This is a genomic window from Clostridium hydrogeniformans DSM 21757 (assembly GCF_000686705.1).
Taxonomy (GTDB): Bacteria; Bacillota; Clostridia; order Clostridiales; family Clostridiaceae; genus Clostridium_Z; species Clostridium_Z hydrogeniformans.
The window spans coordinates 1-45,941 of record NZ_JMLJ01000021.1; the positions used below are offsets into that span (position 1 = coordinate 1).

At 28.9% G+C, this 45,941-nt stretch carries 37 protein-coding genes, 2 tRNA genes and 2 rRNA genes; 13 read left to right on the forward strand and 28 right to left on the reverse strand.

Annotated features, from left to right (window positions below):
• The 7 genes from rfbA to BR69_RS0112315 all read right to left on the reverse strand — a co-directional run.
• On the reverse strand, positions 1 to 662 hold a 662-nt coding region (gene rfbA, locus BR69_RS0112285; protein WP_027633457.1), incomplete at its 3' end, for a glucose-1-phosphate thymidylyltransferase RfbA.
• A gap of 98 nt (positions 663 to 760) precedes the next feature.
• Positions 761 to 1,612, reverse strand: a complete 852-nt coding sequence (locus BR69_RS0112290) for a glycosyltransferase family 2 protein (protein WP_027633458.1) — start codon at positions 1,610 to 1,612, stop codon at positions 761 to 763.
• A 40-nt stretch (positions 1,613 to 1,652) separates the two neighbouring features.
• Positions 1,653 to 2,537: a glycosyltransferase family 2 protein gene (locus tag BR69_RS0112295; protein ID WP_027633459.1), complete on the reverse strand. Its 885-nt coding sequence runs from the start codon at positions 2,535 to 2,537 to the stop codon at positions 1,653 to 1,655.
• 26 nt (positions 2,538 to 2,563) lie between these two features.
• The gene (locus BR69_RS0112300; protein ID WP_027633460.1) at positions 2,564 to 3,214 is read right to left on the reverse strand and encodes a sugar transferase; all 651 of its coding nucleotides are present in this window, start codon (positions 3,212 to 3,214) and stop codon (positions 2,564 to 2,566) included.
• Between the two features lie 1,312 nt (positions 3,215 to 4,526).
• The gene (locus BR69_RS0112305; protein ID WP_027633461.1) at positions 4,527 to 4,859 is read right to left on the reverse strand and encodes an EamA family transporter; all 333 of its coding nucleotides are present in this window, start codon (positions 4,857 to 4,859) and stop codon (positions 4,527 to 4,529) included.
• Positions 4,850 to 5,206 (reverse strand): EamA family transporter, encoded by a 357-nt coding sequence (locus BR69_RS0112310; protein WP_027633462.1) that lies wholly within the window; start codon positions 5,204 to 5,206, stop codon positions 4,850 to 4,852. The genes BR69_RS0112305 and BR69_RS0112310 overlap by 10 nt, the downstream gene beginning before the upstream one ends.
• 2 nt (positions 5,207 to 5,208) lie before the next feature.
• On the reverse strand, positions 5,209 to 5,853 hold the full coding sequence (locus BR69_RS0112315; RefSeq protein ID WP_027633463.1) for an HAD-IB family hydrolase: 645 nt from the start codon (positions 5,851 to 5,853) through the stop codon (positions 5,209 to 5,211).
• Between the two features lie 470 nt (positions 5,854 to 6,323).
• Here BR69_RS0112315 and BR69_RS0112320 point away from each other — a divergent pair, with 470 nt between their 5' ends.
• Positions 6,324 to 7,373, forward strand: coding sequence for an LCP family protein (locus BR69_RS0112320; RefSeq protein ID WP_242840695.1), 1,050 nt, complete (start codon positions 6,324 to 6,326; stop codon positions 7,371 to 7,373).
• Between the two features lie 230 nt (positions 7,374 to 7,603).
• On the opposite strand, the gene BR69_RS0112325 is transcribed toward BR69_RS0112320, so the two are convergent.
• The 3 genes from BR69_RS0112325 to BR69_RS0112335 form a co-directional block, all read right to left on the reverse strand.
• Complete coding sequence (locus BR69_RS0112325; protein WP_051623605.1) at positions 7,604 to 8,410, reverse strand: YihY/virulence factor BrkB family protein; 807 nt, start codon at positions 8,408 to 8,410, stop codon at positions 7,604 to 7,606.
• A gap of 56 nt (positions 8,411 to 8,466) precedes the next feature.
• Entirely contained in the window at positions 8,467 to 9,042 is a 576-nt protein-coding gene (locus tag BR69_RS0112330) for a sigma-70 family RNA polymerase sigma factor (protein WP_027633466.1), read from the reverse strand.
• 294 nt (positions 9,043 to 9,336) lie between these two features.
• On the reverse strand, positions 9,337 to 9,762 hold the full coding sequence (locus BR69_RS0112335) for a hypothetical protein (RefSeq protein WP_027633467.1): 426 nt from the start codon (positions 9,760 to 9,762) through the stop codon (positions 9,337 to 9,339).
• 432 nt (positions 9,763 to 10,194) lie between these two features.
• On the opposite strand from BR69_RS0112335, the gene BR69_RS0112345 reads away from it, so the two are divergent.
• Positions 10,195 to 11,439: a methyl-accepting chemotaxis protein gene (locus BR69_RS0112345; RefSeq protein ID WP_027633468.1), complete on the forward strand. Its 1,245-nt coding sequence runs from the start codon at positions 10,195 to 10,197 to the stop codon at positions 11,437 to 11,439.
• A gap of 137 nt (positions 11,440 to 11,576) precedes the next feature.
• Here BR69_RS0112345 and BR69_RS20515 read toward each other — a convergent pair whose 3' ends face one another.
• A complete protein-coding gene (locus BR69_RS20515) occupies positions 11,577 to 14,177 on the reverse strand; it encodes a sensor domain-containing protein (protein ID WP_051623606.1) in 2,601 nt (866 codons plus the stop codon).
• An 88-nt stretch (positions 14,178 to 14,265) separates the two neighbouring features.
• Here BR69_RS20515 and BR69_RS0112355 point away from each other — a divergent pair, with 88 nt between their 5' ends.
• Positions 14,266 to 15,108, forward strand: a complete 843-nt coding sequence (locus tag BR69_RS0112355; protein WP_027633469.1) for an aldose 1-epimerase family protein — start codon at positions 14,266 to 14,268, stop codon at positions 15,106 to 15,108.
• A gap of 454 nt (positions 15,109 to 15,562) precedes the next feature.
• Here the strand turns inward: BR69_RS0112355 and mgtE are convergent, their stop codons facing one another.
• The 3 genes from mgtE to BR69_RS0112375 form a co-directional block, all read right to left on the reverse strand.
• Positions 15,563 to 16,909: a magnesium transporter gene (gene mgtE, locus BR69_RS0112360; protein ID WP_034849863.1), complete on the reverse strand. Its 1,347-nt coding sequence runs from the start codon at positions 16,907 to 16,909 to the stop codon at positions 15,563 to 15,565.
• Positions 16,910 to 17,795: 886 nt separating this feature from the next.
• On the reverse strand, positions 17,796 to 17,939 hold the full coding sequence (locus BR69_RS21560) for a YvrJ family protein (protein ID WP_084315459.1): 144 nt from the start codon (positions 17,937 to 17,939) through the stop codon (positions 17,796 to 17,798).
• A gap of 134 nt (positions 17,940 to 18,073) precedes the next feature.
• A complete protein-coding gene (locus BR69_RS0112375) occupies positions 18,074 to 18,679 on the reverse strand; it encodes a DUF1836 domain-containing protein (protein WP_027633471.1) in 606 nt (201 codons plus the stop codon).
• Positions 18,680 to 19,512: 833 nt separating this feature from the next.
• On the opposite strand from BR69_RS0112375, the gene BR69_RS0112380 reads away from it, so the two are divergent.
• Positions 19,513 to 19,758, forward strand: coding sequence for an AbrB/MazE/SpoVT family DNA-binding domain-containing protein (locus BR69_RS0112380; protein ID WP_027633472.1), 246 nt, complete (start codon positions 19,513 to 19,515; stop codon positions 19,756 to 19,758).
• A gap of 232 nt (positions 19,759 to 19,990) precedes the next feature.
• On the opposite strand, the gene rsmI is transcribed toward BR69_RS0112380, so the two are convergent.
• The 3 genes from rsmI to BR69_RS22310 form a co-directional block, all read right to left on the reverse strand.
• Positions 19,991 to 20,833, reverse strand: a complete 843-nt coding sequence (rsmI, locus tag BR69_RS0112385; protein WP_027633473.1) for a 16S rRNA (cytidine(1402)-2'-O)-methyltransferase — start codon at positions 20,831 to 20,833, stop codon at positions 19,991 to 19,993.
• 18 nt (positions 20,834 to 20,851) lie between these two features.
• Positions 20,852 to 21,592 carry a tRNA1(Val) (adenine(37)-N6)-methyltransferase gene (locus BR69_RS0112390; RefSeq protein ID WP_027633474.1) on the reverse strand — a complete coding sequence of 247 codons (741 nt, stop codon included), beginning with the start codon at positions 21,590 to 21,592 and terminating at the stop codon, positions 20,852 to 20,854.
• Between the two features lie 358 nt (positions 21,593 to 21,950).
• Positions 21,951 to 23,210, reverse strand: a complete 1,260-nt coding sequence (locus BR69_RS22310; protein ID WP_027633475.1) for a C40 family peptidase — start codon at positions 23,208 to 23,210, stop codon at positions 21,951 to 21,953.
• Between the two features lie 425 nt (positions 23,211 to 23,635).
• Here BR69_RS22310 and BR69_RS0112400 point away from each other — a divergent pair, with 425 nt between their 5' ends.
• On the forward strand, positions 23,636 to 25,342 hold the full coding sequence (locus BR69_RS0112400) for a methyl-accepting chemotaxis protein (RefSeq protein ID WP_027633476.1): 1,707 nt from the start codon (positions 23,636 to 23,638) through the stop codon (positions 25,340 to 25,342).
• Between the two features lie 451 nt (positions 25,343 to 25,793).
• On the opposite strand, the gene BR69_RS0112405 is transcribed toward BR69_RS0112400, so the two are convergent.
• Positions 25,794 to 26,072 carry a hypothetical protein gene (locus BR69_RS0112405; RefSeq protein WP_027633477.1) on the reverse strand — a complete coding sequence of 93 codons (279 nt, stop codon included), beginning with the start codon at positions 26,070 to 26,072 and terminating at the stop codon, positions 25,794 to 25,796.
• Positions 26,073 to 26,335: 263 nt separating this feature from the next.
• Here BR69_RS0112405 and BR69_RS0112410 point away from each other — a divergent pair.
• From BR69_RS0112410 to BR69_RS0112435, 4 genes are all read left to right on the forward strand, one after another.
• Positions 26,336 to 26,411, forward strand: a tRNA-Pro gene (locus tag BR69_RS0112410).
• A gap of 1,195 nt (positions 26,412 to 27,606) precedes the next feature.
• Positions 27,607 to 28,938: a [Fe-Fe] hydrogenase large subunit C-terminal domain-containing protein gene (locus BR69_RS0112425; RefSeq protein ID WP_027633478.1), complete on the forward strand. Its 1,332-nt coding sequence runs from the start codon at positions 27,607 to 27,609 to the stop codon at positions 28,936 to 28,938.
• A 377-nt stretch (positions 28,939 to 29,315) separates the two neighbouring features.
• A complete protein-coding gene (locus tag BR69_RS0112430) occupies positions 29,316 to 29,819 on the forward strand; it encodes a phosphatase PAP2 family protein (RefSeq protein ID WP_034849866.1) in 504 nt (167 codons plus the stop codon).
• Between the two features lie 358 nt (positions 29,820 to 30,177).
• Positions 30,178 to 30,831: an HAD family hydrolase gene (locus BR69_RS0112435; protein ID WP_027633480.1), complete on the forward strand. Its 654-nt coding sequence runs from the start codon at positions 30,178 to 30,180 to the stop codon at positions 30,829 to 30,831.
• 211 nt (positions 30,832 to 31,042) lie between these two features.
• Here the strand turns inward: BR69_RS0112435 and BR69_RS0112440 are convergent, their stop codons facing one another.
• Together BR69_RS0112440 and BR69_RS0112445 are read right to left on the reverse strand one after the other, a co-directional pair.
• Positions 31,043 to 32,302 carry an O-antigen ligase family protein gene (locus tag BR69_RS0112440; RefSeq protein WP_027633481.1) on the reverse strand — a complete coding sequence of 420 codons (1,260 nt, stop codon included), beginning with the start codon at positions 32,300 to 32,302 and terminating at the stop codon, positions 31,043 to 31,045.
• Complete coding sequence (locus BR69_RS0112445; protein ID WP_051623607.1) at positions 32,299 to 33,126, reverse strand: LicD family protein; 828 nt, start codon at positions 33,124 to 33,126, stop codon at positions 32,299 to 32,301. The genes BR69_RS0112440 and BR69_RS0112445 overlap by 4 nt, the downstream gene beginning before the upstream one ends.
• A 375-nt stretch (positions 33,127 to 33,501) precedes the next feature.
• Between BR69_RS0112445 and BR69_RS0112450 the strand changes: the two genes are divergently transcribed.
• Positions 33,502 to 34,467, forward strand: a complete 966-nt coding sequence (locus BR69_RS0112450; RefSeq protein WP_027633483.1) for an aromatic acid exporter family protein — start codon at positions 33,502 to 33,504, stop codon at positions 34,465 to 34,467.
• A 232-nt stretch (positions 34,468 to 34,699) separates the two neighbouring features.
• Here BR69_RS0112450 and BR69_RS0112455 read toward each other — a convergent pair whose 3' ends face one another.
• On the reverse strand, positions 34,700 to 35,446 hold the full coding sequence (locus BR69_RS0112455; RefSeq protein WP_027633484.1) for a peptidylprolyl isomerase: 747 nt from the start codon (positions 35,444 to 35,446) through the stop codon (positions 34,700 to 34,702).
• A gap of 383 nt (positions 35,447 to 35,829) precedes the next feature.
• Here BR69_RS0112455 and BR69_RS20520 point away from each other — a divergent pair, with 383 nt between their 5' ends.
• Entirely contained in the window at positions 35,830 to 36,276 is a 447-nt protein-coding gene (locus BR69_RS20520; protein ID WP_084315461.1) for a peroxiredoxin, read from the forward strand.
• A gap of 296 nt (positions 36,277 to 36,572) precedes the next feature.
• On the opposite strand, the gene BR69_RS0112470 is transcribed toward BR69_RS20520, so the two are convergent.
• Together BR69_RS0112470 and BR69_RS0112475 are read right to left on the reverse strand one after the other, a co-directional pair.
• On the reverse strand, positions 36,573 to 37,871 hold the full coding sequence (locus BR69_RS0112470; protein ID WP_027633485.1) for a metallopeptidase TldD-related protein: 1,299 nt from the start codon (positions 37,869 to 37,871) through the stop codon (positions 36,573 to 36,575).
• A complete protein-coding gene (locus BR69_RS0112475) occupies positions 37,871 to 39,289 on the reverse strand; it encodes a TldD/PmbA family protein (protein WP_027633486.1) in 1,419 nt (472 codons plus the stop codon). Before BR69_RS0112475 ends, BR69_RS0112470 begins: the two co-directional genes overlap by 1 nt.
• Before the next feature lie 389 nt (positions 39,290 to 39,678).
• On the opposite strand from BR69_RS0112475, the gene BR69_RS0112480 reads away from it, so the two are divergent.
• Entirely contained in the window at positions 39,679 to 41,130 is a 1,452-nt protein-coding gene (locus BR69_RS0112480; RefSeq protein WP_027633487.1) for a cation:proton antiporter, read from the forward strand.
• Positions 41,131 to 41,331: 201 nt separating this feature from the next.
• Here the strand turns inward: BR69_RS0112480 and BR69_RS20525 are convergent, their stop codons facing one another.
• Positions 41,332 to 42,627: a metallopeptidase TldD-related protein gene (locus BR69_RS20525; RefSeq protein WP_051623608.1), complete on the reverse strand. Its 1,296-nt coding sequence runs from the start codon at positions 42,625 to 42,627 to the stop codon at positions 41,332 to 41,334.
• A 1-nt stretch (position 42,628) separates the two neighbouring features.
• Positions 42,629 to 44,008 carry a TldD/PmbA family protein gene (locus BR69_RS0112490; RefSeq protein WP_027633488.1) on the reverse strand — a complete coding sequence of 460 codons (1,380 nt, stop codon included), beginning with the start codon at positions 44,006 to 44,008 and terminating at the stop codon, positions 42,629 to 42,631.
• Between the two features lie 543 nt (positions 44,009 to 44,551).
• Between BR69_RS0112490 and BR69_RS0112495 the strand changes: the two genes are divergently transcribed.
• Positions 44,552 to 45,148 (forward strand): GNAT family N-acetyltransferase, encoded by a 597-nt coding sequence (locus BR69_RS0112495; protein ID WP_027633489.1) that lies wholly within the window; start codon positions 44,552 to 44,554, stop codon positions 45,146 to 45,148.
• A 153-nt stretch (positions 45,149 to 45,301) separates the two neighbouring features.
• Here BR69_RS0112495 and BR69_RS0112500 read toward each other — a convergent pair.
• The 3 genes from BR69_RS0112500 to BR69_RS0112510 form a co-directional block, all read right to left on the reverse strand.
• Positions 45,302 to 45,377 (reverse strand) — tRNA-Phe (locus BR69_RS0112500).
• Between the two features lie 6 nt (positions 45,378 to 45,383).
• A 5S ribosomal RNA gene (gene rrf, locus BR69_RS0112505) occupies positions 45,384 to 45,501 on the reverse strand.
• 148 nt (positions 45,502 to 45,649) lie between these two features.
• Positions 45,650 to 45,941: ribosomal RNA gene (locus BR69_RS0112510) — 23S ribosomal RNA — on the reverse strand; the annotation flags it as partial.

Sequence of the window (45,941 nt, forward strand, 5' to 3'; positions counted from 1 at the left end):
AACCAAGCCATACCTCGTCCAAATAATTCCACCTTAAGACTTCCACGTCTTAAATACTCATTATTCACAGAAGTTATTTCAAGTTCTCCTCTAGCTGATGGCTTTACATTCTTAGATATTTCTACCACATTATTATCATAGAAATAAAGTCCTGGTACTGCATAGTTTGACTTAGGCTCTTCTGGTTTTTCCTCTATGGAAACCACATTAAAACTTTCATCAAATTCTACCACTCCAAAGGACTTTGGATTACTTACATGATATCCAAATATTGTGGATTCTTTTCTGTTTACTGCTCTTTCAAGTCTTTCTGTAAATCCATAACCATAGAATATATTATCTCCAAGAACTAAAGCCACTCTATCATTTCCTATGAATTCTTCTCCTATTATAAATGCTTCTGCAAGGCCCTTTGGTTCCTCTTGAACTGCATAGGAAATACTAAGTCCAAGCTCACTACCATCTCCTAAAAGTTCCTTAAAACATGGTAAATCTCTTGGTGTTGATATTAAAAGTATTTCCTTTATTCCTGCTAGCATTAATACTGATAAAGGATAATAAATCATTGGCTTATCATATATAGGTAATATTTGTTTTGATACTGACTTTGTTATTGGGTAAAGTCTTGTGCCTGATCCCCCTGCAAGTATAATTCCCTTCACAATAAATCCCTCCTAAAGTACTTTCATAACTCTCCAAATCTTTTGAAGTAAAAATTCTCTATAATAAACTTAAGCTTTAATAGTCACTTTCAAAATTTCTAAACTGGCTTATATTTTACAAAGCCCTTGACCCTAGATACAAAAGCATTATAACCCTTTTTTATTCTTTCCTTATCCAAGGTTATAATCCCTATAAGTGTATTTACACAATGATACCCTTGAGCCTTTATAAGTAATATTAATTTATGTACATCAAATCCACTTCTACAAAACGCTCCAAAACCTAATCCATAACTATATACCTTTTCTTCACTCATATTATGACTTGAAGAATAGTGTGGATGATATAACCTAAGTTCTGGATTATAAACTATAGGTGCTCCTTCTTTAAGAAGTCTATATATCATATCCGCATCCTCACAAGCACCAAAATAATTTCCAGTACCTAAGTTTTCATTAAAGACTAATTCTTTTGGATTCTTTTTTATAAACATAGTTATAGAAGAACACTTTGTATAGAAGTTGTTCTTATTTATATTAATAGTCTCCTTAGGCCATTTTCTTAAAGAGTCTGACCCATCTCTTTCTACTATTCTCCCCATAATGACTTTTGAATCTTTATTACATGTGAAAAAGTCATTAACCACTGATAATGTATCTTCTAAATACTCACAATCATCATCTGGAAAAGCAACTATGTCTCCGCTGCAACGCTTAAGTCCTAGATTTCTATTTTGGGATAATCCCTTAATACTAGACTTTATATGAAGTACATTTAAATCCTGAAACTCATTTATTATCTTAGATAAATCTAGCTTATCATTTTGATCTACAACTATAACCTCTATTTTATCTAAAGGGTATTTTATATTCTTTATACTATTTAAAAAACCTTTAACTTCTTCATAACGATTAAGAGTTGCTATTACTAGACTGAATTTATGTTCCATGAGTTTTTCTCCTAACATATCTAAATTCTATGTATATTTACTAAAACACCTTTTTTTCTTTTCTTAAGGCATTTATAACAAGAGAGAGTCCCCATTTAGCATATATGCCTAAATAGGTAAGTCCGTTAACTATAAAGTTATATTTATCTTTATAATGTTTGTCATAGAATATTATCATGGATTTATGGAATTCACCTATCATTCTAGTACTCTGCTTTTTACTACTTTCTCCCTTGTAGTGTGTTATTGAAACCTTTGGATAATAATAGTTTATCCATCCGCCTTCCTTTACTCTATAGCACCAATCTATATCTTCGCCATACATAAAGAAGGTATCATCTAAAAGTCCTATCTTCTGTATAGTTTCTTGTCTAAGCATCATAAATGCTCCTACTAGACAATCTATTTCACTTTCTTCATCCTCATCTATATAGGTTGCATTATAGCCTCCAAAAGTCTTAGAATTTTTAAATAACTTATCAAGCTTTAAAAAATAGCATAAGGAGTTCCATGGGGATGGAAATCCTCTCTTACAAGCTTTATCTAATTTCCCACTGGCTAAAACCACCTTACAACCAAGGCAGCCCACATTTTTATTCTCATCTAAGAAGGCTACACATTTCTCTAAGCTTCCTTTGTGTACCACTGTATCTGGGTTTAGTATTAAAACATATTTACTATAGTCTAAACTTTTTTCTATAGCTAAGTTATTTCCTTGAGAAAACCCTCCATTTATTGGATTTCTCACAAGGTTAACCTGTGGAAATTCCTTCTCTACCATTTCTGGACTTCCATCCTTAGACTGATTATCTACAACCCATACTTCATAGTCTATATTTTCTGTTGTTTCATATATAGAGTTTAAACAACTCCTAAGTAAATCAACAGTATTATAGCTTACTATTACAATGGATAAATCTTTCATAATACTTCTTCCTTCCTAAAAAAAGCTTATACAGCACCTTTTCCCTTTAAAACTGATAATACGGTTTGGAATATTATCTTAATATCAAACCCAAAACTTCTATTATCTATATAATCCATATCCATTTGTACTCTTTCCTCATAGGTAGTATCACTTCTACCATTTGCTTGCCAGTTACCTGTAAGACCAGGTTTAACCTTTAATAATTTTCCTATATATTCACCATACTTTTCTACTTCTTTCTCTACTATTGGTCTTGGACCAACTACACTCATATCACCTTTAATAATATTTACTAGCTGAGGAAGCTCATCTAAGCTTGACTTTCTTAAAAAGTCTCCAATCTTTGTTATTCTTGGATCATCATCCAGTTTAAAATTTATCTCAAATTCACGTTTTTGTTCTGGGGTAAACTTTTCAAAAAGCTCTGCCGAATTTTCATACATGGTTCTAAACTTATAAACTTTTATAAGCTCGCCATTAAATCCTAGTCTTTTATGTCCAAAAAACACAGGACCTTTAGAATCTAGTTTTACAATTATAGCTAGTATTATAAATAAAGGCGAAAATATAATAAGTGCTAAAGTGGCAGATATTATATCAAACAATCTTTTAACTAAATCATATACTGGCTTTTGCTCAACTGTACTATCTATGTTTATCTCTTTCAACTGCATAATACTCCTCCATAATAAACCTTTATTAACTATGCATATTCACCAATCTATTATACATAATAAACCTTAAAAAATCTATATACACTAAAAATCTTAATATTTAGTCATATATATTTTAATATATTACCTTAGTACTACCATTATAATGGGTTAATCCTATGAAATAATTACATTATTATTAAATTTAAAAAATAAAATATGAATATTTAGCTTTTAAAATTTATAATTCTTTTCATTTCAACATCATTTAATATAATTTTTCCTTATACTGGTTGTACCAATTCTAAACTACAGTATTAAAATATAAAGTGAAAGTTAAACCTAAGAAAGTATTACTCTAAATCTTATTTATATACACATCAGTGCTAAGCCTTTAATATACTTAAAAATATATACTTCAAATTTATTGTCTTTAGCATATATAAATAATTTTTTTAAAATATTCATATATTGTTTATAGCATTAAATCCTTCAACTTAATAAATGATATATTATATTCACCTATTATACTTTATTTTCATGAAAGTTTTATCCATTATCTTTCACATATAATATAAAAATCTATTACAGTTTACTATTACTTTTTCTTCTTGTAAACTTATTCTTATTATTAACAATAATTCATTCCTGTATTCTTCTATAAAATAATAATGTAAATTTAAACTTAATTTTCTCTAGTATAATATTTAAACTTTCTAGGATTCTTAATTATTATCTTTAACTTTTAAATGAAAAAAGCCTTCCACCCTAAAACTTTTATAACATATAATTATATACCTCAATAGTTCCTAATTTATATGTAGTTCACTCCTAGTTTCCTTAGATAAAATTATAAAGGACTCTCCAATTCTATATCCAACCTTAAATCAGATATTAAAATGGCAAAGTCCCATATTAACTATACCTTATTAATCACATATAATTGCTACTCTTAAATTCTAAACTACGAAATTTCTACTATAAGACATAGTAATCTTAAATCTATAAATTAGGTAGCATACTCTAACTAAGGATAGTTAATCTTATCTTCTATGGATAGAAACTTTCAAGTTAACTACAAAGTTATAAATAGCTCTACATAAAAAGAAAATAACTGAAAATAATATTAGGAAAAAAACTATAAATATAAGTTTAGCTTCATTATTATCTATATATTTTTTAACTTTAGTTTCATATCTATTTCCTTTCTATGTCCTATAGTTTTTTTGGTTTTAAGTTTAATTGATACCGACCTCTAATATACTAGTACTCATATATTCAAATAATCATGTTTATCCAACCAATACTTTCTTTCCCCTTATATTTACCTATACTATATTCCTATAATAATAGTACCTATAAATATAAGTCCTATGCCTATTATCTTATTCTTATTTACTTTCTCCTTTAAAAATACCTTGGCTATTATAAGAGTCCAAACATAAGTTAATGAGTTCAATGGTAGAACCAATGTGTAAGGTAGATATTTTAATATGTAAATATTCACCCCTGCTCCTAATATATAAAATAATCCTCCAATATAAATAAACTTATTAAAAAATAAAGATTTTAAATCCACTATCTTCTCTGAAGAAAGCTTTAAAAAGTATCCTCCGAAAGCACCAAACAGCGTCATTATTACTAAATATAAGGGTATCATTGACATTTTCTCTTCTCCCCTCTTCCTATAAAAACAACTCCTAGAATGATTAACCCAATTCCTATAAGTTTTTTAATATCTATAACCTCTCCTAAAAATACATATCCATTAACTAGAGCAAATATATAGGATGTACACATAACAGGATAAAGTACAGATAGTTCTCCAAACTTTAGGGATAATATCATAACCATTGCCCCTAATCCATATAATAGAAACCCTAGTATAATATATAAAATTTCTCCTGTTCTATTAAATTCTTTCCAAAATAGTTGTCCAAAGGCTGTAAATAGTGAAGATACTATCATTAATCCTATTCCTACATAAATAGAACCCCTCTTATTCTTTTCCATAGCTACCTCCAATTTAAAAACATATATTCTAAAAACTTGTCCCTTGATCTCTTGTTGAAATTAATAAATGCCTTATTTTTAACTAAATTCATCATAGGAATGTCTGCTAAGGAATCTGAATAAGCAAAACTATTTTCATAATCTATGGTAATTTTATTCTCTTCTAAAAACTTATTTATTCTTCTAACCTTTTCTTCCCCTTTGCAGTTTTCTCCCACTATTTCATTTATATAATTATCCTTAGTCTCCTCTAATATAGTACCTATAACAAAGTCTACTTCTTCTATAGTATTAAAATATTTTATATAACATTCAGGAGATGCAGATACTAATACTACCTTATATCCCTTAGACTTCTTTTCTCTTACCTCCTTTAATCCATCCTTGTACATTCTTTTTAAGAGAACATTTTCATAAAAATCCTTCAAATCTTTTTTATTTAAATAATTAAGGGTAAAAAACATAGTTTCTTTTGCTTCTTTTAATGATATTAATTTTAACCTATACAAAATCACATCTTTAAAAACCCTTGGCAACTTTAATAAGGCTAAAGGATGTTTTCTAACAGTATACTTAATCAAAAGTATCATGGAATCCCCATTAATTATTGTTTTATCTATATCAAAAAAAGCCAATCTCTCTTCCACTCCAACGCCTCCCTAAATAAATTTTATATATTCAATATTATCATGGTGCATCCCCCCCACATAACCATGTTGATAATTAATCTTTTATCAGTAAGTACTGTTTCTGTAGGACTCCCTCCTTGGTTCTTCAAGTCTACTAAATATTCTATATATTAAATCTTATTCTTATGAACAAAGAAGATATAAAGTGAATAAAACACACTATGTTAGATATTTGACCTATGTATTCCACTGAATGTTCTATACCTTTAGCTGAAACTCCTTTATTCTATAAATAATATTTATTTTAGTCAATCTATTCGCAGTATCAAGAAAATTTTCCATATTATTATATAATAATACATAGTTTCCTATATTATAGTATAATTTAACTATTCATGTTAAATTAATTGTAGTATTATATTTATTATGGGTTTAATTTTAAAATTTGGTTATGTTTGTTATACAGTTGAAAGGAGGATATATAATTTATGGGAAGTAGAATGGATATAAATCATTACAACGGTACTAAAAAAAAGAAAAAGAAAAAGAAGAAGAAAAATCCCTACCTTAGGATATTTCTTTTAATTGTTCTATTATTGTGTCTTATAGGTATAGGATATGGTGGGTATTACTTATTTTTACTTAACAAAGTAAAAACTGAAAAAATAGATAGAAATAATGTAGGTATTGATAGTTCCCTAGAAGAAAGGCTTAAAAAGGACGGAAAAGATCATATTATAAACATATCCTTACTAGGAATAGATGAGCCTGAAGGTGATGAGCCTACTCGTTCTGATGCCACTATGGTACTTACTATAGATAGAGATAGAAATAAGATAAAAATCATATCTCTTATGAGAGATTCTTATGTAAATATAGATGGGCATGGTAAGGATAAGCTTAATCATGCTCATGCCTTTGGTGGTCCAGAGCTTACAATGAAAACCATAAATAAAAATTTTAATCTAAATGTAAAGGATTTTGCCTCTGTAAACTTTGCTGATATGCAAAAAATTATAGATACTTTAGGGGGAATAGAGCTCACCATAAGAAAGGATGAAATAGAACATGCTAATCGGTACATAAATGAACTGGCAAAGCTAGGTAAAAAGAAGGCAACTCCTTTAACTAAAACTGGTACTCAAAAGGTTAATGGTATGCAAGCCCTTGCTTATACTAGAATAAGGTACACCAGTGGGGGAGATTTTGAAAGAACTGAAAGGCAGAGAATTGTTCTTTCTAAACTATTTGATAGGATAAAGGAAGCTGGAATCTCTAAATATCCAGATCTTGTAGCTGAGCTTCTTCCAATGATTAAAACCTCCATGACTCCAACAGATATTGTTCTTTTAGGTAAGGATATAATATTTAGTGGAACAACAAACTTAGAACAAGAGCGTTTCCCTGTGGATGGAGATTTCCCTGACTCTGGAAAAATGATTAAGGGAGTTTGGTATCTACCTTTTGATGAAAAAGCAACTCAAAAGAAGCTTCATGACTATATATTTGATGATATAAAGCCTACTAAGACTAAATAAAAATTCTGCATATTACACTAAGTTAAACTAATATAGAATTATTAGCCTTATAAATCTTTAGCTTATTATTAAGAAAGGATATGACCTAATACATAATTATGTACTAAGTCATATCCTTTTTTATTTTATATTTTCTATTTATGTTTTATTATATTACTCCATAATATAATAAGGTTTATGTTCTCTAGTTACCCTGTTCTTAAATTTGTACTTCTTTTAAAATTTATCTATTATTCCTCTAAAAATGCATTTACTTCTCCTCCAAGGAGTATTATAAGAGAACTTAAGTATAGCCATGTCATAAGAATAACCACTGCTCCTATACTCCCATATATCCTAGAATAATTAGCAAAGTTATTAACATAGTAAGAAAACCCTAAGGAGGTTATAATCCATCCTACTGTTGTAAATACAGCTCCTGGCAGCACATTTATCCACTTTTGGCGTTTACAAGGAGTAAAAACATACATAAGGATAAATACAAATATCATTATAAAAACTATTACCCCATACCTTAAAAACTGCCATATCTGAAGAAACAGTAAGTCATATCCTGTAATCCTAAATAAATATTTCTCTAACACCTTCCCAAATACTAGTAAAACAAGGGCTGCTATTATTATTAAACTTATGGCCAAGGTGAATATTATAGATAGTATAAATGTACTGATGATTCCTCTAGATTCCTCTGTGTCATAAGCTTTGTTAAGCCCTACAATTATTGCCCTAAATCCTGATGCTGCCGTCCATATAGTTATGATTAAACTTATGGATAATATGTTCCCATTCTGGTTCATAAGTATACCTCTTACAGTTTCCTCTATAAGATCATAAGCCATGGTTGGTAGTAAGGCTTCTAAGGTAGTTAAAACTGCCTTAGGACTAAGATTTAGATATCCAATTAAGGTCATTAGAAATATTAAAAAAGGGAAAAAAGCCACTATTAAGCTATATGCAAGCTGTGATGCTAGGGCAAATATATCATCCTTAAATAGCTTATCCCAAAATCTCCTTATCTCCTTAAATCCTATATTCATTAATTCACGTCCTTCTAATAATTTAAGCTATAAGGATATTATACTTACTTATTATATTATTTTCTATAATCCTTAAGATATTCTCTAAGTTCTCCTATTAATTTGTTTTTTCTTCTTATACAACTAAAATATTCTTTATTGCATTTTATGGAGTATTCCTTTATGTTTCCTTTAGTTCCTCTAAAATAGTATATTAATAATTCCCTATCTTGAAAACCTAAATTATTTAAAAAATCACTTACTATTTTAAGTATGTCCTTTTTATCCATATACTCTTCTAAGGTATAATTATCTTCTATTATATCTATGGCCTCATGGTCATCTTCATCTATTGTGGCATTAAGACTTATAACATGATTATATCTTGCAATCCTTCTTATTTCATTATAGTAATTGTTTCTAATTACCTTATAAGCATATCCCTCAAACCTAGTATTACTATTTAAATCATAAGTTTTTACTGCTATTATAAGGGATTGAGTACCTATACTTATAAGATCATCCTCATCAAATCCCCTTATATATATTGTTCTAGCCACCTTTTTTATAAGCCCTTGGAACCTCTTAACTATCTCATATAGTGCATCCTGCTCCCCATGTTTTGCATTTATAACAAGATTTATCAATTCCATTCCCTCTCCCCCTTAATAGTGTTATACAAATTTTAACAGAACATATGTTCTATTTCAATAGTTATTTCTATTCTCAATAGTTAGTTATGCAGAAAGGGATTATATTTACTATATTCTTATAAAAATATTAATTTTTTAAGTCTTATTCCCCACTAAAACATCCACGCCTAAATAAAAACTCTTTATAACTACAGTCATATTACCTATATTTAAAATACAAAAGCAGCCTTCTAGTAGATAAATCTCCATTAGAAAGCTGCTCTCTAAAATAAATATTTTATTATTTTATCCTAGTTAAGATTGTTTTTTCTCCTTAACTATTTTGTAGTTCTTAATTACCTTGTTTCCAAAACTATCTTCTGCTACCACCTCTAAAGCTGTTTCTTCTTTATCTAACTTAGTATTATGAGTAAAGTCTCTCTTTTCAAAAGCCTTATCTTCCATACTCATTATTATTCCCATCCTTGATATGGTGCTTACTACTTCATTACCATTTATACTTAGCTTATATCCAAAGGTATTGTCTACTACGGTTCCCTTTATGGTAAATTCATCTCCAGTAACCCTTATTATATTATCCTTATCTGTCAGCTTTTCTAAGTTACTAGTTACCACTGGAGCTTTTTCATCATTAACTAGAATTCCATATATTTCTTCTTCCTTATTATCCTCCATTACCATAGCAGCTCTAAACTTATTTGATCCATCCTTTAGCTTCATAGTATTATTGAAAGTCTTATCTTCCTTTATTGTTACCTTTTCTCCATTTATTCTTAATTCCTTAACCTTATTTTCTATTTTATATGCAGCTTTCTTATCTAAATCCTTGAAGTTTTCTATGTTTTTTTCTTTACCTCTTCCTTAGTTTTTGGAGCATTATCTACATGTGCAACCATTCCTGTGGCTGAACCCGTTTAATAGCTAATTCAATAGCTATGCTTACTAACTTTCGTAGCTTCTTACCCATTTAATCATCCCTTCCTTTCACCATATATACATTCCCAATTAGACCATACTTATCCTTTATGTATCTATTATGTATAATTATTAAGTAAAAGTTAAGATGATTTAAAAATTATATTTTTTCTAGATATAGGATATTTTGTGGTATAATTATATATTATTACATACAGCATTAAGGGGGTTCTTAAATTGAAAAAGCTGTCTAACAAATTATTAGGATTTATGGTTATTATGTCCTTAACCATATCTGTGGTATCTATTGTACTATTAAAATTTAATATTAACTTCTTACTAGTTATAGGAATAAACTTAGCTTTATCCTTCGTCCTCGGATTTGTATTTATGAATAAGCTTGCCTCTTATCTTCTAAAAACAAAAGAATTGTTAGATAAAACAGGTAATTTAGATTTAATCAATGATAATAGGCTAGAATTCCTAACAAAATTACCTACAGAACTTGGAGACATAGCAAGGTCCATTTATTCTCTTAGGGATAACTTTAAATCTATGGTAGAGGAATTTAAACATATATCAGGAGAAACCTTAGGTGCTTCTACAGAACTTTCTGTGTCTTCTGAAGAAATGGTTATTGCCATGGAGTCCGTATCAAGAACCTTAGATGAACTTGCAAGTGGGGCTCAGTCTCAAGCTCACCATTCTTTAGAAATTTCAGAGGAGCTTAATTCCCTTGGAGAACAGATAGATTCAATTGTTGTTTTATCTACTGAATTAAAAAATCACTCTAGTAAGGTTATAACTGATAATAAGGTAGGAATTTCTGCATTAAATGAGCTTTCTAATAAAATGAAAGCAAATCTTAGTGCCACAGCTAAGACCCATGACACTGTAGAAGATTTATCTTTAAAGTCTAACTCCATAGGTAATATTTTAGTTACCATAAAAACCATAGCAGAGCAGACAAATCTTTTAGCACTTAATGCTGCCATAGAAGCTGCAAGAGCTGGAGAGCAAGGACGTGGATTTGCTGTAGTTGCAGATGAAATAAGAAAACTTTCAGAAGAAACTACTCGTTCAACCACTGATATAGAAACCTTAATAAAGGATATTCAGAATTCTATATCAACTACTAAAAAGGATATGGATAATGCTAAAGCATCCAATTCAGATGCTAATAATGCCTTAAATAATGCTAAGGAAGCATTTATATCCATAGACTCAAATATTATTTCTTCTAACACAAAAATATCTACCTTAGAGGAGCAGGTTAACATATTAAATTCTTCTAAAGATTCAATAATAGATGGTGTTCAAAACATATCTTCTATATCTGAAGAATTTGCAGCAGGTACTGAGGAAGTTTCAGCTTCCACCAGTTCACACCTTCAGTCCATTGAAAAAATATCTAACATATCAGATAATCTAACTAGCCTAGTAAATAGGATAAATGGTATGATTAATCAATTTAAAATATAGTTTCTTTAGATCACTAGAACTCCCATGGCTTTTACCATAATAAAAAGCTATGGGAGTTCTTTACATTAATTAGATGTTTCCCATAGCTTTTTCTTCGATACCATATTTAATTTTAATTTCTACATTAACTATAATTACTATTTTTCAGTAATAAATATTTCTTTTTGTATTTTTAATTCCTCTTTATATTCCTTATAAAACTTCTCAACTTCCCTTGGAGGCATAGGTTTACTAAAATAATATCCCTGTATTACATCACAGTTTAATTCTTTTAATAGTTTAACCTCTTTATAATTTTCTACCCCCTCTGCCACCACTGTAAGTCCAATGCTATGAGAAAGGGTTGTTACTGCCTCTACTATGTCTTTCTTTAATTCATTCTTTGTTATGTCATCTATAAAAGACTTATCAATTTTAAGGGTATCTATAGGTATATTTATAAGATAACTTAAGGATGAATATCCTGTTCCAAAATCATCAAGAGCTACCCTAAAACCTAGCTCTCTTAATTCCTGAAGAAGTATCTTATTTTTATTAATATCCTTCATATAAGTAGTTTCTGTTATCTCCAGCTCTATATCTTTTGGACTTACATCATAACTTTCTAATATTTCTAAAGTCTTATCCATAAAACTCTTGTTAATAAGCTGAATAGGGGATATATTAATGGCTATTCTATTACATTCCATGTCCCTGCTTTTCCAAATTTTAATTTGCCTAGCTACCTCTTCTATTATCCAATATCCAATATGATCTATAAGTCCAAACTCTTCTGCAATAGGTATAAACTCCATAGGAGATATAAAAGCTTCCTTTTCCTTTGAATACCATCTTATTAAGGCCTCGTACCCATCTATCTTTCCATTTTTTACATCTATCTTAGGTTGATAGTATATCTGAAACTCCTCTTCCTTAAGAGCCCTCGCTATACCCATTTCCATGTTATGTTTCTTGTGGGTTAATTCTAAGAACTTAGGTTCAAAGATACGGTACCTATTTTTCCCCTCAGATTTTGCCCTATACATTGCAATATCTGAATTACTTAAAAGCTGATCACTTTCTGTGCTGTGACAAGGATAAATAGATACTCCCATACTTACGGTTACACTAACCTTTCTCTCATCCACTAAAAAGTCCTCTTTAAATAAGTCTATTATTTTATCACAGATTTCATGAAGTTCCTTAAAAGTTTTAAACTTGTCTAAAACTATAACAAACTCATCTCCAGCTATCCGGCTTACACTTCCATGATTTTTAACCACATAGTATATAGCATTGGCTACCTTCTTTAGAACCTTATCTCCAAAATCATGACCTAGGGTATCATTAAACCCCTTAAAGTTATCTAAGTCTAAAAATAAAACTGCTGCCTTGCTATTCTCTTCCTTACATTTTTCTAATGTGTCCTCAATATATTCAACAAAGCCTTTAACATTTTTAAGCCCTGTTAAATGGTCATGATAAGCTAAATATTCTATATGCTTCTCTTTTATTTTATTATCTGTTATATCTGTTATAGATCCTGCTACTTTTATAAGATTATGATTTTCATCATATTTACATTTTCCTCTTACATACATCCAAAGGGTTATTCCATCTTTTCCACTTACCCTAAAGTCATATTTAAACTCATCTAAAGATCTATTAGCGCATTTATCCATTAAAGCTAAGATTCCTCTAATATCCTGCTTATATGCCACCTTGTATAATTCTTCCCTTATTTCATCCTTGTTATATTCTATCTTATTAGCCCTAGTTATTGCTGTCCATTTTTCAGATAAGGTTAAAACCTGCTTTACCTCATCATATTCCCATATAATATCGTTGGCTCCATCTATGGCCAACCTATATCTATCCTCTGCTTCTTTTCTAGCATTAACCTCTTCTTCTAATTTCTTTTTAAGCTTTCTAAGTTCTAATATATTTTTATTTTTCTTTAAAACCACAAATAAAGTGGAATTAAATAATATAAAAAATACCCCTATTATAACTAAAACCAATGCCCTAGATATTTTTATCTTATTATAAATATTATCCTTAACCTTTATATCTATGTTTATATTTTTATGATTTATATTTATGGTTTGAGAAAAGGATTTTTTACTAAAATTATTATCTCCCCAAACTAATTCATTATCATCCCATAAAATTCTAAAATCATATTTATTATATACATCCTTATCTGTTACCTTTCTAAATATGGTTTCAAAATTTATATTTATAACTATAAACTTTAGTTTTTCATTGACTTTATGGGATAAATAAAGGTTTAATGTAGTATCATTTTCTCCCTTTAATATATTTAGATTTCCTCCAGAAGATCTTCCCTCTTGTTTTTTAACCGACTCATTGTAGCTTTTTTCTAAATATCCATAATCCACAAAGGTTTTAAATTCCTCACTTCTAGTTACAAGCTCTGGTTCCATACCCTTACTTATAATGTATACCTTATTAACCTCTGGGTGCTCCCTACTCATCCAAGAATTAAGTATATCCTTTTCTGGATATCCTACAAGACTTTCCCCATTTCCTTCATTAATTAAATCTTGTATATCAAAAATTAAGTCCTGTAGTTCCCCTTCTATAGCCCTTCCTACTGAAGTTGCTAAGTCCCTATAATCTACCTGTCTATAAGATATATAAAATCTCAAGATTATTGCTGTTAATATAACTTGAGTTATTATTAAAGTAATTATTATATATTTTTTATTTTTAGACCCTACATAGTTTTCCTCCATTTAAATTACTCCTAATATTAATAATTTTCATTTTTAAAGGTAATTATATGATATTATATTTTTAGTAAGAGTGCAAAGGAGTGTTAATATGTTTTTTAATATTTATAATAATGTACTAAATGTAGAAGTTAAATCCTATGGTGCAGAGCTTTCAAAGATTCTAAAAGATAATACTGAATATCTTTGGCAAGGAGATGAAAACTACTGGACTGGTCAATCACCTATACTTTTTCCTATAGTTGGAAAGTTAAAAAGTGGTGTTATGCCTCAACATGGATTTGGAAGAAGAAATGAATTTTCACTAGTTGAGAAAAAAAATGATTTTCTATCCTTTAAACTTGACTATAATGAGGATACCCTTAAGGTTTATCCTTATAAATTTTCTCTTTTAATAAGCTATGAGCTTATAGAAAACTCCATAAAGGTTACATATAATGTAGAGAATTTAGATGATAAAACTATATATTTCTCCATAGGAGCTCATCCTGCCTTTAATGTGCCTTTACTTTCTGGTGAGAAAATGGAGGATTACTATCTTAAGTTTGAAAAAAAAGAAACTGCTCCTATATATCCAATAACTAAGGATGGATTTATATCTAAAGATACTAAGGAATTTTTAAAGGATTCTGATAGAATACCTTTAAGTTCTGAATTATTTATAAATGATGCCTTAGTTTTTAACAACCTAGATTCTAAAACCTTAGCAATACTTAATAATAAAAACTCTAAAAAGGTTACTATGGACTTTCAAGGTTTCCCTTGGTTTGGCATATGGTCTAAGAGTAATAATGCACCTTTTATTTGCCTTGAGCCTTGGTTTGGTCATGCTGATTTTAATGATTTTAATGGAGAGTTTAAGAATAAGGATGGGGTTATTACTTTAGAAGAAAATAAATCCTTCACTGCTTCTTATACAATAACAATAGATTAGGCATAAATATGTGAGATTTATTCTTATATGATTTGTTCTTAATAATCTTTATACATGAAATAAGGACTATATTCTTATCCCTACTATAAAGTATTTTCTCCTTTCTTCTTAGAAAAGGGTTATTACTACCATAGTAGGCATATAAAATATAGTCCTTAACTTATATACATTTAAACCTAATTTATATATGTTTCTCACTCTAGAATATCTAATCTTATAATAACACCCTTTTTATATGTATGTAAAAATTTCAGTGCCAATATTATAAAGTTATATGTAAGTTGTGATATTAAAGCTACATTAGATTCAATTAAAACTTATTTAGTCCTCAAAGAATGGAATGTAAATTAATTAATACAACATATATGTTTAAAATATAAATTTATATGATTACTGTATAACTTTATATTTCTATTTTAATATCCCAATATTCCTCTAAACATTATAAGTTTATTTATACTAGGAATCTTATAAACACTGTGGCAAGACCTAGGAAAAAGAAGAATCCACATATATCTGTTACAGTGGTTACAAATACTGCTGATGCTAAAGCTGGGTCTACCTTTAATTTCTTTAATGTTACTGGTACTAAAAAACCTGCTACAGTGGCTGCTGTCATATTTAATATCATGGCAAGACCAATTACAAGTCCAAATACAGGATTCTTTGCCCAAAGACTGGCAAGTAAAGCTACAGATATTCCTATGGAACATCCATTAATAATTCCAACAGATACTTCTTTTATTAATACCTTTTTATAATTCTCATAACTAAGTTCTCCAAGGGCTATACCCCTAACCACTAAAGTCAAAGTTTGAGTCCCAGCATTTCCTCCCATCCCTGCCACTATAGGCATAAATGTGGCTAGAATAACAACTTGACTTATTGTGCTTTCAAAAAGACTTACAGTAGTAGAAGCTAAAAGTGCTGTAAATAAATTTACAAATAGCCATGGAAGTCTACTCTTAATAGAATCTATGGTTCCTCCATCAACATTTTCCTCTTCATCTATCCCTGCTAGACGGTGTATATCCTCTGTATCCTCATCTCTTAATACATCTATAATATCATCTACAGTAATAACCCCAAGGATAACTCCATTATCATCTACCACAGGCATATTTAAAAAACCATATTTTTCAAACTTATTAGCTACTTCTTCTTGATCCATCTCTACTGGTAGACTTATTACATTTTCATTCATTATTTCTTTTATTTTAGTATTAAAGGTAGAAGTAACTAATTCTCTAAGGGATACCACTCCTTTTAATACCTCTTTTTTATCTAACACATACAAATAATAGGCACTTTCTGCATTAGGTGCCTCCTTTTGAAGAAGGGTAAAGGTCTCCTCCACTGTCATATTCTCCATTATACTAAGGAATTCTGTTGCCATAAGTCCCCCAGCAGTTTCTGGGTGATAGGTTAAAAGTTCCTTAACATCTTCCCTATCCTCTTTAGAAGATAGCTTTTCAATAAGCTTATTAGCCTCACTTGGATTTATCATACCTAAAAGGTCTGCTAAGTCATCTGAGCTCATTTCATTTAATATTTTACCTTGGTTAAGTTCAGAGAAAAGATATAAAAGCTTCATCTGCTCTTCTTCATCTGCCTCTCCTATAACCTCCGCTACCATCCAATGGGGTAGTTTTGATAAAAGGGTAAAAACTTGATCTTCCTCCAGCTTTCTTATGGAATCTAAAATATCAGCTGGATGTATATCATCTATATTTTCTTTTATTTCATCTAATGAACTATTCATTAAAAACTTGAGAAGTTGGTAGTCTGACATTGCTTGCATTGATACCTCTCCTTTCTAGATTTCTTCTGTAGTTTAAAATAACTCTATTTCTAAATTAAATAAGAGTTTTTTATAAATACTCTTCCACTATTCATCCTAGAAGAATTTATTCTCTAACCTATTACCATTAATATTAAAAAGCCCTTAATATTAATGGTAATAGGTAGAATAAATTCGGTATCCCCTTTAAAAATATAATATATATTTTATTCCATCTATATATTTTATCAATGGAACTGTGAAATTACCATCTTTTTTTATGGTGTTTTCTTGTTAGCTCTAAATATTAGTACAATCTAATCCTTAGTAAATCCAAGCTTCCTTAACTTTTCTAAACTTAATGGTAAAAGTTTCAACTTATAAATATGGTATAAATTCAACTAAAATAAATATATACTACTATTAGTTAAAACTATAATTGACAAATTTGTTATAGAGGAATATAATAATATTATGACATACCCCTAAGGGGTAATAGGAGGAATGTAACTATGATGAATATTTCTATAAACGAAGCAACCATAGATGCATTAAGAAAATCTATGGACGATAAAAAGAAAGATGCAGCCAGAATAGTTATAAAAGGCTTTGGATGAGGCGGTCCAACCCTTGGACTTGTTCTGGATGAACAAAAAGAAAATGATGATGCAATTGAGTCAAATGGAATAAAATTTGTAGCAGATAAGGAATTTTCCTTTATGCTAACTGATATTAAAGTAAACTTTAAAAAAGGATTATTCGGAAGCAGCTTCTCTGTATCTACAGGAAGCGGAAGTGGATGCTAATATATAACCAATATATTAACCTAAAATTTAAAAATTAATTTTAAAAATGTAACCTATTTTCTCAAATAAAAAGATGCCTCCACTATGGAGACATCTTTTTATTACTTATATTTACCTATGGTATTTGTTAAAGCATTAATACTTTCAGTAAGGCTCTCAAGCTTCCCTTCTATTCTTATAAGTAAATAGATAGATACAGCTATAGGAAACCCCACATTAGCTATTAAGTTAATAAATCCATCCATACATCTCCCCCCTTATAGAGAAGATATACAATCCGGGGATGAATTTACTATTTTAACTCCTTAAATTAAATATAAAAAAATATTTATACAAATCACATCTTTTCATATTTAATTTATTTACCCTCTAAATATTTTTACTCTTCAAATTCCTCATGATGTTCATTTACTATTTTTTGAACAAGCTTTTTGATTACACTAGCTTGTGCTATTAAGGACATAACTATTATAAAAGTTTTTATTCTAACCATATCCTTATCTTCTAATTCTAAGTTTTCTATCATCTTATTTAACTTACTATCATCAAATAAAGGGGTACTTAAGAAAGAATTAAGGCTTTCCTTTTGAGTACCTGAGAATATTCTATAAGCTTCCTCCCATGATAATATATCATCTTCTCTATCATTTATATCATTAAATGCTAATCTAAATACTTTTTTTATCTCTTCTGCTGTAAGTAGAGGTCTCATATAGCTTAATAGCACTAGCTGTACTAAGTGAATCTTTGTATATCCTCTTTTTTTTCCATCCTCTGGCTTAGATATTACATCACTTTTAATATAATTTTGTACTATATTATTAGTATACTTTTCCTCTGTGAATTTATCATTAAGATAGTCTATAACCTGAGATAAAAATAAATCATACTTAGGTAACTCTTGATAATCCACCATATTATTTTTAGACATTTCTTCTGCTAGCTTCATTACATAATCCATATTAAAATCTATTTTGCTATCCATATTTTCACCTCCCTAGATTTATAAAACCCTTATATTCTTATTATAAGGTAATTCAAAACCTATTACAAGTTATTTTTACTTATATTATACTTCTTTTATCTTGCTCTTATTTATGAATTTTATAATCCTACCCTTCCCCTGTGTTAATCCATCCTATATTTTCTTTAACATAGGATTTTGTCTATTAACTTAATTTTTACACAAGTTAATTATTTTATACCCTATACTTCTTTTATTTGAAATCTTATCCACAGCTTAGCCTTATTTTCTCCCTTGATTCATAATCTCTTACCCCTTTTTCAGAAAATTATCAACATTATTCACAATGCATATGTGGATAAGCTGTGTGACTTTTGTGAATTATTAATCTTCACCATTTTAAATTTATCATCATATTATAGCATTGAATAGAATATTTCTTTACCTTAATATGTATATTTTAAGAAAATTTGAACAAAATATATAATGAACAATTTGATAAAAAACTTAATTTTTTATCAAGAGTTTTCGACATTAGTTAATTTATGTGCCATAAAATTACTATTTTATTTTCAAATTTAAACTATAATTTTTAGGTATATATTGCCATTATTCTACCAACCCCTTATATATCAAGGGTTTAGTAGAAGGTTTGTCATATTTTTCAAGTAAAATTTATTTTTATTAATGTATTGACATTTCAATAATATGGTAGTATATTATCTATTAGATGGAATTTAGTAAGAATTTTGTAATTTGAACTATATTTTTTCTATTTAAATTTTGACGTATTGTTACATTAAAATTGTATTTTATAATTTCATGTCGAATGATGTATAAGGAGGAACAAATTTATGAAATCAACAGGTGTAGTTAGAAGAGTGGATGAATTAGGAAGAATAGTTATTCCTATAGAGTTAAGAAGAACTTTAGATATCGCTGAGAAGGATGCTCTAGAAATATATGTAGATGGTGAGCAAATCATATTAAAGAAATATGAGCCAGCTTGCATATTCTGTGGAGATGCTAGAGACGTTATAAACTATAAAGGTAAGAATATCTGTAAGAACTGTTTAAATGATATAAAAGTCGATAGATAATATTATAAATTTAAAAATGCTATAGATTCGTCTATAGCATTTTCTTTTTTCCATTAAATTATAAGCATTTTGATTTTATGCAGTTTAAATTACTTTAACTTCCAAATTTATTATGTATTCTTAAATATATATTTTACACTTTATGGATTGTATTCATTTTTTATGTATTTACATAATACTTGTGGTAAAATTTGTACTGAATATATTTTACATTAACAAACCATAACTTCCTCTAAATACCTATTGAATATTTATATACTTCAGATTTTGACATTTCTCTTTCCTTTGCTACTAACTTTATAGCATCTTTTTTGTTCATTCCTTCATTTACATATTTTATTATATGTTCTTCTATGGATAAATCAGCCCACGCTTTCTCAGCCTCTTCTTTTATCTGTTCTAAAGTCTTTCCTTCTACTATAAGAACATATTCCCCTCTTGGTCTAATCTCTTTATAATGATCTATTATATGAGTTATGTTTCCCCTTAATATTTCCTCATGAAGCTTTGTAAGTTCTCTACATATAGCCATATTCCTATCTCCAAGTTCTTCTCTTAAAAAACTTAAAGTATCTAAAAGTCTATGAGGTGCCTCATAGAATATAAGGGTTTCCCTATGATTTATTATTTCCTCAATTAAAATCTTTCTCTCTTTAGTTTCCCTTGGTATAAATCCTCTAAATAAAAATTTACTAGTATCAAGTCCTGAATAAACTAAGGCTGTAATAGTCGCCGTAGCTCCTGGTAGGACTTCAAAAGGAGTATTTGCCTCTATACATCTTTGTACTACTATGCTTCCTGGATCTGAAATCCCTGGGGTTCCTGCATCTGTTATTAATGCGATTTTTTGTCCTTCCCGTGCCCTATCTATAAGATTTTCTGACTTTCCTTGTTCATTATGCATATGATAACTTATTAAAGGCTTTTTTATATTAAAATGATTTAAAAGTTTTAAGCTTTGTCTTGTGTCCTCTGCTGCCACAACATCACAATTTTCAAGAACTTCTAAAGCTCTTAAAGTAATATCCTTAAGATTCCCTATGGGAGTTGGGACTAAATATATTTTTCCGCTCATAAAATCTACTCCTTAACTTTATTTATCTCTTCCATAAATCCTATTTATTTCTTCTGAAAACTCCCCTTCATTGTTATATACATAAAGTGGTGCTTCCCATTTTAAAAAGCTTCCTCCATCCCTTTGTCCTTCTACAAGAACTATATTAGGTGGCTTTTTACTATTAGGATGAACCATCCTTATTACCTTAGGCTCTATTTTATGCTTTCTCATAAGACAGAGAATGTCTGCTAGCCTTTCTGGCCTATGTACCATATATAGCCTTCCATTATCCCTTAGAATGGCTCTAGAGGCTAAAATAACATCTTCTAAGCTGCAACACACCTCATGCCTTGCTATGGCTGTTTTGTCCTTAGGATTTAATATCCCTGCTCCTCCTAGCTTATAAGGAGGGTTAACAGTTACAACATGAGCCTTTTCTAAGGTTTTCATTAGTTTTATATCCTTTAAATCCCCATGAAGAAAGTCTATTCTATCCTCCATAGAGTTTATAGTAACACTTCTTTTCGCCATCTCTACAAACTCTTCTTGTATTTCAATTCCTGTAATATTAGAAGCCTGAGTCTTTCCACTTATTACAAAGGGTATAATTCCTGTTCCTGTACAAAGATCTATAACCCTCATACCCTTCTTTACCTTAGCAAAATTCGCAAGAAGTACTGCATCTATTCCAAATCTAAAGGCATCCTTCTTTTGTATTAATTTTAATCCCTTTAATTGTAAATCATCTATGGTTTCATCTTCCATTAAATACTCCATATTTTACTCCCCTCCTCATGTGTTCTATAAATTTATAATATTAACTATTATATCATAACTTCTTAATATCTCTCCTAGTACTAGGAAAGTCATATATACATTAATCAATTTATAAGGCTTTTTACATAAACACTTAACTTATTCCTTAAAAATGTCCTTGATTTATCTTTCTTTGAATAGATGTATAAATTAATTTTAAATCCCTATATTGTTTTAAGCTTTAAGATTAATTTATACCATATACTTATTTATTGTATATGGTATAAAAAATAACAGTTAATAGCCCCATATAGATTACTATGGAACTATTAACTGTCTTATATAATTAATTACTATTTTATTTCTTATTTTAAGATAACTAAATTATTCTTCTTGCAACTGAGAAGTCACTTCTTCCTGAAAGAGAGCTTATCTTAACTACATCACCTGTTCTTGGGGCATGTATGTAACTTCCTCCACCTACATATATTCCAACATGGTGTGGAGAACTAGCACTACCAAAGAACACTAAGTCTCCTGGTTGAAGGTTTGACTTAGATACAGAAACTCCTTCATTTACTTGAGTAAATGTGGTTCTACTTAAACCTACACCAGCTTTACCAAAAACATATTGAGTAAATCCAGAACAGTCAAAGGAGTTTGGACCACTCGCTCCATATACATATGGCTTTCCTTGAAGGCTATATGCAAAGGATAGTATTGATGATGTATTCTTACCTACAGAAGTATTTCCTGATGAAGAACCTCCTGATTGGTTTCCTCCTCTATCAAAGGTAACTTTCTTTGGTTGCTCTTGTTTTTGCTTTATTAATGAATTAGCCTTTTCTATTGTGTCAACTATTTCTTTATCAATAACCTTTATTTGAGATCTTATTCCTCTTAAAGAGTCTCTAGCAGCGGTTATATCATTAAGTGAACTACTTGGATTATTTATAACATCTGCTGGATATTTAATCATCTGTCTTTCCTTAGAAGCAAGGTCAACTTTAATATTCTTTTGAACTTCATTAGCTTCGTTAACTAATACTTTTTGCTTAGCTTCTTGATCTCTTAACTCTTTAAGCTTAGCTTCGTTCTCAGTTTTTAATTCTTTTATTTTATTTATATCTTTCTTTAAAGCTTCTTTTTTATCATCAATCTCTTTTTTCTTAGTTGTGATTTCATTCATCATTTGCTTGTCTAAATTCATCAACTTTCCAACAGCTTGTACATTCGTAACTAAGTCTGAGAAATTTCTTGAACTTAGTACTACTTCTACATAACCTGGATTTCCACTTTTATATATAGCTCTAATTCTCTTTCCATACATTTCTTCCTTCTGGTCTAAATCCTTTTGAAGTTCTTCCATGTCTTTCTCGAAAGATTTTATGCTATTTTCTTTATTTCCAATTTCGCTATTATTCTTATCTACTAAAGTTTGGATTTCTTGTGCTTGTCCTTGTAACTTTTGTAGTTCTTGCTCTAATGCGTTTAATTTTTCCTCTGCACTTTTATATTCTGATTGCTTTTGCTCTATTTCTTGCTTTTGAGCATCACTTAATGGAGTAGCCATTGCTACTAATCCCGTGTTTAAAGCCATAGCGGCTGCTAAAATAGCCGATATAATCTTTTTATTCATAATCCCACCTCAACATATAAAAATTTATATACTAAATATTTGAATTTTTTCTATCTTAAATCTGTCTTAAATATTATAACATTACCTTCCTTGTGAAAACAATGTAAATATGCACCAAAATCAAAGGATTTAGAAACTTTTTTGTAAACATTTAATCTTTTTTTAACTTTTGCGGCATATACTATAGGTATTTAATGTATTTTAATGAATAATTTAATTTATCTGAAAAATAATATATTATATGTATTTTAATATAAATCCCTATGTATTATAATGAACTATATAAGAATTTTCTATATTTTTTGCCTATTACTTAACTTAGGTCTTTAATTGCTCTTTTCCGTAAAAAAACACTATAAAAACCTTAATTAAACCTAGTACTATTTACTAGGATATATTTATATTTAAATAGGGGGAATATATTTATGCTGAATAACTTTTCTGTAAAAAGTAAATTAGTAATTTCTTTTATACTTACATCCTGTTTAACTCTAACCATTGGAATAATATCTATTAATAATCTTTCTATGGTAAATGAAAACTTAAAGGTTACTTATAATGAAAGTCTAACCACCCTACTAAATTTAAATGAAATTAAACAAACACTAACCAATAATAGAGCTTATTTCTCAGAGTTAGTGTTCTCTAAAGACAAATCTAATATAGTTACTATCCTAACCTACATAGAGGCTGAAACAAATTCTTTAAACAAATCTATAGAAACCTTTGATAACTCACCTATAAGCACTAAAGAAAAAGATATTTGGGATTCATTAAAAACTACCTATAAGAAATATGAAGAAAATAATCTTTCTATAATAGAAGCAATGAAAAACCTTGACTTCGATAAGGCTACCTTCTTATTTAAAGATTTCTCAACTCAACAAACTGCTATGTTTTCTTCCCTTGAAGGACTAACCTCCTTAAGAAAAATTACTACTAAAAACTTATATGATAACAGTCAAAATATCTATGCTGATACAAGATTATATATGATAATTTTAGTTCCATCTTGTATACTTATCTCCCTAATTATAAGCGCCTTAAATTTACGCACTATATCAAAAGGACTAAGAAAGACCTTATCCTTTGCAGAAGCCTTAGCTAAGGGTGATTTAAGTAAATCAATAAAGTCTAAAGGAAAAGATGAATTCTCTATGCTATGTAATTCCTTAAATAATGCAGTATATAATGTTAATTCAATGATAAGAAAAATACTAGATACCTCCGCTGAACTTAGTGCTTCCTCTGAGGAACTCTCTGCCTCTGTGGAGGAAATTACCTCTCAAATTGCATTTATAAACTCCTCATCTAATTCTATAAAGGAATTAAGTGCAGTGTCTTCAATGAATGTTGAAAAAGTTCAAGGAGTGCTTCAATCTATGAACTCTAATATAAAGATTCTTTCTAGTAGGGCAAATGAGGGGGAAGGTGTATCCTATAATATAGAAGAAAGAGCTCTAAAACTTAAAAATGATGGGGAAAGATCCATTGCTTCAACTGAAAACTTATATAGGGAAAAGGAAGATAAACTAGTAGCTGCCATTAATGATGGAAAGGTTGTAGCAAAAATTAAAGACCTTATATCACTTATATCCTCCATAGCTGAAGAAACCAAACTTTTAGCCTTAAATGCTGCCATCGAATCAGCTAGAGCTGGAGAACATGGACGTGGCTTCTCAGTGGTAGCTGAAGAGGTAAGAAAGCTTTCAGAGGAAACATCCCTTATAACAAAGGACATAGAATCCATAATACTTCAGGCTAATAATAGCTTCAAAAATCTTAGTGATAATACAGAAGATATATTAAAGTTTATAAATGAAAAAATAGTTCCTCAATTTAATATGCTTCTTGAGAGCAGTACCTATTATGGTAAAGATGCAGAATTTATGAAGGATTTTTCTACAGCCTTAAATACCATGTGCATAGAACTTAAAAATATTATTGAAAGTGCTAATAATGTTATATTTGAAATGATGAGTGCCTCTGAAAATTCTAATAGCAATTCTAATGATATTTTGTCTAGTTTATCAGATGCCCATGATTCTATAGAAGGTATTGCTGCTTCTGCACAAGTTCAAGCAGAGCTTGCTCAAAGTTTAACCTCTCTAGTTCAAGGGTTTAAGATTTAATGGAATAGTTGTCTCCTTAAAAACCCTTGAATATGAAAAGTACTTTTAAATAATCTAATTTTAATAGTTGTGAGTTTAAATATATTTATAAAATATAAGACACTATTTTTAAGCTATAGATAAATTAGGATCAACTGTATCTAGAAAATATAATTCTGAACATAAGAAACAGCTCCTCATATACATATGAGGAGCTGTTTCATTAATCCTATTCTTACATATTAAATAGGCACAGAATTATAAGTTTTAAACTTTTAAGAGTTCTATGAAACCTTAGATAAACACAGTATTTTTATTACTAGACCTCATGTAAACTTCAAATCACTTCTTAAATTTAAATAATATATTTATATGTTAACTTAAAAACTTATATCTTAGTTTCATATAATAATCTTTTTAAATATAAAAAACAATACACTTATACATATTTTATGTTTAAGTGTATTACTAGCTACCTATTGATTCCTTTAGATAATAAATACTGTATTATAGAAGCAATAAAAATTAAGCATACAAAGATATATATTGTAACCTTTGTATCAGTGATATAATTAAATATTGCAATTACTAAAGAGGATAATGCTATAAATATGTATATAATAGAATTAAGCTTTACATATGTTTTTTTCTCCTCTGATAAATTCTTAAAAGACTTAGAAAATAATAGAGTTGTTCCCATAGCTAAAAATAAGATACTTGTAAAAAACATTATAATTGTAGTAAATCCCATATTTCTTCCTCCCAAAAACTGAATTTTATCAGTTACTAAAATCACTTCTTTCATAACTAACTTTTCACTAACAAATTAATTGTATTTTAAATATTATAAATTATATCATATTTTTCTTCTTTAAATCTTAGATTATTTCTTTTATTATTTTATATTATCTTTTCTTTTTCTTGTATTTACTTTATAAATCCAATGAATTTCCATATACTATAATAAAATAGTATTGACATTTAAAATACTATTTTATATAATTATATTGTCCACGGGGTGTAGCGCAGATGGGAGCGCGCGTGGTTTGGGACCATGAGGTCGCAGGTTCGATCCCTGTCACCCCGACCAGAAGACTAAGATTTATCTTAGTCTTTTTTTTATTTACCTTGTTTAGATTTTTAATTTATGAATCATGAATTAGTTAATTTATTCCTTCTAGAAGCTGTGAATGGGTGGTAAAAGCTCCTATTATTATGCTTCCTGTGCTGAACTTAGAATACCAGCTGTTAAAATAGCTATGCCCATAGCTTTTGGGACGCTTGTACAAATATAATTCATCACTGAAAAACTTATTTATCTTTTCATTACTTTTAATAAAATTTTATTTTATTAATTTATTCCCATAAGTTATATAGATTTATATTTTTAATATAATTCTATATTTTTTATAAAAATCTATTGTCACGAACCCTAAGTAATGCTATAACTATATTATATTAAAATTAAATTTTATGACTTGTGAATATAAAACTAAAATTTAAAATGAGTTCTTTTTAATACACTCTCTTTCCAAAAGATTTAATTAGCCCTCATTTTAAATTACAAACTTAGATTTATTCATCACAAGCCATTTTTTTATTTTATCTCTATTTTAATATGCTTTCTTGCATATTCTTATATTCCCTAAATCTCATCTTATAGCTAAAACCCTTTTAATCATCCTATAGAATAAACCCTTCATATTCTTATTTTATTAAAACTACATATATACTCCCTTAAATAATTCTATATATTCTTATTAAATTTCCTTTTACATTTTTATACTTCCCCTAGAAAGACTATTTAATCTTATTATAATACTCATCTGCCAAAGCAGCTGACCTACAAAGTGCCATAATGATTATAATTAAACCTATCATAGTAATATAAAACATTAACTTCATTATTCTCATCATCTCCTAATAAGTCCCTTATAATAATTCCGCTTATAATCTTTATCCTAAAACTATTTAGTATTTTTCTATTTTAATTTAAAACTCTAAATTCATATACCCATAATACTTTTACTTATATCTAATAATATATAACTTCAATTATGCTTAATAATATTTTTTCTAAGTTATATTGAAATGAATATATATATATTAATTGGAAATATTTAATATTATAAGTTTATATATTAACAATTCTATCCATGATTTAAGATTTTAATCTATAAAAAACTCTTAACTTATTATAAAAAATATGAGCTTCCATATAATATTAAACTTATAAACCACTTTAAAATCCCCTAATATTCCATTAGGTAAAAGGAGTGTTTATTATGAATACACAGTATACTAATATATTTAAAACTTTAGTAAAAGCATATTATGAAGATAATTTTGAAGAAAAAATTGAAGAACTAATGAAAAAAGAAGAAGTAGATAAAAAAACTCTTAGTGAAGTCATAAGCTCTCTTTGTGGTGTAAAGGTAGATTATAGCGAAAGATTTTCATCTGACCTAAAAAAGGCTATAACCACCTATAAAGCTAAAGGAAAAATTGTATCTAAGCTTTCTCACTGTGATAATTGCACAGATGGAGCTTGCATTAATGCATGTCCCTTTAATGCTATATTAAAAGATCCCATAACTAAGTTATCCTACATAGACATGGAGCTTTGTACTAATTGTGGTCTTTGTGTAGAAGCATGCGACCTTGGACATATAGTAGATAAGGTTGAATTTATGCCTTTAATGGAACTTTTAAAAAGTGGTGAGACAGTTATAGCTGCTGTTGCTCCTGCCATTACTGGTCAATTTGGAGAAGATGTTACCATGGATCAAATTAGAGAAGCCTTTATGAAGCTAGGTTTTAAGGATATGGTAGAAGTTGCATTTTTTGCGGATATGCTTACCATAAAGGAATCAGTAGAATTTAATAGGTTTGTTAAGTCTAAGGAGGACCTAATGATAACCTCTTGTTGTTGTCCTATGTGGGTGGGTATGCTTAAAAGAGTATATGGAAACTTAGTTAAGTATGTGTCTCCTTCAGTATCACCAATGATAGCAGCAGCTAGGGTAATAAAAAAATTAAATCCTAATTGCAGAGTTGTTTTTATAGGCCCTTGTATCGCTAAAAAGGCTGAGGCTAAGGAAAAGGATTTAATAGGTGATGTAGATTTTGTATTAACCTTCCAAGAACTACAAGAAATTTTTAATACCTTAGAAATAAGCCCTTCTAATCTTAAGGGAGTACCCTCTCTTGAATACGCCTCAAAGGGTGGAAGACTATATGCTAGAACTGGTGGTGTATCTGTAGCTGTATCTGATGCAATAAAAGAGATGTACCCTGAAAAATATAATCTTTTTGAAGCTGCCCAATGTGATGGAGTTATAAATTGTAAGAAGCTACTCTCCTCTGCCCAAGATGGAGAGCTTAAAGCAAACTTTATAGAAGGCATGGGTTGTGTTGGCGGCTGTGTTGGTGGACCTAAAGCCATAATCCCTAAAGAGGAAGGAAAAAAACATGTAGATGATTATGCCTTTGATTCTGCTTATAAGGTTGCCACCCATAGTGATATAATGTTAGATATCTTAAAAAGAATAGGAATAAACTCTTTAGAAGATTTTAAGGATCATAATAAAATAAAAATTTTTGAAAGAGAATTTTAAAATACTAAAGCCATGTTTCTAAAAAACTTAATTTAGATAACTTTATCCTAACAAGTTAATTACTCCTTTCCTTATATATATAAGAAAGCTCAACATGAGCTTTCTTACTTTTTGGATGTATTTTATACTTAATTCTAATAAGATTTTAATATTATCTTAATCTTCCTATGATATAATTCAGTTAAAAGTTGTATCAATTATCTTAAAATATAATATTTTAAAATAATATAAGTTAAGTGTTTATGTAAAAACCCTATGCAATGGGTTAATAAAACATATACTAGCTTTATTGTTTATACATAGTATATTTATTAGGTAATGTAAATAATAGATCTAGTGTATAGACTTACTAAATATACAAAGGGGGTATAGGCTTTATGAAAAAAGATGAAAAGATTTTAAGAATATTTAATTCCTCAATTAAGTGCTCATTTTTAGACTTGATTATGCCTTTTGTAACATATATAGGTTCCACCGAAATGGCTGTAGTATATTGTTTATCCTTAGCTTTAGTTTTCAAGGCTAACCACCTTTTATATGTTACTCTCTTTTCTTTAATTATAAGTTCTATATTTTCAAAAATTATAAAGACCATATTTAAACGTACTAGACCCTTTCTTATGCTAAAAGATATAAATTATAAACTTATAGGTATAGATAAATATTCTTTTCCTTCTGGTCATACAACTTGTGCCTTTTCTATTGGAATTCCACTATGCCTTTTCTATCCTATATTAACTCCTATAATACTTCCCCTATGTATATTAGTTGGAATATCTAGAATGTATCTTGGAGTTCACTATCCCTCTGATGTTTTAATGGGAATTATTTTAGGTACTACAGTCTCTATTCCTACCTTTATAATCTATAATTTACTATAAATATTTTAATATCTCCTGAACTATTTAAGGTTTAAATCAAGGTATTTTTAGATTTTTAAATTTTTGATCTTAAAAAATATGATATAAATATATTAAACTTTCTATATGTTTAATATATCTATATCATATTTAACCTTACTATTATAAAATACTTATTCATAACTTAAAAATTCTAATGTCTATCTTATTAATACTTAATCTAAAAAACTTAAGCTTCCCCTCTCTTTTGACCCTAATTACAATATAGTAAATCTCAACTAAATTATCTTTATTTACTTAGATTTAATACTATTGTTCTTAAATATATAGTCCTAGATATTATTTCGTGTTATAATTTCCTTGAATAGGGGGTATGGAAATGTTAAAAGATATTGAAGCAGCAATTTTTGATATGGATGGAACCTTAGTGGATTCCATGTGGATTTGGGAAAAGGTAGATGCAGACTTTTTAAAAGAAAGAAATATATGCTTCCCTAAAAACTTAAAGGAAGAAATTAATCATTTAAGCTTTCAAGGTACAGTTAAATATTTCAAAGAAAAATTTAATCTAGAAGAAACCTTAGAGGAAATAGATGAAATATTTCATAAAATGGCCTATGATGAATATAAAAATCATGTTACCCTAAAGCCAGGAGCAAGAGAATTTCTTCAGCTTCTTAAAAATAAAGGAATAAAAATCGGTTTAGCTACCTCAAATTCTATTCCCTTACTTGAGGTAACATTAAGGACTAATGGAATTTATGAGTATTTTGACTCAATAACCATAACTAATGAGGTTAAGAGAGGTAAAAACTTCCCTGATGTCTATCTTCTAGCTGCTGAAAAGCTTGGGGTTTCTCCTGATAAATGTGTAGTTTTTGAAGATATATTACCTGCGGTAAAGGGAGCTAAAGCTGCTGGAATGAAAGTTGTAGCTATTCATGATAAGTTTGCTCAACTAGATAAGGAAGAAATAATGAAAGAGGCTCATAAATATATAAATGAATATAATGAAATTATTGAAGCAGTATAGACTAAATATATAAAATTTACTATAGTATAAAAACTTTAGCTATAAATAAAAAATATATGTTTTACACTATATAAAAATCTTACAAAAATCAAAAGCCATGGATAATTTAGAAGTCAAACTCTGTTATATCCACGGCTTTTCTTTATTATAATTTATAGAACAAATCTTCCTTCAGGCGGTGTTCTTTTCACCACACCTGAACAAACTTATTTTAAAACTTTTTATACTTTTTTATAAAATATTCACTATACCCTATGTATATCCAAAATATAGCTGATACCACACTTATTACATATAATAAAGAAGATTCCACAAAACTCATTACATATAAAGATATAAACATTGAAAAAATAAACTTCATTATGTTTCTATATTCTTTTGGTATATCTATCTTAAATATGGTTTTATATAAACTATATCCATTAACTATAAAGAATAAAATCATAAGTATAGCTGCTATTATACCATGAGAATAAGTTATCTCTAAATATATGTTATGAAGCCTTCCCCCCTCAATTCCTGGTAGATTCCTAGTAGCATCCTTCTTCATTATGTCCACAACATCCTTATAGCCAACTCCAAGAACAGGATTTTTCTTAAATATCTTCTCGTATCCTTCCTCCCAAAGATTAAGCCTTCCGCTAAAGAACCCTTGACCTGCAGTTTTATTTATAAATCCATTTAGTGGTTCCATTACATAAGGTTTATATATTGGGAAAGTTATTGTTAAAATCATAAGAGAAGCTATTATTACCCTTCTTATGGACTTGCTTCTTATATTTATAAACCCATATACTATTATAAATACTATAAGACCAACCCAAGAAGCTCTCGCTCTTGTAAGATATAATACACTTCCTTGAACTAGTATATTTATTCCATAAAAAATACTAAAGAACTTAGTACTTCTTATACTTAAAAAGCTAATTACAAGGGATAAGAAACTAACCATTCCCCCTGTGTTACTTATGATAAACAATCCTTTTAAAAGATCTGGTCTGGAAGCCTCATTAAAAGCTATTCCAAAAAGATTTGTTTTAGTGAAAAACATATATAAACTTATAGCAGAAATTATAAAGCTAATAAATACAAAATTAAAATTAATCCTGCGTATCTCCTTTAAAGTGTTTTGTGGTGTCTGGGTTATTTCTGAGTTATTCAATACTCCCAGTTGAATTAAGGTTATTAAAAATATTCTAAGGTTATATGCCTTACTTGGATAAATTATCAATGATAAAATATTTATCATTATAAACAAGTTCAATAATATATTAAACTTTTTTAATATCCTGGTTTTCTGATTATATATATCTAAAAGTATAAGTGCCATTCCCCAGGCAATAATAAGAAGCTTTATTATTGTAAAATTACCTTTAAGAGATAATTCCGTTGTAAAAAATAGTGCATACATAACAAATGCTATCTTAAAATATAATCTCTGTTTAACTATATCTATATTATCTAAAATCATATTCTACCCCTCTCATCTTCTCTCTCTACAATGTATATGTCCTTAGCATGCCATGTTCTATCTTCCTCTTTTGGAAGTGTCATATAATCTCCATATATGTTTTCAAGTATATTATGAGGATTATTAGGCCCTTGAAATACCTCTCCTTGAAACTCAATAGGCTTTAAAGGAAATATATCCTTATAATTAAATTCCTTATTCCACATAAGTTCCCCCCCATAATTTATCTTGTCACCATTCCAGTTATTTGTCCACTTTACAGTCCCCATTGAAAATTCATATAAATTCTCATGGCTGATTGGCCTCGAAAGAACATTTAAGGTTTTCCTTATAAGAGCCTTAATCCCTTTTCCCTTAATTTCGTACTTACACTTCATTATAAAACTAACAATATCCTGCCTAATAAATTCCTTTATCTTATTACTACATACCTTATCATAGGGAAATACATCTATGTATATACCTGAGTGATACTTTGGATTCTCCTCTCCAAACTCTAAAAAAACAGTGCCATTTTTTCTAACCTTTGTTGGAATATGATAAAGGGTATATTGCTTATCTTTTTCTACATTTTGAATATATAAGTCCTCTTTTAATTCTTTTTCAGCTATTTTTAGAAACTTTTCATAATCCTCTCTCATCATACCTATATCAAGATCATCATCCCAAGGAATAAATCCCTTATGTCTTATTGCACCAAGAAGAGTACCGTCAATTAGAAAATATTTTATATTATGCTTTTTACATACCCTGTCCACATCTTTTAATATATCTAACATGACCTGTTGAGCTTCTTCTAGTGTGCATATTCTCTTTTTCTCCATTATCTTCATCCTCTTATTAGATTTAGCTTACTATTATGAAATTTATTATTCTCTTCTTAGATTTACCATAATTCTAGTAAGGATACAATGTTATTTATATATTTACCTTCTATTGTAAGTTACCATATGGTTTTATTATACTTTCTTATTCTTTATGTATAGTATAATTTTTACTATGCATTCATCCTCTATTATAATTATATCCAATTAAGAAGTTGTTACAACCAATTTACTTTATAAATATTAAATATATTCTAAGTCATTATACTTTAATATGCTATAATTTAACTACTATAAAGTTTTTAAGCTTATTTTATGTATTTTATTGAAATTATGAACACTTAATTGCATCTTATATATGTAAAGGAGGATTATATGAATTTTATTGGATATAGAACATTAAAAACAGGTATTGGTTCTGTTATTGCCATGATAATTGCAAAGGAACTTGGACTACAATATGCAGTTTCTGCTGGAGTAATAACCATACTAAGTATACAAAATACTAAAAGACAATCAGTTAAAATAGCCATTGAAAGAATGCTAGCTTGCGTAATGGCTTTAACCATAGCTGCTGTCATATTTAATACACTAGGGTATACGGAAATATCCTTTGGTGTGTTCCTATTACTATTTATCCCACTTTCAGTAAAATTTAAACTTAAAGAGGGTATTGTAGTAAATTCTGTTCTTGTAACCCATCTTTTACTTGAAAAAACTACCTCTATTCCTCTACTTATTAATGAGTTATCTCTTATGATAGTTGGAGCTGGTGTTGCATTACTTCTTAATCTTTATATGCCTAGTATTGAAAATGAAATTAAAGACGATCAATTATATATAGAAAAATCATTATCTGAAATTTTTATTCATATGGCAGAGGCCCTTAGAAATAACTATGTATCCATAGAAGAAGAAACTCTATTTAAAAATCTTGAAAGTAGGCTAAATATAGCTAGGGATAGGGCCTATAAATATCTTAATAATTACTTTATACATGATTCTAGCTATTACGTGGAATACATGGAGATGAGGCATCACCAGTTTGAAACAGCTAAAAGAATGCGTGAACACTTCAAAAGATTTTTTATGACCTTTGAGCATTCTATGATAATCGCTGACTTTACTGAAAAAGTAGCCAAGTGCATTTATGAAAGTAATGATGTGACACCACTTCTTAATGATATTGAGACTTTAAGAAATGATTTTAGAAACATGGATCTTCCAAAAACAAGGGAAGAATTTGAAAATAGGGCTATGTTATTTCAATTCTTAAATGACATGGAGCAGTTTCTAGAAATAAAAAAAGATTTTATATTAAACTTAAAAGATAAATCCTAAGAAAAATTTTCTTAGGATTTATTTTGTTAAGTCCCTCCACTCTACTTCTATTAAAGCTATAAAAACTCTTTTTGTTTATGTAGAAAGACTTTTATTGTTCATTATGTAATTCTACAGGTTTTCACTCTATTTCTATCTATAAATAGACATACCCCATAGAGTAGAATTTTTTAATGTTCTACTCTATGGGGTATATTTTAAAGCTTCATAGTATTTTTTATTAATTTCTTTATTACTTATATACTTCTACTCTATATTTACTCTTTAATTCTTCTGTTAAATCAAAGTATCTTTGATTTTGCTTTTCTTGAAGAAGGTTTTGTTTTATAACTTCCTTAACTTCTTCTAAAGGCTTAACTCTTTCTTCTTTCTTATCTTCAACCTTTATTAAGTGGAATCCAAATTGAGTTTGTACTGGAGCACTTACTTCCCCAAGGTTTAACTTAAATGCAGCTTCTTCAAATTCTGGAACCATTCTTCCTCTTGTAAAGAATCCTAAGTCTCCTCCATTTTGAGAAGAAGGACAGCTTGAATGACTTTGTGCTGCTTCTTCAAAGCTTAAGCCTTCAGCTATTTTCTTAGCCACTTCATTAGCTTCTTCTTCAGTTTCAACTAATATATGCTTAGCCTGAACTTGTTCCATTTCCTTAAAGTTTTCTTTATTATCATTGTAATATTTTTCTGCTTCATCATCGCTTATTTCAACCTTTGAAAGCTCATTCCCTATTACAATTTGAGTTAATAAGTCTTTCTTAGCTTTTTCAACTTGGTTTAAATATTCTTCACTACTATCAGTACCTAATTCTTTTCCATAATTATACATAAGCTCAAAAGAAATCATTTGTTCTAATAATTGTTCTCTACCTACTGGAGTCTCTAAATATTGTCTTCTATCTGCTGGATATCTCATTATTGCTTCATCTAAATGCTTATCTAATATTTGTACCCCATTAACTATTGCCAAAATCTTATTTTCCATAATATTTCTCCTTTAATCTTAATTAAATTCTTATTATATATCTTAACATTATTTTTTCCATTTATAAAGTCAATCTTATTAAGAAGCTTACTATATCATAATAAAACACTGCTTAAATTAGGTTTAACTTTATTATTCTACTATATATATGATTAGATATATATAGCTTATGAATGTTTATTAAGATTATATGATAAATCAAATTAATATAATGTATTTATTCTTTAAACAACAGTTTTAATATTCCTCCTATGTTTACTATTGAAAAATATTATAGTTATTTCTTCATTTATTACATATACTAATATTGATTTTGGATAATAATTATTATATAATAACCATATGATCAATTGTGTAAAATATAAACAAAAGGAGTGGATAGTATGAGTTACTTAGATATAGCTATCATAGGTTCAGATAGAAAAGAACATAAGTTAAGTGATTATAAAGGTAAAAAAGTTGTATTATTCTTCTATCCAAAGGATAATACCCCTGGATGAAAAACTGAAGCGGGAGATTTTAAATCCCACTTTAAAGCTCTGGAAGAGCTTAATACTGTAATCCTTGGAGTAAGTAGAGACTCCTTAACATCTCATGATAAGTTTATAGCAAAACTTGAACTTCCATTCGTACTACTAAGTGATGAAAATGAAGAACTATGCAAAACCTTTGAAGTTCTTAAGGAAAAAAATATGTTTGGAAAAAAAGTTTTTGGAATAGAAAGAAGTACTTTTGTTATTGATGAAGAAGGCACTATAATAAAAGAATTTAGAAAAGTTAAGGCTGCTAACCATGCAGATACTGTAGTTGAATTTATAAAATCTCTATAATCTTAAATCTGTCATTTTAAGAAATCTTAAAGATTTTACATAATCTCATACTTAAGTTAAACAAAATAAAGGTTCTAATCTCTTATTTAACATGAGGTTAGAACCTTTATTTTTTATTTGATGCTTATAATACTTACCCTTTAAAATATAAGATTTTAAGACTAAAATTATACACCTGTCTAAATCACTATAAATTAAGAATATTTTAATGAATAATCTAAGGCTTTAAATTAAAACACTATATCTCTTAATTTTGAGTCTTACTTTATACCCAAGATCTTACTTATATATATTTTTTAATCCCCTGCAACACTTATATCATATAATTCTAAAGCCATTGGTCCATTATACGAAGTAGTTTCATAAGCTTCCTTAGACAAATACATATTTTCATGTACCCTCTTTATATTTCCTGATATAGATCCTCCAGTTATGGGTACTACCTCTACCCCATCACTATATAATCCAAGTCTTATTTCTCCTGCAAAATCTCCTGTTAATGGCTCAGTCTGAAAATCTGAAAAGGCTAATACCTCTAAATACTTCCCTTTTTTCATTTCTTCTAAGGTTTTAGAGCCGACTTCAACCTCTATATTTTTTATTGTACCTTTAGGCTCTATTCCTAGATAATAGCAATACCTTGAATCTCCAAAATAACTTTTAAGAATTCCATCTTTTATAAGCTCTATCTTCTTAAGTTTTACTCCATCTCTATCCCATGGATATGATGTTTTAGAATTACTTAAAATAGGATTTAATGTGATATTCACATAGTCTCCTTTTATGTCTTTTCCTTGGACACTTTCTCCTATCCTAAAATTAGAACTTTCAGTATATATCCTGGAAACATTAGCTCCATTTGTATAATAATAAGTAAATACATCCTTTACTGCATCATTCCTTAAAATAACTTTATACTTTCCACTTTTAATACCACTTTCAGCTTTAGCTCTATATTTCGCTCTATCTAAAGACTCCTTAACTATATTCTCTAAATATTCATCCTTAAGTTCTGTAAAAGATATAAAGTTATAAAGTTCTATATCCCTCTCCTCTATCCATTGTGTTATAAACTCTAGGTCAGAATACATATTTGAAAAAGTAACATCTACGCCTTCTGAGTTTATTATCCTAGTAGTATTCTTATATAAAAATATCTCTGAAGAGTTAATATATCCTTTTTCAAGAAAATCTTCCTTATATAAAGCTTCCTTTATCTTTAAGCCTCCCTCTTCTAGAGTTAAATTAAAAAAGGATGATGGAACTATAAATACCTCCTCTTTTTTCCCCTCTGGAATATCATAGTACCTATTCTTAACAAATGAAGCAGAATACATTGCTTCCTTTAATATCTTTTCTATTTCCTCTTCTTTCATTGTACTATATATATCCGCTGTAGAAGATCCTCTGTATCTTTCCCCATTCTCTTGAAAATCATTATATACTGTTACATTATATTTCTTAACATCCTTTCCTCTACTTAAATCTAATTCTTTTTTAATAAAAAATAGTTCTATGCTCTCTATTTTTTCTTCGATAATTTTATAAACCTTTATATGATTTTTAAGTAATAACTCTTTTATTAAATCTATCATTACCCTAACCTCACCTTCGCCTTTATATATGGTCCTCCACATGATACCTTAATGAATTCCTTATATCCTTTTCCACAAAAACCAACACCCTCTATAGAAACATCCTTAGATATCATAGATATTGACTTTAAAAGATCTGGCACATAACCTGTTAATATTATTGGTGAATGTATCTTTCCAGTAAACTTTCCATCCTTTATCTCCCTAGCAACATTTACAATACATTGTATTCCCCAATTTTTAGGATCCTCCATTCCACTTCCTGATGATTCCAATAAGAAACCATACTCTATGGATTTTATCATATCTTCTAGTGTATCTTCTCCTCCTTGAAAATAGGTATTAGTCATTCTTGTATATACCTTTCTTTCAAAAGATTCTCTTCTTCCATTTCCTGTTGGCTTCTCATTAAGAGAGAAGGCTGTTAATGAATCTGATATACCCCTTTCTAAAATTCCATTTTTTATTATTATAGTATCATTAGCCAAGACTCCCTCATCATCAAATCCATAAGATGCAGTATGATTTACCCCCTTAGCACCATCATGCATTGTAACCAGAGGTGATGCTATTTGTTTGCCTATATATTCCTTAGATTTTGCCCTCTCCTTTATAAACATGTCCATTTCTACTCCATGTCCAAAAGCTTCATGGGCTATAAGACCTGAAACATCAGGGTTACATATAACCTCATATTCTCCTGGAATTATTGGAGTAGCCTCCAGTAAAGATAAGGCTTCCTGAACTGCTTCTTCTATTTTTCCACTGAACTCATCTAAAATCTCTGCTCCTTTAAGTCCTGAAATTCCCTTATAACTATATTTACTATTCTCTCCACTGGAAACTAAACAAATAATATCTCCAGTACTCCACATATAACTTTGCTCTAGTTCCTTTTTATTGGATATAAATATTTTATTAACTTGAGTATATTCATAGGAAACTTTAAAGTCTATTATCTTATCACTTTTTCCTAAACCTATATTTTTTACTTCCTCTAATATATTTATTATATCTTTATCCATTAGATCCATTGGACTCTTCTTAACTTCTTTTGTCATTGTTTCTTTTATAGCTTCTTCTTCGATTAAGTCATAACTTTTTTTCCTTAAGTCTAAGGATTTCATCATATTAAACTTTTTTCTTATTTCTTTTGCTATAGAATTTATATTCTCCTTACTTATCTCATTAAATGAAAATTCAGAGTAATTAACCCCATTATAAACTCTTACAACAAAACCTCTCTCATTGTTAAATCCACTTCCTATATATGCCCCTTTTTTATATACTGAATAATTTTTTCCCTGGCAATCTGTTCCTAAAATAGATACATATTTAAAATCCTCATTTAATATTTTTATAAGCTCTTTTAGTGAATCTTTACACTCTGAAAGAAACTTACTTTTATTAAGCTCCATTGTTAATCCCCCTTTTTCCTTTAACTAGTTCTAATCTAAATATTACCATTAACCTTATTATTAGTAAATATATGTAATTATAGTTTGCAATCCTTTTTAACTTTACTTTCCTATAGGTTACTTACTATACATAACTAAACCTTTTAGATTTATTCTTATAATTTTGATATAATCTATTTTATTGTTATAATTACTATTGTAAAAATTAATTATTCAATGATATAGTTTAGTCTTATAAAATCTTTAACTACATTTTAAGCCTAGTAATATAGTTATTAAATCTATATACTTCTATATTATTGGTAATATTCTATACTTAAAATTTAAACTAATGGATAAACTATAGGGAAGCTACTCTATAGAAATTTACTTTATAAGGATGTGATACTATGGAACATGCTTTAAGTTATGACTCACTTTTGATTCTTAGCTTATTTGCTTTTGTTACCCCTTTTTTTGTAAAAGGACTTAAGAAAATTAAAATTCCCTATCAGGTGGGAGAAATATTTGTAGGTATATTAATAGGTAAAAGTGGATTAAATCTTATAAGTAGCGATGTTTGGATTATATTTCTATCTGAACTTGGTCTTGCTTATTTAATGTTTTTAAGTGGTCTTGAAATAGACTTTTCTAATATTCAAAAAAAGAGCTCTGGTGATTCTAAGAAAAATAGCCAAGGTCTAATCATAACTCTTATGTTTCTACTTTCTGCTATAATTTCTTACTTACTAGTTAGTAGCATAAATGTTTTAGGTTTAAAAAGTGGTAAAGCTTTCTTTACCCTACTATTTACAGCTTCTGCTCCTGGGCTTATGGTTCCTTACTTAAAATCAAAGGAAATCTTAAATACAGCTTTTGGACAAAGCCTTTTAATTTTTTCCCTAGTATGTGAATTTGTATGCTTAATAGGATTAACTATTATAGCATCTACTACTACCCATGGCTTTAGTTACAGAAGCTTCTTATTTATTATTTTATTTATTGCAGCCTTTTTAATTTATAAAATCAGTAAAAAGTTTCATAATAGGTTTACCATATGGGCTATACATTTTAAAAACTTACATATAGGTGTTCGTGCGGCTTTTGCTCTTATATTAATATTAGTTACCATATCTAATAAAATTGGAAGTGAAATAATCCTTGGTTCCTTTTTAGCTGGAGTTATTTTCTCCTTACTTTCAGGCAAGGCTAAGGAAGAAATCACTCACCAACTTGATATTATAGGCTATGGATTCTTAATCCCAATTTTCTTTATAATGGTTGGGGTAAATCTTGATTTAAGAGTGGTATTTAATAATCCTTCTGCACTGGCAAAAATTCCTTTTATAATTTTAACTTTTTTACTAGTTAAAATTATACCTAGCATTCTTTTAAAATATACTTTGGGTTTAAAAAAGGCATTAGCTGGTGGATTCATTTTATCTGCCCAACTTAGCCTTATAATCGTTGGAGCACAAATGGCTATGGATCTTGGATTTATAACTCAGGCCACCTATGGAGCATTTATATTATCCACTATAGTATCCTGTGTTATCTTCCCTATAATCTTTGAATATATATTAAAAGACGAAATTCTTAATGAGAATAAAAATAATATCTCCATGGATAAAGTAACAATTAGAGAAGCTATAGTTTTAAATGATGACTATATAAATAAAAAACTAAAAGATATAAAACTTCCACGTGAATGTAGAATATTTCTTATAGAAAGAAATGAAGAGGAAATTCTTCCTGATGGAGAAACAATGCTTCTCAATGGAGATGTAATACTTTTAGCTGGAATTAGTTCAAATGTTGAGGAATTGGTAGATATACTAACCCATGGCGAAATACCTAAATAATACTGTATTGGCTTGGAAAAACACTATGAGCTTATTATTCTAATAAGACCTCATAGTGTTTTTCTTATTTCTTTATTTTAAAGTTTCAAATGTTCTACAATAAAATATATAATTTAAATCCTAAGATTTTAATTATAAGCTTTTGGTTTATTTATCTTTCTCTTTAGATCATAAGCTTAAGAACCTAAATCAAACCTTTCTTTAACTTCCACTTATAATTACATTCTTTATTTTTATCCAAGGAAATAGGTCATTGCCACCCCCTACTCTTTCTAAAGATATATCTTCAATGTCATTAAACATATCATAAAGATTTCCTGATATCATAACCTCAATTAATGGTTGTTTCTTTTCTCCATTTTCTATATAATAACAGCCCTTAGCAACCCCTGAAATATCCCCGCTAGAAGATGGATATCCTCCTGAAAATCTATCAAATATAATTCCCTTTTTTGTTTCCTTTATTATATCCTCTAAGGTTTTATCCCCACCTTCTACCACAAAATTATTTGTAATAGGGTTTAAATTGTTATTAGTCTTTTTAGCTCCGTATAAGCTCAAAATATAAGATTTTAATATTCCATTTTCAATGATATTTATATCTTTTGTTTTAATTCCATCACTTGTTATAAACTCCTTATTTGAAATCTCATTTCCATTTACTACAGCTCTTAATGTTAACTTATTACTAGCTACCCTTTCATTAAGCTTATCCTTTAACCTACTACTTCCTGTTATTAAAGACTCATCCTTTAGGAATATACTTCTATAGTAATATAAAAACTCTGAGATAGCATCAGGAGTTAGAATTATATCTCCACTAAATTTCTCTCCTAATTTTATTGTATTTACTTGCTCTACGGCATCTTTAAGCTTATTTTCAATATTTTCATATTTCATTATATCCTTAGGAATCTCTTCAAAATAATATTCTACTCCATTAAAAGAAGAGCTCTTCTCCCCTACTTTAGCAGAAAATACTAGGATTAACTTATACATTCCCTTATTAATTTTAAAGTCTACCCCATTGGAATTTATAAAATAGGTTTCTTCTCCATTAAAGCATATGTTAGAATCATCAGTTATTAATACTTCTGGATACTTTTCCTTTAAATCTTTTAAAAATTTTTCTATTGCATCTATAGCCTTGTTTAAATCTCCCTCTTTTTTTCCTAAGTTAAATTCCTCTTTAGCTTGAAAACTTGCTATATCATTTGCCTCATCCATCTCTGAAGCATTGCACATATCTATAAGTTCTTTAATCTTTTCATCCATATACTCTTCTTCAAAAGAATTAATATCTATTTTTGATTTCTTATTATCCTTTATAATTTTTATATTCATAACTTCATCCATAGTGGTTCTAAGAAGGGAGAAATCTAGATTAGAAAAGTTAAGTTCCTCCTTTTTCTTCTTTGAAAATACAATTTCATACTTATCTATATGATATTCCTTTAATTTAGAACTACAAAACTTTATTAACTCCATATCACCCATTTTATCTTCCCCCCACATTTATTTTACACTTTATTGATGGTCCTCCCATCCCTACAGTTATCATCTGTTTCTTACCACAATATCCTCCACTACTCCAATGAAGTTCATCAGATATCATAGTTACTGTTTTTAACATATCAAAGGCTACTCCTGATATGGTAGTATCCCTTAAACCACGTCCTAGTTTTCCATTTTTTATTTCATAACCAAAAGGTACCCCAAACATAAATTCTCCTGTGGTATCTGCCTGTCCATTGTTAGAGCTTAAGAAATAATATCCATCTTCTATAGAAGAAATCATATCTTCTAGCTTATCCTTTCCTGGTAAAATACAAGTATTTCTCATTCTAACTAAAGGTTCATCTGAGAATTCAAAAGCTCTAGCATTGCCAGTAGGTTTCACATTAAAATGAGAAGCTGTTTCCTTGTTATGCATATAAGATTTTAATATACCATTTTCTATAACTGTAACATCTTCTGATTTTGTTCCTTCATCATCTACATATATAGGTACAGGACATGCTTTTCCAAAAGCGCTATGGGCAAAATCCACTAAATTAACTATAGGACTTGCAACTTCTTTATTTAAATATTCAGAAGCCACAGACCCACCTAAAACTATATCAGCTTCTACAGTATGTCCTATAGCTTCATGTGCTAATATTCCAGATACCTCTGATGAAATTATACACTCCTTAACTCCTCCTTCAGCATATATTCCATCACACTTATCCATAAGTCTTTCATAGATTTCATCTATTTTATAATAAACTTCCTTAGGCTCATTAAATTTATCCTCAAATTCCCCAAGTCCTCCTAATAAGTCAGAAAATTCTACTGAGTTTCCTTCTTTATCTGCACATTCTAGAGTCATATATAATGTTGTTCTTGGTATAAAAGAATATAACTCTCCTCCAGTGGATGTAAGTAAAGTTTTCTCCATATTTAAGTAATTTATATACATGCCTACCTTTTTTAAATTTTTATATTTAGTTCTAGTATAACTATCTAAGTCTCTAACAAAATCTATAATCTCTTTTTGGGTTCTTTTAGTTTTTGTTGTGGCAAAACTTTTATTATAATTACAATTGTCCTCATAAATAGTCAGAGGACTTTTATTAGTTTTACTACTTAATAACTCACTATTATATTTAGCTTTTAAAAGTACACTCCTTACTTCCTCATCACTTACCTTAGAACTTGAAGCAAACCCCCATGCCCCATTATTAACCCTAGCACTAATTCCCTTTAAAGAAGACTTAGCGTTGAGAATTACATCTCCATTTAAAACTCCAATATTAATTTTAGAATTCTCTTGTATTCTTAATTCTGTATGTCCATTTAGTAAGTCTTTGTATTTGCTTAAACTTATCTGAACCATTTATTTGCCCCCTTTACATAAACTTATTTTGGTAGTATAAACTAAGCTTTAAAATATATTTTACTTTAGCCTTCAATATTACTATCCTAAAGCAATTTTTAAAATAAGTTCTAAAGTATTTATTAAAAAGCTCTGAATTATAATATTCTATTACTTTTATTTTTTACCTCTATTTGGTTTATAAGTTTTATATTGTAATCTTAAATATCTTTAATTTAAAATCTTAAATCAATCTTCCTTGGAATTAAAAATATTTAATTTTATAGAGATTTAAGAATAAATTCTACTTTATTGATTAATTTTAAATAAAAAATAATCTATTTAAAAATAAAAGCTATCTATATATACTTATTTAAATGTTTTCAGGACTTAATTGAAGAAAAATAGAGAACCTTAATGCTAAAATCTTTTAAATAGTTAATTTAACATTCAGCATAAATGTACTTAATCCATGACATCTTAGGTATTATAAAAAACATGATAATGGGTATATAATAGATATAAAGAAAAAAATATATTATTTTATGAAAAGAGGTTAAAATTATGAAAAACTTAATAATCAGATCTGCTGAAGGTGAAGACGCCGCCAGTATTGCCAAGCTCCTATATAGTACTGAGGATAATCCAGCACTAGAATGGGGTGAAGGCAGTAAAAAAGAAATCCTTGAAAGGCTTGAAACTTTAGTTAAAGATCCAGATAATCGTTATAGTTATAAATATGCTAAAGTAGCTAGTTATAAAGGGGAAGTTTGTGGTGTCATACTGGCATTTCCTGCTTATAAGTTTAATGAATTGAATAAAAGCTCAAGTAAATTGTTATTAGCAATGCAAAAAGGATTAAAAAATAAAGCTCTTTATTTCTTTGAAACCATACTAGGGAAATTTATAAAGGAATGTGAAACAGGAGAGTTTTATATATCCAATATAGCTACTGATGAAAATCATAGAGGTATGGGTATTGGAAGAATCCTTATGGAAGAAGGAGAAAAACTCGCTAAAACCTACAATCTAAATAAATGTTCTTTACTTGCAAAAGATAAATTTGTTATGAAATTTTATAACAAGCTTAGTTATAAATTTGTTAAAACAGAAAGTTTATTAAATATATGTAGTTATAATAAAATGGTGAAAATAGTATAACAAAAAGGTTAGGGTTTTAAAAACTCTAACCTTTATTAATTTTATCTGATAGCTATAAGCTTTAACACCCCCATCCTCTAAAATGTGGGGGATAACAGTATTTAAAACCAATTCTACAAAAAAATAAAAAGCTTAGCAAAATGCTAAGCTTTTTGGTGGCTCGAGCAGGAATCGAACCAGCGACACGAGGATTTTCAGTCCTCTGCTCTACCGACTGAGCTATCGAGCCATATTCACCTGGCAACCTCCTACTCTCCCACTCAGTCTCCCAAGCAGTACCATCGGCCTTCTAAGGCTTAACCATCCTGTTCGGTATGGAAAGGGGTGTTACCCTTAGAAGCATCATCACCAGATACTAGTTCATTCAGAATGCTAGTTTACTCAAAATCTATGATTTTGTTAGTAAACTGTACTCCTCAACTCTGTTGAGCGAGTTTCCTTTTCCTTCGAAAGATTGATCTTTCAAAATTACACATAGTTTCCTTTTCCTAAGTAAATTTATTGGTCAAGCCCTCGACCTATTAGTATGAGTCAGCTAAATACATTGCTGCACTTACACCTCTCACCTATCAACCTCGTGTTCTTCAAGGGGTCTTACTAGCTTACGCTATGGGAAATCTTATCTTGAGGTGGGCTTCACGCTTAGATGCTTTCAGCGTTTATCCCTTCCCGACATAGCTACCCAGCTGTGCCTTTGGCAAGACAACTGGTGCACCAGAGGTCAGTCCATCCCGGTCCTCTCGTACTAAGGACAGCTCCTCTCAAATTTCCTACGCCCGCGACGGATAGGGAC

What these genes read in the sequence shown, in the direction of transcription:
- BR69_RS0112290 (WP_027633458.1), bottom strand. Translation starts at nt 1,612, where the DNA reads ATGGAACATAAATTCAGTCTAGTAATAGCAACTCTTAATCGTTATGAA.
- BR69_RS0112295 (WP_027633459.1), bottom strand. Translation starts at nt 2,537, where the DNA reads ATGAAAGATTTATCCATTGTAATAGTAAGCTATAATACTGTTGATTTA.
- BR69_RS0112300 (WP_027633460.1), bottom strand. Translation starts at nt 3,214, where the DNA reads ATGCAGTTGAAAGAGATAAACATAGATAGTACAGTTGAGCAAAAGCCA.
- BR69_RS0112305 (WP_027633461.1), bottom strand. Translation starts at nt 4,859, where the DNA reads ATGTCAATGATACCCTTATATTTAGTAATAATGACGCTGTTTGGTGCT.
- BR69_RS0112310 (WP_027633462.1), bottom strand. Translation starts at nt 5,206, where the DNA reads ATGGAAAAGAATAAGAGGGGTTCTATTTATGTAGGAATAGGATTAATG.
- BR69_RS0112320 (WP_242840695.1), top strand. Translation starts at nt 6,324, where the DNA reads ATGGGAAGTAGAATGGATATAAATCATTACAACGGTACTAAAAAAAAG.
- BR69_RS0112325 (WP_051623605.1), bottom strand. Translation starts at nt 8,410, where the DNA reads ATGAATATAGGATTTAAGGAGATAAGGAGATTTTGGGATAAGCTATTT.
- BR69_RS0112330 (WP_027633466.1), bottom strand. Translation starts at nt 9,042, where the DNA reads ATGGAATTGATAAATCTTGTTATAAATGCAAAACATGGGGAGCAGGAT.
- BR69_RS0112335 (WP_027633467.1), bottom strand. Translation starts at nt 9,762, where the DNA reads ATGAAGCTAAAGGATGGATCAAATAAGTTTAGAGCTGCTATGGTAATG.
- BR69_RS20515 (WP_051623606.1), bottom strand. Translation starts at nt 14,177, where the DNA reads ATGGAGGAAAACTATGTAGGGTCTAAAAATAAAAAATATATAATAATT.
- BR69_RS0112355 (WP_027633469.1), top strand. Translation starts at nt 14,266, where the DNA reads ATGTTTTTTAATATTTATAATAATGTACTAAATGTAGAAGTTAAATCC.
- mgtE (WP_034849863.1), bottom strand. Translation starts at nt 16,909, where the DNA reads ATGCAAGCAATGTCAGACTACCAACTTCTCAAGTTTTTAATGAATAGT.
- BR69_RS21560 (WP_084315459.1), bottom strand. Translation starts at nt 17,939, where the DNA reads ATGGATGGATTTATTAACTTAATAGCTAATGTGGGGTTTCCTATAGCT.
- BR69_RS0112375 (WP_027633471.1), bottom strand. Translation starts at nt 18,679, where the DNA reads ATGGATAGCAAAATAGATTTTAATATGGATTATGTAATGAAGCTAGCA.
- BR69_RS0112380 (WP_027633472.1), top strand. Translation starts at nt 19,513, where the DNA reads ATGAAATCAACAGGTGTAGTTAGAAGAGTGGATGAATTAGGAAGAATA.
- rsmI (WP_027633473.1), bottom strand. Translation starts at nt 20,833, where the DNA reads ATGAGCGGAAAAATATATTTAGTCCCAACTCCCATAGGGAATCTTAAG.
- BR69_RS0112390 (WP_027633474.1), bottom strand. Translation starts at nt 21,592, where the DNA reads ATGGAGTATTTAATGGAAGATGAAACCATAGATGATTTACAATTAAAG.
- BR69_RS22310 (WP_027633475.1), bottom strand. Translation starts at nt 23,210, where the DNA reads ATGAATAAAAAGATTATATCGGCTATTTTAGCAGCCGCTATGGCTTTA.
- BR69_RS0112400 (WP_027633476.1), top strand. Translation starts at nt 23,636, where the DNA reads ATGCTGAATAACTTTTCTGTAAAAAGTAAATTAGTAATTTCTTTTATA.
- BR69_RS0112405 (WP_027633477.1), bottom strand. Translation starts at nt 26,072, where the DNA reads ATGGGATTTACTACAATTATAATGTTTTTTACAAGTATCTTATTTTTA.
- BR69_RS0112425 (WP_027633478.1), top strand. Translation starts at nt 27,607, where the DNA reads ATGAATACACAGTATACTAATATATTTAAAACTTTAGTAAAAGCATAT.
- BR69_RS0112430 (WP_034849866.1), top strand. Translation starts at nt 29,316, where the DNA reads ATGAAAAAAGATGAAAAGATTTTAAGAATATTTAATTCCTCAATTAAG.
- BR69_RS0112435 (WP_027633480.1), top strand. Translation starts at nt 30,178, where the DNA reads ATGTTAAAAGATATTGAAGCAGCAATTTTTGATATGGATGGAACCTTA.
- BR69_RS0112440 (WP_027633481.1), bottom strand. Translation starts at nt 32,302, where the DNA reads ATGATTTTAGATAATATAGATATAGTTAAACAGAGATTATATTTTAAG.
- BR69_RS0112445 (WP_051623607.1), bottom strand. Translation starts at nt 33,126, where the DNA reads ATGGAGAAAAAGAGAATATGCACACTAGAAGAAGCTCAACAGGTCATG.
- BR69_RS0112450 (WP_027633483.1), top strand. Translation starts at nt 33,502, where the DNA reads ATGAATTTTATTGGATATAGAACATTAAAAACAGGTATTGGTTCTGTT.
- BR69_RS0112455 (WP_027633484.1), bottom strand. Translation starts at nt 35,446, where the DNA reads ATGGAAAATAAGATTTTGGCAATAGTTAATGGGGTACAAATATTAGAT.
- BR69_RS0112470 (WP_027633485.1), bottom strand. Translation starts at nt 37,871, where the DNA reads ATGATAGATTTAATAAAAGAGTTATTACTTAAAAATCATATAAAGGTT.
- BR69_RS0112475 (WP_027633486.1), bottom strand. Translation starts at nt 39,289, where the DNA reads ATGGAGCTTAATAAAAGTAAGTTTCTTTCAGAGTGTAAAGATTCACTA.
- BR69_RS0112480 (WP_027633487.1), top strand. Translation starts at nt 39,679, where the DNA reads ATGGAACATGCTTTAAGTTATGACTCACTTTTGATTCTTAGCTTATTT.
- BR69_RS20525 (WP_051623608.1), bottom strand. Translation starts at nt 42,627, where the DNA reads ATGGGTGATATGGAGTTAATAAAGTTTTGTAGTTCTAAATTAAAGGAA.
- BR69_RS0112490 (WP_027633488.1), bottom strand. Translation starts at nt 44,008, where the DNA reads ATGGTTCAGATAAGTTTAAGCAAATACAAAGACTTACTAAATGGACAT.
- BR69_RS0112495 (WP_027633489.1), top strand. Translation starts at nt 44,552, where the DNA reads ATGAAAAACTTAATAATCAGATCTGCTGAAGGTGAAGACGCCGCCAGT.